We start from the raw sequence: 55488 nt of genomic DNA, 5'->3' as shown, positions 1-55488 counted from the left end.
CCGCCAAATTGGCGATCGCGCTGTGCGGCTCTTTAATGACAAATCCCAAGGTTATCAGCGGGCACTGTGGCTCTATCAAACTGTGGACAACACCGATACTCTCCTTGGGGCGGCTGCCCTTGCCAACAAAGTAGGCGAGAAAATCTCCTTCCTCGGCTTTCTGGATAAAATGACGCCAAAGCCAGAGCGGGCGCAGGCCATTGACCTCAGCATGAAGCTGATTGTGGAGATTCTCGCCTTTTGTCAAATCAATGGCATTCCCGGTGATAGCCTCGGTGACTTCTTGCGCGCGCTTGCCGACTACAGTGGTGAATCGTTGATGCGAATGGCCGCCCTCATCTGCTTTGATGGCTTGATTCCCCTAGGACCAGACTTTCTGCTGAAATGCTTGGGCACACTGCAAAGCTTGCAACCCAATGACCTACAGGAAAACCCCACCTTCAAAGCGATTGGCAGTGTTGTGCCGGGGGGCAATCCCAGCGGTCAACTGGGCTTCATTATTGAGAGCTTTAATGCTGTGCAAGGCTGGATGAACCAATTTGTTAGCAGCCACCAGTTAACGCCACAAAAGGTGATCAATCGTCTGCAAAGCTTTATTGAACTCTCGAAGGATAACCTCGACTACTTAGGTGCTTTTTTAGACATGAGCACCAACTACTACTACCATACGGGGGTTCAGACCCTTGCTCGGCGTCTGATTGAGCGAGCTGTGGCCGAGATCTAGCTATGACATCTCCAGCATGCGTTGAATGGGTTTGAGCGCTGCAAGGCGTATGTCCTCTGGCAGTTCAAGCTGGGGCTGGCGATCGCGCATACACAAATAGAGTTTTTCTAGGGTATTGAGGCGCATAAAGGGGCACTCATTACAATTGCAGGTCTGATCCTGAGGGGGCGCAGGAATAAACGTTTTCTCTGGGTTGCGCCGCTGCATCTGGTGGAGAATCCCCGGCTCAGTCACCACGATAAAGGTATTCGCCTTTGAGATCACCGCATAGTTGAGCAAAGCCGTTGTCGAACCAATAAAATCGGCATGGCGGAGCACCGCTTCTTCGCATTCGGGGTGGGCAATCACCTGAGCCGTGGGGTAGGCGGCCTTGAGTTCGAGGAGGCGTCGCTCTGAGAAGGTTTCATGGACAATGCAACTGCCCTCCCACAGCACCATCTGCCGCCCCGTTTGCGCCATGATATAGCGACCTAGGTTGCGATCGGGAGCAAAAATCAGGGGTTGATCGGCGGGCAACTGCTGCACAATTTTCACGGCATTGGAACTGGTGCAAATAATGTCGCTCAAGGCCTTAACTTCGGCAGAGCAGTTAATGTAGGAAATCACCAAATGGTCAGGGTACTGCGCCTTAAAGGCCGCAAAGGCATCGGCAGGACAACTATCTGCCAAAGAACAGCCCGCCGCCAAATCCGGCAACAGCACTAGCTTGTCAGGGTTAAGAATCTTGGCGGTTTCCGCCATGAAGTGCACCCCTGCAAAAACAATCACCTCGGCATCGGTACTAGCGGCCTGCTGCGACAGCCCCAAGGAATCGCCAATGTAGTCAGCCACATCCTGAATGGCGGGGTCTTGGTAGTAGTGGGCTAGAATGACAGCATTTAGTTCCCGCTTCAGGTCTTGGATGGCGGCAATTAAGTCCAACGGCAGGGACGGTTGGGGAGCAGCGAGCGTCGCAAACACAAGCAGTGGCTTCCTTTAGCAGTCTATCACGAGTCTCTCCATTATAGTGATTTCTACCAAAATAGGCATCCCTTAGGCATCATTGGCGAGCAGTTGCTGCACAAGGGCACGGGCACCGTAGCTGACACCGGCAGTGCCTTCCCCAGGATGTACAGAATCTCCCACTAACCACAGGTGGGGAATGGGGGTGCGGGTTGCCAAGCCGAAGGGGCCAAAGGTACTCAAGCGTTGACTAATGCCCCCGACAATGCCATCAATCCGCGCCGTATAGCGCCAGAAGGTGCGGGGAGTGGCCGCTTCGCAGTGAACAATGTGCTCAGGCTGCAGATTAAAGAACTCGCCTAGGCGGTCAAGAGCCGTTTGGATGTATTGTGCCTTGGTGGCCGCATAGTCTAAGTCAGGCTGGCGCCAAAAATTCGGCTCAGTAAAGCTAGAGGCAATCAGGGTACGATAGCCACTGGGGGCACGCCCATCTTGGGGCTGACTCACAGAGACAAACAAGGAGTTATTTTCGCCAATGGGACCTTGGGCATCGTAGAGAAACTGCAAGTGGGGCGGACACGCTTCGGGAATGGCGGCCTCTTTAACCCCAAGGTAAATCACAAAGGCAGCGGAGGCTGGGGGCAGCGTTTTGAGGCGGCGGGCATAGCCAGCGGGAAGGGCATCACCAAGGAGGTGGGGCAGGTTTTGGGCAGGGACATTGGCCACAATGTGATCCGCTTCGACGCGCGCCAAGGTTTTCGTTTTCAGGTTTTCCACTTGGACAGCGATGGCACGCCCGCGCTCGACTTCAATGTGACGCACTAGATGTCGGGTGTAGATTTGACCCCCATCCCGCTGCAAGGCATTAGCGAGTAAATCACTGAGCACCTGCATACTGCCGTGGAGATGGTAGAGGCCGTGGGGGTCTTGGGATAGACACAGGGCAGTGGCGGCGTAGAGAAGTGCCGTCTCGCTGGCATCCACTTGGGAGTAGAGCTTCAGTTGCAAATCGAGAAATTGCCGCAGCCGGCGATCGCCCCCGACACCACAGAGGTTCATCCAATCGGTCACCGTCATCAGGCTAAAGGGCACTGTGAGGAGCGTATCGGGTCGCAGGGCTTGCACCAGTTGCCAGAGATCAAAGCCATTGCGGGGGGGCAAAATCGGCTGTCGCTGCTGGAATCGCCAACTAATGGCAAAGAGGTATTCGAGGCCTTGCCAAAATCGCTCACTGTGGGGAAAGTGGCGTTGCCGTTCCCATTGCCAGCGATCGCGATCGCGCCAAACGTTTATCGGCGTGGTTTCCCTCGGCAAATAGACAGCACAGGCAGGGTCACAGGGGGTCGCTGCCGGCAGCGGCATCTCCAATTCAGCAAAAATCTGGGCGTGAATGCCCCCCGGCTCTAGGCCGGCCACTTGGGTTGCCCCAACATCAAAGGTAAAGCCGCGCCGCCGAAACGTTGATGCACAGCCCCCCAGTTGGGCTGCTTGTTCAAACAACTGCACACGATAGCCCCGCCGTGCCAGCAAGGCGGCGGTGGTTAAGCCACCAATGCCACCACCAATGACGACAACACGTTTGGTCATGGTTAGACCCTTGGAGGTAAAACTACCCCCAGTGTAATAATTTTTAATGAAACATTACAAACCTGTTACATTAGTCCCTCTGGTCTAGCGCCGCCGTGACTGCAGCTGCTCATACACCTGCCGCAGGGACACCCCATGGTGGGCAAGGGCGACTAAGGTGTGATAAAACAAATCGGCGACTTCGCGGGCGATCGCCTCTGGGTCATCGTCTTTGCAGGCCATCACGACCTCTGCGGTTTCTTCCCCAAGTTTTTTGAGAATCTTGTTGTCCCCCTCGGCAAAGAGACGACAGGTGTAAGAGTCAGGTTGAGGGTTCTGCCGCCGCTGACAAATCACCTCATATATCTGTGAAAGCGTGTCGGCGGGCGGGGACTCAATCCATTCCCCCTTCGTGCCGTGGCGGTGAAAACAACTGCGCTCCCCCGTGTGACAGGCCACATTTCCCACCTGTTCTACACTCAGCAAGAGAGCATCACTATCGCAGTCGTAGCGAATACTTCTTACCCACTGCACATGACCAGAGGTTTCCCCCTTCGGCCACAATTCTTGACGGGATCGACTCCAAAACCATGTGCGGCCAGTCTCAAGGGTTTTTTGCAGGGATTCTCGGTTCATCCACGCCATCATCAGCACGGTGCCGTCCAAGTAGTCTTGGACAATCGCTGGCACAAGACCGCGCTCATCGTAGCGAATCTCATCGAGGGGTAAGCTCAAGGCAGGGGCAGGCATACGTGGCAATTCGTTCTCAAAAGGGTGACCCGGAGATCACGCCTATCACAAGCATCCCGTATTGCTGCTTCCTTCCGGACCTGACAAGGTTTAGGCGTTGCGATCGCATGATTCCGAGCCAAGTTTAATGTTAGCACACGCCATCCAAGGGCATAAATCGCCCTATTAGGAATTGTTATCCCGAGTTTCTTAAAGAAAGTTTATATTAAAGGGGTAACAGCGTAAGATTTGGTAATGCCTATGACCCTTGCTGCTCTGATGGTGACGCAGGCGGAGACTCTGCGGGGTCTCTTTCAAACGCTGAAGGCAACCAGTTGTCCCTATCACTACAACTTTCACTTGCATACGATTTGGTCCGACGGGCAATTGACACCGCAGCAGGTTGCCCAGCAGGCCATGATCCACGGCCTTAAGGGCTTTGCCATTACCGATCACCACGCCCTTGAGGGATATTTCCAAGCACGCACTTATGTCGAGGCCTATCGGGGGAGCGATCGCCCCCAAGTGTACACCGGCATAGAAATTACCGCTCAGCTCCTTGGCACCGAGGTACACATCCTTGGCTATGGCTTTGACCCCCATGCTCCCATCCTCCATCCCTATGCCATGGGAAGTGCCCCAGAGGGAGACTTGGCACAGGCAGAACGGGTGATCGCGGCGCTTCACGAAGCGGGGGGCTTGGCAATTTTGGCCCACCCAGTGCGCTATCGTCTGCCCGCTGAACAATTGATTCCTGCTGCTGTGGCACGGGGCATTGATGGGGTTGAAACCTACTATTGCTACGGCAATCCTGATCCATGGGAATCGACACCAGAAACGACTGCTTTGGTACACAGGCTGGCCGTTGAACACCAGCTCCTCGAGACCTGCGGCACCGATACCCACGGCCAAGATATTCTTGTGCGGCGATGACAGGGACTGAAATTCTCATCGCCATTGGGGCGATCGCTATCAGTGGGTTGGTGCTCCGCTGGCTGATCACGGTTCTCAAGGTCACTGTTGGTACAGCAATTAAAATTGCTCTGATTGTTTTCCTATTGCAAATCTTTTTTGGAATTGGTCCTGAACGCCTTTGGCAGCAAGCGCAGTTTCTATGGTCACAAGTGGCGAGTTATTTGACCTCCTCGCAGTAGTCAAGAGCAGTAGTCAAGAAAAGACCAGTTTCTAGAGCGACGTTACCTCAGCGGGCGTCTTTTGTTAGATCGGTCAGAATACAGTAAACTGACTGGCATCAAGCCTCTTTTGCGCCAACCCCATGACTCAAGCAGCGTGGTTAGAACTGGTTAAATCCATCAGTGAGCAGGGCATCCAGTTACCCACCAGCGGACTAAAAATTGGCCGTGCTCCCGATAATGACATTGTCCTGAATGATATTTCCGTCTCCCGCTACCACGCTTTCTTTGAGTGGCAAGAAGGGAAAGTTCACCTCGTGGATCTTGGCAGTAAAGCGGGCACTCACCTCAATGGCCAACTGGTTGTGCCCAATACCCCCATTCCCCTCGAAGATGGTGACTTGATTACACTGGGCAACTCTGCTGTGCGCTTTCGCCTCATCTGGCAGTACCACGACTATCAGCCCCGTGCCGCCGAGGTTAGCAAAGACACTACAGTGCCGGTGATTGAAGTGCGCACCAAAACATGGCGACAACGCTGGGGGCTACAGGAGCAAACGACGCTTCTGGGAACACATCCCGCCTGCGATGTGGTGGTGGATACCCCTGAACTGTTGCCCTGCCACTTGAAATTACGGTTTGCGGATCAGCATTTGCAGGTGGTGGATCTCAGTGACTCGCAAGCAGCAATGAATGTGCACTTGGGAATTGGGGAGAGTTATTCCCTGACAGAATTTGTCACGCTCACCTATGTGGGGCAGGAGTTACCCGATCGCATAGATACAGAGCGCCATGCCGTTGTCTTTAGCCCCGCGACGGAGTTGAGCGCAGCAACAGTACTGGCGATTCCTGAGGCAGATGCGGCACCCACTGTCCCTGTGAAGATGATTTCGCTGGTGGGTTACAACACATTCAGGATTGGCCGCGATCCCAGTAATGATCTGGTGATTGAGCATCCAACGGTGTCCCGTCACCATGCCAAAATTGAGCGCCGTAATGGCGATTTCCTACTCACGGATTTGGGTTCAAATAATGGCACCTTTGTCAATGGCCGGGAAGTCGAGGAACCGACGGTACTGCGGGTGGGGGACAGTATTCGCATTGGCAGCGATCGCCTTGTCCTGAATGTTGATGAAACCCTGACCCAGTATGCCGAATCGGGTCACATGCGCCTTGATGCCATCAACCTCAACAAGGTGGTGGGCAAGGGAACCCAAATTCTCCACAACATTTCCCTATCCATCCTGCCCAAGGAGTTTGTGGCCATCCTAGGGCCTAGTGGCAGTGGCAAATCAACACTCCTTGATGCCCTCAATGGACTGCGACCGGCCACCACAGGCACCGTATTGGTGAACGGCACAAATTTCTACCGCAACTATCAGGCCTTTCAAGCCCAACTCGGCTATGTGCCCCAGAAAAACATCATCCATGAGGAGCTGACGGTTGCCCAAGCCTTGGAATACGCTGCCAAACTCCGCATGCCCCCCGATACAACCCCCGCAGAACGCCAACAGCGGGTGACGGAAGTTTTAACGGAATTGGGACTCAACCATCGTCGCGATGTGCCTATTGCTCGACTCAGTGGCGGTCAGCAGCGGCGGGTGTGTATTGGTGCGGAATTGCTCACCCAGCCCAGTCTCTTCTTCCTCGATGAAGCCACCTCTGGCTTGGATCCGGGCACCGAGGCCGACCTGATGTTTTTGCTGCGGCAGTTAGCGGATCAGGGGCGCACCATTCTCATCATTACCCACGCCACCCAAAATATCCGTGAGTGTGATCTGGTGATCTATCTAGCGGAGGGCGGCCGACTCGCCTACTTTGGTCCGCCGGATCAACTGTTGCCCTACTTCCGCGCCACGTTTGGCGATCGCTTTAGTGGCATGAAGCTGGAGGACTTCTCGGGCATCTACCGCGCTTTAGATAAAGAGAAGAACCCCAATGCGCCCACCTCGGCAGAACTAGAGGAAGCCTACCGGCGATCGCGCCTCTATCAAGAATACGTGGTCGGGCGACAGCAGGTGTTGGCTCACATGCCTGATGAAAGTCAACGTCGCGTCCAAGGTAAATCCCGTCGCAGCAGCGAACCCAAATCTAAAATCTCCCCTTGGCAGCAATTTCTCATTCTCACCCGCCGCAATCTCACGATTCTTGGCCAAGATCGCAGTAACCTGCTGTTGACTCTTTTAATTGCCCCCCTCTTGGGGAGTCTGAGTTTTGTCTCTTGGCGGCGGCACCTCTTTGATCCAGAAACGGGGAATGCCGGTCAAGCCCTAACGATGCTGTTTGTCACCAGTCTGATTGCGGTGATGATTGGCGCCATGACGACGATGCGGGAATTGGTCAAGGAGGTGGAGGTTTATCGGCGGGAGCGGATGATTGGCCTGCGGCTGTTGCCCTACATTGGCTCCAAGGTGGCGATCGCCCTTGGGCTTGCCCTTTATCAAGCGGCCACCTACCTTGTGGTGATAAAACTAGCAGTGGATTTACCAGGGGATTGGGGAGTCACCTTTGCCATGTACATCACCCTTGCCCTTGCCATCTTTGGCGGCATGGCGATGGGACTTCTGGTATCTGTCTTTGCCCCTAGCCAGAACATTGTGCCGCTGCTAGTGCTGATGTTTTTAGTGCCGCAAATTATCTTTAGTGGCGGTATTCAGCCCGTTTCCTCCTTTGGGTTACCAGGGCAGATTATTAACCATTTGACAGTGATTAAGTGGCCCTTTGAGGCGATGGTGAAGCTCACGGGCATGGGGGATGACATTGCCAATGACCCCTGCTGGCGCGAGCCAGAGGCAGAGCGGGAAAAAATGACTGAGGAGATGCAGCGGGATTTTTGTCTCTGCTATGGACCGGGTCTCTTTCAGACCTGTAACTTCCCCGGTATCCGCTCCAAGTATGTTCCCGAGGTGGATGAACCCGCACCACCACGTCCAGAATCTCCCGGTGATCCTCCTGCAGATCCAGCGGCGCTCCAGGACTATCTGCAACGACTGCAAGCCTATCAGGAGGCAATGGATGAGTGGGAAGTAAAATACGCCGAGTGGAATCGCCAACGCAGTCGTGCCATCAATGAAGCGCAGGGCACCATCAGCCGCTTCCAGCGGGATCAGGGCTACATGTTTACTGTGAATGTGCAAGACCATTGGCGTAGTCAAAGCATTCTCATCTTGGCCATGCTCGTGGCTTTGCCCCTCTGCCAAAAACGCCGTGACTTTAGCCGCTGACACGCTGGCATCTTCAGGGGTGGGGTTTTAGAGCAATTTTTTTAATAATGGAAAAGCTGTCCTCTTCACGCTTCCATGTCCGCCCCTAATCTCTTACTCATTGATGGCCATTCCTTGGCTTTTCGTGCCTACTACGCCTTTAGTAAAGGACGTGATGGTGGCTTGCGTACCTCCACAGGGATTCCCACCAGTGTGTGTTTTGGCTTTCTCAAGACGCTACTGGAGATTTTGGATCAGCAGCAGGCGGATCAGGTAGCGATCGCCTTTGACTTGGGGGAGCCGACATTTCGCCATACAGCGGATGAAAACTACAAGGCGGGGCGGGCAGAAACGCCAGAGGACTTTATTACCGATATTGCCAATTTGCAGGCGTTGCTGCGGGCACTGCGTTTGCCCCTGTTGAGTCAGACCGGCTATGAAGCCGATGATGTGATTGGTACCGTGGCCCATCGCTTGCGACCCCAAGGATGGCAGGTGTCCATTGTCAGTGGCGATCGCGATCTCTTTCAATTGATTGATCGCGAGGGTCAAGTACAGGTCTTGTATCTAGGGAATACCCTTGGCCAACGCAAACAGGGTCTGGAGGCCTTTGATGCCCTCAAGGTCAAAGAAAAGATGGGGGTGTGGCCAGAGCAAATTGTGGACTATAAAGCCCTCTGTGGCGATGCCAGCGATCGCATTCCCGGTATCAAAGGCATTGGCCCAAAAACCGCCGTGCAATTACTGAGTCAGTATCCTACCCTTGAAGATATTTACGCCCACATCAATGAGATTACGCCCCTAAGCCTGAGAACGAAGCTGATTAATGGGGAGGCCGATGCCCGCCATTCCCGCACGCTGGCTCAAATTGTCCTCGATGTTCCCTTGGAACTCCCCCTAGAGGAACTGCACCTGCGTCCCTTTGACTGGCCAACACTGGATCATCTATTGGATCAGTTGGAATTTCGTGCCCTGCGGATGCAACTGCAGGACTGGCACCGACGCTTGGGGGGGAGGCTGCCCGACTTGGAAACTGATGCCGACGAAACGTGGTTTTTCGCGCCGACGGATACCCCCGACCCCTTGAATGTGCAACTCATTGAAACGCTAGAGCAACTGCAATCGCTGATCGCCCAGTTAGAAACCTGTACCGATGCAAATCATCCCGTTGCTTGGGACACCGAAACCACCGCCTTAAACCCCCGTGATGCTGCCTTGGTGGGCTTGGGCTGTTGTTGGGGAACAGCGCCGGATCAGGTGGCCTATCTGCCCTTGGGACACAAAGAGGGGCAGAACCTCCCCCTGCAAGAGACCCTTGCCGCTTTGCGACCCATTTTGGAGAGCGATCGCTACCCCAAAGTCTTACAAAATGCCAAATTTGACCGCTTGGTATTGCGGTTTCAGGGGATTCAATTACGGGGCGTGGTATTTGACACAATGCTGGCCAGCTATGTGATTAACCCCGAAGCCAGTCACAACCTCAAGGATCTGTGTCAACGCTATCTGCCCCTCCAAGCGCAAACCTACCGCAGTCTTGTCGGCAAAGACCAAACCCTTGCGGATCTGTCTCCCGCCACGGTGGCACAATACTGCGGCCTCGATGTCCACACCACCTATCTTCTCAAGGAAAAGTTAGAGGCCGACCTGACCCCCCGCCTGCGGCAACTGCTCCTAGAGGTGGAACTGCCCCTCGAACCCATTCTGGCGGAAATGGAAGCCACTGGAATTCGCATTGACAGTGACTACTTGCGGCAACTCTCCCAAGAACTCGAACAGCAACTGGCAGCACTACAACAACAGGCGTGGGACGCTGTGGGACAACCCTTTAACTTAGCCTCCCCCAAGCAACTGAGTGAACTGCTCTTTGGCAAACTAGGATTGGATGCGAAAAAAACCCATAAAACGAAACTGGGCTACTCCACCGATGCCGCCACCTTGGAAAAACTGCGGGGAGACCATCCCGTCATTGAACTCATTTTGAGCCATCGCACCCTTGCCAAACTGAAATCCACCTATGTGGATGTGTTGCCCACCCTAGTACGTCCAGACACGGGTCGGATTCACACGGACTTTAACCAAGCGGTAACGGCTACGGGGCGCCTGTCCTCCTCCAATCCCAACTTGCAAAATATCCCCATTCGCACCGAGTTTAGCCGCCAAATTCGCCGCGCCTTTATTCCCGAGAGGGGCTGGTTAATGGTGGCAGCGGATTACTCCCAAATTGAGCTGCGCATCCTTGCCCATCTTAGTCAAGAGCCTGCCCTGCTAGAGGCCTACCAAAAAGGGGAGGATGTCCACCGCCTCACGGCGCAGTTTCTCTTGGAAAAAACAGATATTAGTCCCAGTGAACGACGCTTGGGCAAAATCATTAACTTTGGTGTCATTTATGGGATGGGGGCACAGCGATTTGCCCGCGAGGCCGGCGTGAGTGTAGCCGATGCCAAGGTGTTCATTCAACGGTTTTACGATCGCTATCCACGAGTTTTTGACTATCTGCGGCAAATGGAACGGCTTGCCCTCAGCCAAGGCTATGTGGAAACCATTTTGGGGCGGCGGCGCTACTTTGCCTTTGAGAGTCGTGAATTGCAAGCCCTGCGGGGCAAGTCCTTAGAAGCCTTAGCCGATGTGGATCCCAGTAAACTAAAGATGAGCAATTACGAGCGGGGACTGTTGCGGGCAGCAGCCAATGCCCCCATCCAAGGTTCCAGTGCCGATATTATCAAGTGTGCAATGGTTAAGCTGGCACCGTTGTTACCAAGAGATCACGCCCACCTGCTGCTGCAAGTCCACGATGAATTAGTGTTGGAAATGACTCCCGAGGCCTGGGAAGAGTTGCAAACCACGATTCGCGACGTGATGAGTACAGCCGTCCCCCTCAGTGTGCCCCTTGTGGTAGACATTTACGCGGCGACCAACTGGCTGGAGGCTAACTAGATTTGTGGATGCAGCAGCAACGCCACTGGCAAGTGCTCTTTTGGCAAATTCTCCTCTGCCTTGTTTTGGGGGCGATCGCCCTCTGCTTGCCGGCGGAGGCCCAAACGATTCGCCGCTACATTGACCGTGCCATGGATCAAATTAGTGAATTTTACCTCGACAATGGGATGCACTTTATTGTCATGGAGCAACACCAAGCGCCCATTGTGTCATTCCTCACTTATGTGGATGTGGGGGGTGTTGATGAACCCGAAGGCCAAACAGGGGTGGCCCATTATCTAGAACACTTGGCTTTTAAGGGTACCCGCCGCATTGGCACGACGGATTATGCTGCCGAAAAAGAAAAACTCGCCCAACTGGATCGCCTCTTTGAGCAACTGCAAGCCACCACCGATGAGCGGCAACGTCAAGCCCTGATTACAGAATTTGCAGCTGTGCAGCAGGCGGCCGATCGCTACGTCATTCGCAATCAATATGGCCAAATTGTCCAACAGGCAGGGGGCGTGGGTCTGAATGCCACCACCTCTGCCGATGCCACCCGTTACTTCTACAGTTTTCCCGCCAACAAATTGGAACTGTGGATGTCCTTAGAGTCGGAACGTTTTTTGGAGCCGGTCTTTCGTGACTTCTATCAAGAAAAAGAGGTGATCCTTGAAGAACGGCGACTGCGCACTGAAAATTCTCCCACTGGCCAACTCTTTGAAGCCTTTTTGGCCACCACCTTTCGTCAGCATCCCTACCGCCGACCTGTCATTGGCTACCGTGAGGATATTCAAAACCTGCGCCGCGCCGATGTGGAACGCTTTTTTCGCCAGTATTACACCCCCGACAAAATGACCATGGTGCTGGTGGGAGACGTGGATCCGCAACAGGTTAAGAAATTGGCCACAGTCTACTTTGGTCGCTATCCAAGGGGAACAGGCAAGACCCCCTTCATTCCGCCAGAACCGCCCCAAACGGAACCGCGGCAGGTTACCCTTGAGCTGGACAGCCAACCTCTTTATCTGGAGGCCTACCCCTGCCCCCCTCTAAAGGATGCCGCCTATCTCACCTATGAAATTTTGGCTCGCCTCCTCACGGGGGGGCGCACCTCCCGTCTCTATCGTTCCCTTGTCCTTGAGCAAAAACTCGCCCTCAATGTTCAAGCCTACGTGGGTTTCCCCGGCAATAAGTACCCCAACCGCTTTCTCATCTATGGGGCGCCGGCGCCGAGTCAAACAACGGCTGCCCTTGCCGCAGGCATTGCCCAAGAACTCAAGGCACTGCAAACCACGCCCGTAACCCCAGCAGAGCTAGAGCGGGTGAAAACCCAACTGCGGATGGAACTGCTGCAAAACCTGATGTCCAATGAGGGTATGGCCAAGCTCTTGGCGGAGTATGCCGTTAAAGGGGGCGGCTGGCGGCAACTCTTTGCTCGTTTAGAGGCAATTAATGACATTACTCCTGCCGATATTCAGCGGGTGGCTCAATTGCTGCAACCTACGCAGCGAACGGTGGCACAGATTCAAACTCGCCCATGAAGACCCTTTGGCAGGAATGGCTGGGGGCGATCGCCTTCTACACCTGTTTGCCCATTCCCCCTGGCTGGCCGATTCAATTGGCAGGAGCCGCCAAGTGGTGTCCTTGGGTGGGGCTATTGCTAGCAGGAATTCTCTGGGGGGCGCAGTGGCTACTGGCATGCTTGCGCCTTTCCCCCCTAGTGGCCAGTGTCTTGGTTGTGGCACTTTGGCTCGGATTGACGGGGGGATTGCACTTGGATGGTGCCATGGATACGGCCGATGGCTTAGCCGCCAAGGATGAACAACGGCGCCTAGAGGTAATGGCGGATAGTCGAGCGGGGGCTTTTGGTGTTATGGCCGCAATTGTGATCCTGCTTTTAAAAGTGACAGCCTTGGCTAGTTTAGACAATGGCCGTACCCTAGTGTGGGTATTGGTGCTGGGGCGCCTTGCTCAGGTGTGGGCGATCGCCCGCCATCCCTATTTGAAACCTCACGGTACGGGTCAGATCCATAAAGCTAGTTGTATCTTTCCCCGCGATTTCTGGCCAAGCGGCTTACTGGTGCTGTTCCTCAACTTCCTGCTACCACTTCCCTTGAACCAATTACTTTTTGGCCTGCTCTTAATCCTCTTGATCCCTGCATGGTTTCAGTGGCAGTTGGGCGGTCACACGGGAGATACCTACGGTGCGGTTGTCGAGTGGACAGAATCCTTAATGCTGGTTGCCTTTACGGTAGGTTCAGCCAGTTGATCAGGCAATCCGACGGCCACGGTGATGATGCCCAAAACCTTGTATCCTGCATCCCGTAATACCCTAGCGGCGCTGCGTGCCGTTGTCCCCGTCGTATAGATGTCATCACACAGAAGGAGCCAGCGCTGTCGCTGCAATCCTTCCCCCACGCGAAAGGCATCCTTGAGGTTGGCTTGGCGTTCGGTCACTGACAACTGAAACATGGACTGGGTGGCGCGTTGGCGGACTAAGCCCTGCGGTGCCAAGGGTAGCTCTAGGGCACGGCAAAACCCCTCGGCAATGAGAGCCGCTTGATTAAAGCCCCGGGTTTGTAATTTGTCGCGATGCAGGGGAATGGGGACAATCTGCAAGGGAAGGCGCTGGGCAATCCTTGATTCAAACCAACTCAACGCTAACCATTGGCCAAAGAGGCTACCCAGTTCCGGGTGATTGTTATATTTCATGGTGGCGATCGCCCGCTTCAGGTCTTGCTGATAGTATCCCCAAGGAAACAGGGGGACACCTCCTCGCCAGTAGCGTTGGCGTTGGTGCACTTCGCAGGACCTCAAGCGTCGTTCACAATCCCCACAGATCACGTGGGAAGTCGTGCGCCCACAGCAGACGCAGGGCCGTTGACAGAGAAAGGAGGCCAGCGATCGCCACACCAGCGCACCCTCGGCTAACAGTAGGCACTAATATCCTCATGACACTCCTCTGCCAAGTAGCAGAGGGCGCGGTAACGCAAGAGCATCAGTTCCTCGTAGAGGGGATTCAGGTGGCACAAAGGCGGAATGTGAATATGCCATTTTGCAACCACAATATCGCGTTCAAAGGGGCACTGGGCAGGAATTAAGCGGCATAGACGATGGGCAAGCTGGCGATCGTGCACTTCTAGATGCTCTAACCACTGCCGTACTGGCCACAGAATTGTGCGCAGTAAACGCTGCCCCAACGTAAAAATCGTCATCAACTCAACACCTCAACTCAATGATTGAAATTAGCAGCGAAAAACCTCCTTCTTTACCTTATTGAGGAAGGCAATTGCAATCAGTTAAAACAAGACCTCAAGAAGGGCAAATTTATCGCTGCATTTTATGGGAAAAAGTCATCCTGCTTCACTTTGGATCGCCCTTAGCGGGGTGCAACATCCCAGAAAAATCTCAATGAAAATCGCATCACGATAGACAATCTCCTTGCTTCAGAGAGATTTATGTAGTAGTGGATACATTGTTGAATTAAATGATGATCTTGTATCCATTCTTATTCTAGTGACTTCCACTAAAGTTGACGATGGGGTTTTCCAAAAAGTTGCCCTCAAAACCAGCGAAGCCCTTGGTAGTTGCTTGGTAGATATAGCCTTGGAATTCCAGAGAGAGGCAGAATCGTGATCTCAGCCTCAGACAATATTTTCTTGCGGTACAATAAACTTCTAGTAGCGCACGTCCCCCTTCCTAGGCTAATCTGCAATTAGAGTCTGGTATTGGGGAGCACTGGCATGTTCAAGAACCTACTGATTCCAACAGATCTCCACGATGGCCTCCCCAAACTCACCCACTACCTTGAGGCACTGAAAACAGCGGGCGCTCGTAAATTGATCTTTTTCCATGCTCGTCCCATTAACGAGGATGGCGACAAGCCCCGTCTGCGGGAGGAAAAGCTACAACAGGCAAGGGAACTACTTCAAATTGATGCGGCGAGTATTCCTGCCGATCTCAAAGTAGAGGTGATCATCGAAAACCGTCGCCCCGCCGATGCCATTCTGGACACCGTTGAAAAGCATCAAATTGACCTAGTGCTGGCCAGCCGCCCCATTCGCAATCTATTGGATGAGAAGCTCTTTGGCAGTACAACCATTGAGGTGCTGCAACGGATTAAGGTGCCCGTCATGATTATGCGCCCGCAAGTGTTGTGGGTGATGACAACCGCAGAACTGAATCTTCGCTGTCAAAATCTCTTTCGCCACTTATTAGTGCCCTACGACCACAGCCCCTCTGCCCAACACCTGGTGCAACAACTGCGAGACGGCCTGAAAAAGCCCAATCAAGCCAGTATTGCGGCACTGACGTTTTGCTGGATTATCAGCGATGCGGGCAAAGGGGAACTGGGCGTTGGCGAGCAACGTCCAAAGGCCGAGAAAATTCTTGCCGAGCTAAAGCAGGAATTTACGGGCTATGGTCTTGGTGTTGAAACAGAGATTCGCTTTGGTAGCCCTATTGTTGAAGCTCAACTTGCTGCCCACGATCGCGACATTTACGCGATCGCTGTTTCCTCGGGTTCTGTCGGTAAAATTTGGGAGCTATCAATTCCCAGCTTTGCCGGAGAGATCATTCGCCGTTGTGTTTTTCCTGTTATCTACTTTCCGCCCGCTGGTCGCTAGTTAAGTTAAACGAAAGATGGGGCAGCAGAACTACCCCAAAGACATTTCAATGAGGCACTAAAAGCAAACCTTAGCTAATCGTCACTTCACGGGGTTCCTCAGACGCGGCGGCCCTCGCTGTCTTTTGCTCCATCATTTCTGAGCGGGCTTCGGCAACCAAGTCTTGGAAAGACTCACTAGCTTCAGCGACAGCCGTCTGTGCCTTTTCATAGGCTTCAAACGCCCACATCAGGCCTGATTTTGCCGCATTGGGCGCTTGCTCTGCCAAGTTGTGACCGGTCATTACCCACAACGGGAGCAACAGCACCAACCCCAAGGGCAAGCACGGTAAGTGGTTCTAAACCAAGTAACAGGGCTTCAAACTCCATTCTGCGGCATCCTCCAAAGGAAAAGATAATGATGAGCACCTCGCACCCATGACAGCAAAGGTGCAGGGAGGGCACCCGCCTCACTAGCGTAATTGCTAAACGTGGCTTGTTATGCAGGGCTGAGGCAAAAAGTTAGCAAAGCTTAAGGGCAGTACTGGGAACTTCATCCCAAGAGGCCACGGTACGCAGGCGCACTTGCCAACCAGCGGCTTTTTGTTCTGTGGTCAAGTTTTTCTCAAAAGACTGCACACACTCTCTCGCTTGAGCTTCATCACGACAGGCAATACAGGCATACAGCAGGCCAGAGGGATCAATCTGCTCACTCACCCAGATGGTCATCATCGCGCACTCCTTGGCACAGTTGGCCGATTTCACGGGGCTATCTCCAGCCTAGGCGAAATACACAGCGGTTGTCAGCACGTCTTAACAGCGTTTTAACAAGGCAGCCAATGCTGCTAGCAATTGCTCAATGTGCTCAGGAGTGTGATCCGCTCTGAGGGTAATGCGCAGACGACTAAAGGGCACAGTCGGTGGCCGTACCGCCGCCACCCAACATCCAGCCTCTTGTAGTTTCTGCCCCCATTGGAGCACCGTGACGGGATCAGGAGCGGGCAGGCAAAAGATCGGTGTGGGGAAAGGACGTGGTAAAACCGGCCAGCCTAATTCTTGCAGTCCTAGTTCCAGTTGTTGAATGCGCTCCTCTAGGGCTTGGCGCAGGGTGGGATTTGTTTGTAGTTGCTCAAGGGCAGCAAGGGCAGCAGCGGTATCCGCCGGTGAGAGGCCAGTGCTATAAATCCATGTGCTGGCGCGGTGTTGCAAATAGGTGATCAGGGCTTGGGAGCCAGCAATGTATCCCCCTAAACTGCCCAAGGCTTTGCTGAGGGTCCCCATCTGGATGATGGTCGGGCTGGATTGCCCCAAAGCGGCTAGGGTACCGGCGCCATTGATTCCCAGCACCCCTGTGCCATGGGCATCGTCCACCAGCGCCATTGCCCTATAGGCCTCGGCGATCGCCAAAATCTCCTCGAGGGGGGCGACGTCCCCATCCATACTGAAGACGCCATCCGTGAGGATGAGACAACGGCGATAGTGGCAGCGATGGGTCTCTAGGAGTTGGGCAAGGGCGGCAACATTGTTGTGGGGATATTCATAAAACGTGGCATGGCTAAGGCGGGCACCTTTCTTGAGAGACGCATGGTTGTAGGCATCCCCAAGCACCAAGTCCCGCTGATCCACCAGAGCAGCAATGGTTCCGAGATTAGCGGCTGTCCCTGAACTAAAGACCAAAGCAGCTTCTGTGCCTTTCCAGCGGGCGATCGCCCTCTCCAGTTGCTGGTGCAGAGGCCGGTGACCACTCAAAAGACGCGAGCCTGTGGCGCCGGTGCCCCACTGTTCAATGGCGTGGATGGCGGCTGCTTTCACCTTGGGATGGTTCGCCAGCCCCAAATAGTCATTGCTGCAAAAGTTAATCAATGGCCGTGGCGGCTCACCAACGCTGACCATGGCTGCCGGTGCACCACTGGGGGTGGGTTGCCGCGACCAATGGGCGCGCTGCAGGGTGTTGAGGGCAGGTTCTAGCCAAGCAAAGGGACTAGCCATTGGCAGAGATCAAGATCGGATCGCGGGCAGGGGAGTGCTGGAGGGCCTCGTGGTTAGCAATCAGGTAATCAATCGCTTGCCGAAAGACCTCCTTTTCTGGGCTTTGAAAAAGCAACCGATCTAAATCCATCTGCTGTAATTGCTGGCTCAGGCTTTGCCGATAATCTGCATCCTTGATGAGCCGCAGCGCTTTTTGAACGTACTCGCGATCGCTGGTTGCCACTAACTCTTCCAACCCTACCTGTCTTAAAAGGGCAGAGCCAATGCGGTTATACCAACGCTGTCCCTCATAGGTGACAATGGGCTTGCCAATGAGAAGAGAATCCACTACCGTGTTACCACCACCAAAGGGGTAAGGATCAAGGGCAAAAGCGCCCCGCTCCATTAAGGCCATGTATTCCGCGTAGGGCTTGTAAGCAATGATTTGAACTGATTGAGGAGGCAGAAACTGCTGGATATCTCGCAAGAAAGGTAAAAAATCATTTGCGGTGACAGCTGCAGATCCTGCAAAAATTTGAAACCGCAAAGGCTGCTGACTTTCGTTGAGAATCCAGCGCAGCAGTTGCAACAAATGGGGATTCACCTTTTGGGCGTACCAACTACAGTTAATGACAAGCGGATCAGTGGCAGGAGGAAGATATTGAGGCTGATATGGGGGACGGATACAGCTTTGACCCAAGCCGGGCAGGAGAATCAAGCGTTCGTTGTAATGTTGAGCGGCTGTCGCTGGCTCCACAGCAGCACTACCGATGAAGTAATCAATCTCAGAACCAAACGTACTGACAGGGTGGCCATAGCCCATCACTTGAATTGGGGCAAGGCGCAAATTGCTGAGAATAATGTTTTCTAGATCCATCCCTATGTCGGGATAGTAGGCCACCATGAGGTCATTCTCAATCAAGGGACTCAAGTCCAGTTGACCATCGCTCAGAGTGATGGGATAGGTCGCCACAAAGCCGCTGCTGTCGGGGGTGACCCCCTTGCGAGGGAAGTAGTATAAAACAACCTCGTAGGTTTCTTGGAGAGCCTTGACAAAGGGCTGAAGAATGCGATAGACAGAGGTACTGGGAAACCAGCGTCCAGAGATAACGCCAATCCGACGCGGCTTTGGTTGATTGTGAATCTGAATGTTTCGGGTAATCAGTTCGCGAACCTTGCGATTCAACTTTGCCTTAAAAGCCCTATCCCCTTCGCCATCAATATAAGTGGCACCAAAATTCATGTAGTGAAATTCCACGAGAGTGTCCAAGCGTTCATCAAAAGCGGCCATGAAGTCCCTGAGCCGCTGCTTGGTATAGGGGTTTGCACACAAGGCGGCGTAGTGCCTGAAACAGTAGCAATACCACAGGCTGGCAAGGCGGGGGGAGAGGTCAAAGAACTTGTTAATCGGGTAGGAACGACGGTTACGGGCGGAGTAGAGGGTGAGTAATTTAACAAAATTACTGGGTTGCTGCTCAAGCAACAGCAGCCAAGGATCGGTGGTGCCAAAATGGGAAATCGCCACTAGATTGGCAATGACGCCATTTAGCCTCAAGAACTCGGGCACATGGCGATCGCTAATGATGTAATCGGGTTGGGTAAAAATGTACAGGAAATGCTTGACAAAGGCATTAATGGCATACTGTTGCGGCGGCGTTAACTGTAAGTAGGTCACTTGCTCAAAGTGGGCAAGAAGCTTCAAAAGAACTTCTGAAAGGGCATCCCATTGGTGCTGGCGATAGAGGTCAAGGAGTGTGTGGGGGTTAAACTGCCATTGCGGCTCTGCGGTTTTTTCTAAAGTGGGGAGACTCATGCCTTTGTTTGTTCTAGTCACGCTTCCTATTGTAGGAAATAGAGGCTTTAGGCCAAGATGTGACCAAGCGATCGCGAAGGAGGGGAATGGGGTTTACTGCCATTCTGCTGGGAGCGGCCATTCAATGGCTCAAGGTGCAGCCGATAACCGACATTGCGCACAGTTTGAATGAGGCGCGGCTGCTGGGGATCCACTTCAATTTTCTTGCGCAAAGATAGGACATGGGTATCCACGGTGCGCGGATTGTCAATGCTCTGCGGCCAAGCTCGTCGTAGCAACTCCTGACGACTCAAGGGGGTGCCCCCCATCTGCGTGAGCACATAGAGCAAGCTAAATTCCTGCGGGGTTAGATCCACTGGCACATTGCGTACGACCACTCGCCGCTGCACCAAATCCACCTGTAACTCACCCAAGTTCAAGACGCTGGGTAAACAGGGGCGTGCGCGCCGTAACAGGGCTTCGACACGGGCAAGAAATTCTCGCATGCCAAAGGGCTTCGCCAAGTAATCATCGGCACCCGCCCGCAGTGCTGCCACCACATCCGCTTCCTCCTCATGGGCGGAAAGGGCTAAAATTAAAGCCGTACTTTGACGATGAAGCCAGCGGCACAGTTCTAACCCATTGCCTTCCTGCAAATCCAAATCCAGAACCACTAAATCGGGATGCCGCAGTTGAAAGACTTCCTGCCCCTGTTGACAGCCACTGGCCACATGAACAATGTGACCCACTTGCTGGAGGTGCCAGCCAAGGAGGGAGCGCAGGTGGGGGTTACTTTCAATAATTTCAATGTGCATCAACATGAATACATCCCCACAACAACAGCCGAGTAGAAGGAAACAAGATGTGTTCTACATGTCTGGGAGAATCTGGGAGAAGGTGCAACAGGATGGCAATGTCTGGATGAATTGGATGCTAATTTAGCAAATTTAATACCAAGGATTTCGTAACGACTAATACTTTAGGTTTTTTTTCTTGTTCCCGTAATAGAAAATTCTTACTCGTTTTCTAGTGAGACAATGAAGTAGGTTTCTCAAGAAGCGGTATGGCTTTGCCCATTCTCGAGCTTTTGGCGACTGATGGTTCACGACAGCAAATTCAACTGGGGCGCGATCGCCTGACCATTGGTACCGACCCCCAGAGCCAAGTGATTCTCGTCGGTGAGGGAATTTCCCGCCGCCATGCCTTAATTATTCCCACGGAGACGGGTTACCAAGTGGCGGATCTGGGGAGCGCCAGCGGCACTTTTTTGAATGGCACGAAGTTGCGGCCACGCACCCCTGTGGCTCTAAAGGCGGGCGATCGCCTGCAAATTGGGGACTTTCAAGCCATTTTTGATCCCGCGGGGAAGGTAACAACGCAACTGCCCGGCACAGTGGTGATGGGGGCTGCCAGTACACCGATTTTACAGGTGGCAACGCCCCAGTGGTTACAGGAGTTTCCGCTGCTCAAGGAGGAACTGGTTCTCGGTCGGGATCCCAAAGCAGACATTCCCATTGACCATCCCTTTGTCTCCTTCCACCATGCCAAGCTGGTGCGAACGGGGGAGCATTACAAAATCATTGACCTCGGCAGCAAAAACGGTCTGCACTGGCGAGGCACCACAATTAGCGAACACACCTTGGCGCCGGGGGATGTGATTCACGTGGGGGAATGCCTGCGCCTCACGTATCTGTTGATGCCTGCCACGCAGGTCGTTGAGCAAACGCGCCCCCTGCAACTGCGCGATCGCCAGCAGATTCGCATTGGCCGTGACCCCAGCAACGATATGGTGCTGGATCATCCTGTCGTCTCGCGGTACCATGCTCGCCTCTACCTTCAGGAGGGACAGTGGTACATTGTCGATCTCGAGTCTGCCAACGGCACCTTCATCAATAACCAGCGCCTTGAACCCCGCAAACCAGTGCCTTTACCCACGGGTGCTTTGGTGCGCATTGGCCCTTACAGTTCACTGTTTACCCCCGATGAAACCATTGTTCCCCACAACGACAGTGGCAATCTGCGCCTCGATGCCATTCACCTCAGCAAAACCACCGCTAAGGGGGCGAAGCTCCTCCAAGACATTTCCCTGTCAATTTTGCCCCGCGAGTTTGTTGCGATTGTGGGTGGCAGTGGTGCCGGTAAATCAACGCTCCTCGACGCCCTCAACGGCTTTCGTCCCGCCACGGGGGGCACCGTACTCGTCAACGGCCATGACCTGTACCGCTACTTTGCCACCTATCGCACCCAAATTGGCTATGTGCCGCAGGAGGACATTATCCACAGGGAGTTAACGGTAGCTCAAGCCTTGGACTATGCAGCACGATTGCGCTTACCCGCTGATTTGAGTGAGAAAGAACGACAGGAACAGGTGAACCGCGTCCTTGCGGAATTGGAGTTAACATCTCGCCGCGATGTGCTGGTCAAACACCTCAGTGGCGGTCAGCGCAAGCGGGTGTCGATTGGGGTGGAATTGCTCACCCGCCCCAGTTTATTTTTCTTGGATGAGGCCACGTCTGGCTTGGATCCGGGCACGGAAACGCAAATGATGCGGTTGTTGCGCCAGTTGGCCGATCAAGGGCGCACGATTTTACTCATTACCCATGCCACCAAGAACGTGATGCTCTGCGATTTGGTGGTGTTTTTAGCACGGGGCGGCCATCTTGCCTACTTTGGACCACCGGATCAAGCCTTGAGTTACTTTGATGTGCAGGATTTTGATGAGATTTACCTCAAGATTGAGAGCGAACCCAATCCAGCGGTCTGGCAGCAACGCTATCGCCAGTCCCATCTATACCAAACCTATGTGGTGGAGCGGCAGCGTCCCCTCAACGTGGATACGGCGGCGACCCGTCAAGTTCAACCCCAACGTCAAAAAGCAACGATTCCCCAAGTGGCACCGTGGCGCCAGTGGTGGATTCTCACGCAGCGCAATTTGGCCATTTTGCGGCAGGATCGGGCAGCCCTTCTGCTGATGCTCTCCCTAGCGCCGCTTTTGGGCGCCTTGGATTTCGTCCTCTGGAAGCCAACAATTCTCGATGCGGCTCAGGGGGATGCGGGGCAGGCATTTACGATGGCCTTTGTCACGGTACTGATTGCGGTGATGGTGGGCAGCCTAGCCACGATGCGCGAGATTGTAAAGGAACTGGAGATCTATCGCCGAGAGCGGATGGTGGGGCTGGGGCTGTGGCCCTATATTTTCTCCAAGCTTGGTTCAGCGGTAGTGCTGGCCCTGTACCAAGCAGCGGTTTTTTTGGGGATGAAGTTTTGGGCAATTGATCTTAGCCTCGGCATGGGGGCGATCGCGGGCCTATTTCTCACCCTGTTCCTGATGACCTTTGGCGGCATGGTGATGGGGTTACTCGTTTCTGCCCTCTCCCCCACCCAAACCGTTGCTCCCTTGTTAACAATTCTCTTTTTGGTGCCCCAGATTACGTTTGCTGGCGCGATTATTCCCCTACAGGACTTAGGCAGGGTGGGGAATTTGATTAGCGATGTAACCTTGACCCGCTGGGGCTACGCCAATGTCGTTTCTCTGTTGGGGTTTGGTCAGGAGGTGGCGCGGGATGCCTGCTGGCAGCAAACAAAATCTGAACGGCAGAAACTGAGTCGTGAAACCTTAGAGCAGTGTCCCTGTTTTGACGAGAACCTCTTTCGACGTTGCCCCTTTCCGGGGGTGCGCAAGGAATACCACCCTGCGGTGGATGAACCCGAACCCCCACAACCCCCTGAACCCGGTGAACCACCGCCACTGCCCAATTCAGTTTTAGGGTTTGATCAGGCCTATCGGAATCGCCTCGCAGACTACAATCAGCGGGTCAAAGCCTATCAAGCAGCCATGGCGCGCTGGCAAGACCAATTTGCCCTCTGGAAAGAGCAGCGGGGGCGGGCGATCGCCAGTGGTGAAGCCCTTATTGATCGCTTTTGGCGTCTGCAAGGGCACACCTTTAACGCCAATGTCACTGCTAACAACCTGCAACTGGCGGGCATTATTGCCCTCATGCTGGGACTGGTGGGGGGCTTGCAAAAACGCAAGGATGTTCTTTAGGCTGCCAAGCGAGCAAAGGCGCGACCCACTGCTTCTAAGGCCATCTCAATCTCCTGCGCACTGACAATCAAAGGTGGGACAAAGCGCACCACTTTTGGTCCGGCCGGCACCAGCAGTAACCCCTCCCCAATGGCCGCCTTCACAACCTCCGCAGCGGTCAGGGGAATGTTGGGGTGCAGTGCAAGACCGTTGATCAGTCCCCAGCCACGCACTTCGGCAATGAGGTGGGGATAGGCCGCTGCCAGTTCATGGAATCCGGTTCGCAATTGCTGCCCGCGATCGCGCACATTTTCGAGGAGGTTCCCCTTCTCAAGGGTTTCGCACACCGTGAGGGCTGCCGCCGTGGCCAAGGGGTTACCACCAAACGTGCTGGCATGATCCCCCGGTGCAAAGACGGCACAAAACTCCTTGGCAACCATGGCACCAATGGGAATCCCGCCGGCAAGGCCTTTAGCAGAGGTGAAAATATCGGGTTCGACACCGAGGGTTTCATAGCCCCACAGGCATCCCGTGCGGCCCATACCCACTTGCACTTCATCAAAAATCAGGAGAATCCCTTTCTCAGTACAGAGTTGGCGTACCTGCTCAAAGTAGGCGCGATCGCCAGGACGCACTCCCCCTTCTCCCTGCAAAGGCTCCAAGAGAATCGCCGCCACTTGGGGGGCTGGTTGATCTAGGGAGGCGACCAAGGCTTCTAAAGCCGCAAAGTCATTGTAGGGCACATAGGCAAAGCCCGGCACCAAGGGGTCAAAGTGCTGCTGATACTTCGGTTGACCTGTGGCGGTAATCGTGGCAAGGGTGCGTCCGTGGAAGCTAGCCTCTGCCGTAATGATGACTGGGTTGGCAATGTGGCGCACAGTATGGGCGTATTTACGGGCCAGTTTAATCGCGGCTTCGTTGGCTTCAGCTCCCGAGTTGCAGAAAAACACGCGATCGCCACAGGAGTGAGTCACCAACCACTGCGCCAGTGCCCCCTGCTGGGGAATGTAATACAAGTTTGAGACGTGGTGCAGCGTTTGCATTTGGCGGCTGACCGTCTCCACTAAGGCCGGATGGGCATGACCGAGGGTACAGGTGGCAATGCCTGCCACAAAGTCTAGGTAGCTGCGGCCTTGATCATCCCAAACGCGGCAACCTTCACCGCGCACGAGGGTAATGGGAAAGCGGCCATAGGTGGTCATCACCACTTGGTCAAAGGCATCGGCACTCAAGGGGGTGGGGGGAGCAGCAACCATTGACTCTGGACTCACAGCAAAAACTTTCTGCTATCTTAGCATCTCCCTCTCACCGCAAGGGGGTAGTTCAGGTTCGCTCTAGGGATAGTGCTTATTGACCCCCAAGAATAGCTTCGGTACACTACACCTAGTATTTAGCCATGGAGTCCTGCCCCGATGGTGCAAAATCCTCCCCGTCCCCAAACCAGCTTCCCCGCCACAGCTCCCACAGCCTATCCCGTGTTTTACCGTACCTACAGCCGCCAAAATGAAGCGGGTGAGCGGGAGAGTTGGCAACAGGTGTGCGATCGCACCCTGCAAGGACTACAGGAGGTGGGGCACCTCACCGCCGCAGAAGTGGCTCTCCTCAGGGAAATGCAGCAGGACTTGAAGGCACTCCCCTCTGGCCGTTGGCTGTGGGTGGGAGGAACCGACTGGGTGCGCCAGCCCGAGAATTTTTCCGGTGCCTACAACTGCACCAGCACCAATGTTGTGGATTGGGATTCCTTTGGCCTGATGATGGACTTGGCCATGCAGGGCTGTGGCACAGGGGCGATCTTAGAGGAGAAATACATCTCGCAGTTGCCGCCCATTTGCAATTGCCTTGAGGTGACTGTCGTCGGTCAAATTGGACAAACCCCTAAAGAAGCGCGCCAAGAGCAAACCACGGTGACCCTTATGGGACAGACCTGCCAGATCAAAGTGGGGGATAGCCGCCAAGGGTGGGTCAAGTCCTACCAAACACTGCTGGAACTAGCCAGCAACCCACAATTGGGGGGTTCAGTTCAGGTGACGATTGATATTAGTGATGTGCGTCCTACGGGAGAGCGACTCAAGGGGTTTGGGGGGGTGGCCAATCCAGTAAAACTGCCAGACCTCTACCATCGCTGCGCGGCACTGTTGAATGCGGCGGTGGGTCGCCGCTTGACCTCTGTGGAGTGCTGTTTGCTCATTGATGAGGCCGCTGTTGTGGTCGTTGCGGGCAATGTCAGGCGATCGGCGGGTATGCGGCAGGGAGCCAGTGATGATCAGGCCTTTGCCCAAGCGAAGCAAAATCTCTGGCAGCAGGATGAACAGGGCAATTGGCGCATTGATCCCAAGCGGGATGCGCTGCGCATGGCCAATCATACGCGGGTTTTTCACACTAAGCCTACCCTTGAAGAGTGCATCAATGCGGTGCGCAGTCAGTTCTATTCGGGGGAAGGTGCCATTCAATGGGCCGGGGAGGCCGTTGCGCGCGCCAATGTCGATTTGCTCACCACTGCGCATCTCAAGCAGGCCTTTCTGCGCGCCTACGAAAATCAGCAGGGGGAAGCCTTTTTGCGGCAACTCTCGCCCGCCATGGATCAGCGGGAGCTGGCCCACCGCCTGGGTCGTTATGGCCTCAATCCCTGTGGCGAAATTATCGGCAGTGACTTCCACTGCAACCTTGCGGAAATCCACCTCAATCAAATTGATCCAGCGGATACCCTAACCCAAGAAAAGGCCTTCAAAGCCGGCGCCCTCTCAGTGGCAGCACTGTTGAACCATCGCTTTGTTGTGGAGCGCTTTCAGTACTCTCGTACCGTTGATCCCATTGTCGGTGTTAGTTTTACGGGACTATTTGACTTCTGTGTTCATGCTTTTGGCGTGCCGTGGCTGGAATGGTGGGCCGCAGGGCGACCCGATACGGCTCAGGGACGGGAATTCAAAGCCCAAGAAGCTGCCTTTTTGCAACGCTGGCGGCAAATTGTCCATGAGACTGTCTGGGAGTATTGCGATCGCCACGGCCTCAAGCGCCCCAATCGCTGTACTACCGTCCAACCCTCGGGCACCAAATCCCTGCTGACCGGCGCTTCCCCCGGCTGGCATCCCCCCAAAGCCCAACGCTTTATCCGACGGATTACGTTTCGCAAAGGGGATGCGGTGGCCATGGCCTGCTATGACTTTGGTTACAACATCATCCCCTCCCAGTCCGATAAAGATGAAACCGGCAAACTTCTAGATGACCCCTTCGATCCCCGCTGTACCGAGTGGCTGGTGGAAATTCCCGTGGCCGTTTCTTGGGCTGATTTGCCGGGGGCAGACGCAATCGATATTAGCCAGTTTTCCGCCTTGGCGCAGTTTGACTTCTATATGCAGGTGCAGCAGCACTACACCACCCACAACACCAGTGCCACCATTGAGCTAAGGGAACACGAAGTCGAACCCCTTGCCACTGCTATTTATCAAGCCATTCAGGAGGACCGAGGCTACATCTCTGCTGCCCTATTGGCCCGTTTTGATGCCCATGAAACCTTCCCGCGTCTGCCCTTTGAACCGATTAGCAAGGAACGGTATGAGCAGGAAGTCGCTGCGGTTGCACGGCGCAAGCGTGTCAATGATTTTCACGAGGCCCTCTCCCGCTATACTCAACCCCTCATGGAAGCAGGACCTGCCGGCTGTGACTCCGATAAGTGTCTCATGTCATGACGAGGCTAGCGTTTGGTCACGGGTGGGAGATTACTCGAATTCGTGGGTTTCAAACTTCAAAGTTTGACAGTTTTCCTTAACTGTGCGGACAGTAGTGGTAGGAATTTGGTTGCCTTCAGCTTCAATTTCCAGTCTGACTGTGACTTTGACATCCACAAGGGATGTCAGAGGTTGGACAACTGCTTCGACAATGGTGGGGATGTACTGGTTGATGCGTAATGGATCCAGTGTCACGAAGAGAAGAAAAAGCCAGAGAAACCCTCTCTCCTCGTTTCAACAGTTTCTGCTCCCGCAGCCGCTGCTCTAATCGTTCCCGCCGTCTGCGTAAGGACTGATAAATCGTTTCTGGGGAGGAGGCAAGGCGGCGCTGCAAAACGGTTAAGGCAAAGCCAACGGTTACTTTGCGGCCATCATTGGCTAAGGCTTCGGCTCGGTTAAACTCTTCCCGCACGTAATCGGTCACGTGCTTGTAAAGAGCAGCCTCTTGATCGGGCAGGGTGTATTGCACGGTATGGGCCTGCCGTTCCGGAAACAGCGGCTTGCCGTCAAACTTGAGCAAATCTTCTTTGACCAGCCGCCGCATCAGATCCGAAACATCGCAGGTATGCACCCCATCGCGGAATCGCTCCTCAAAGCGATCGCCATCCAGTAAAGCGAGAAAGAGTTGGAAATCCTGTTCCTTGCCGTTGTGAGGGGTAGCCGTCATTAACAGAAAATGGCGGGTTAGGGTGGACAGCAGCTTGCCCAACTTGTAGCGTTTGGTTTCTTTGATTTCACCGCCAGAAAATGAGGCCGATAGTTTGTGCGCCTCGTCCACTACTACTAAATCCCAATCACTTTGCCGGAGTTTGGCTTGCAAATCTTCGTTGCGACTGAGGTGATCTAAACGGGCAATCAGTAAGTTCTTTTCGGTGAAAGGATTGCCGGTGCGAGATGTTTCGATGTGATCATTCGTCAAAATCTCAAAAGGCAGATGAAACTTTTGTAACAGCTCATCTTGCCATTGCACAATCAAACTCCCCGGACACACGATTAGGCACCGCTGTAGGTCCCCCCGAATCAGCAATTCGCGGATGAACAATCCTGCCATGATGGTTTTGCCGGCGCCTGGATCATCCGCTAGCAGAAATCGCAGAGGCTGGCGAGTGAGCATTTCATCATAAACCGCTGTGATCTGGTGGGGGAGAGGCTCCACCAATGAGGTGTACACCGCCAAGTGGGGATCAAATAAGTAGGCAAGGCGAATGCGATGGGCTTCCGATACCAAACGAAATAATTTGCCATCCCCTCGAAAGCAGAAATCATCTTTTATCATGAGCCACCTTAAAATCTTGAATTATTATCACTATTCGTTAATTTTAACAAATTCGTTAGGAAATTTTTATTAGCTAACCTGATTTACTTGTCCCGCCATCCCCAATTAGCTCAGGAGCGAGAAGCCCCAAAGGATGTTCCCTCCCTATTTAGGGAGTTTTGTAAACCAGTTCTTTTTCGTCTTGTCAAGCTGGCCTTGCACCATACCGGAAACTATGCTAAAGTCTGCCCCACAAATATCAGCATCGGTAAAGTTGGCGCCTGAGATCGAGGCATCCAGAAACTTAGCCCCCCTTAAGTTTGCCTTTTCAAAGTTGGCTTGCACGAGGTAGGCACCGCAAAAATTGGCATCACTGAGGTTAGCGCCTTGGAAATTGGCTTCCCGCAAAACAGCATTCGCCAAAATACAGCCCTTCAAGTCCGCATTGGTAAAATTGGCGTTGGCAAAGTTGGCACCCGAAAGATCCGCATTACGTAGTACAACGTTGGAGAGATCCACATCTACAAAATCCCGTTCTCCCCGCTTGTAGGCTGTGAGGACTTGTGTCGCTGTCATCCGTGGTGTGACTTTGGCGCGCAGATGCTGTCCTGGACCAGTTCCCACCACTGGCGGCCCTCCCAATTGGGAGCCTGTCATCCGCGATTGGCGGATTCGAGCTGCTTGGGCATTTTGGCTTACAGAGGAAGCATAGCTAGCGCGCTGAGTTGTCTTTGGAGTCCGAGGTCTACCCTGACTGGGCGGTGCTGCAAGGGCACTACTGAGATCATCATCCGCTGGGGACACCGCGGAAATACTAGGGGCAGCCACCGCCGATGCCGGCTGAGATGTCAAAAGTTGTAAATCTACCAAGACATCCATCGCACTTTGGTAGCGGTTTTTCACCGCATCCTCCAGCATTTTGTCAAGGAGAGCAGCAAACTCAGGGGAGATAGTTTTGACGTGCCGCTTCCAATGCCATTCCCCCGTGCGCGGATCCCGTTCAATTTCTTTGGGGGATTTACCCGTGAGGAGATAGACACAGGTAACACCGAGGGCGTAAATATCGCTGGCATAGACGGGGCGCATCGCCATTTGCTCTGGCGGCGCATACATAGGAGTGCCCACCGCAAAGCTAGTAAATGTAGAAAGCTCTGGCGCATTTTCCACCATTGCTTGGGTCACTTTGTCTTTGACGGCACCGAAGTCAATGAGTACCAGTCTTTTATCAATATCGCGGCGGATGAGGTTGGCGGGCTTAATGTCACGGTGAATCACACTATTTTTGTGCAGGTAATCAAGGATGGGGAGCACCTCCTGCAAGACCTGCTTTACCTCCTCTTCGCTCTTGGGTCCAAAGCGCTTGACCTCCTGTTGAAGCGTAAGACCCTCCACATATTCTTGGACTAAATAAAACTCATCGCCGTTTTCAAAGTAGCCAAGGAGACGCGGCAGTTGGGGGTGATTACCGACTTTGCCGAGGGTAGTCGCTTCCCGCAAAAAGAGTTCCCGTGCCATGGCCAAGATATGGGGTGCAGTGGCGGCTGGCCGCAATTGTTTAATGACACAAGTGGGATTACCAGGCAGCTTTGTATCAATAGCGAGATAAGTCGTTCCAAAGCCTCCCCGCCCCAGCACTTTAATCGCCTTATATTGATCATTCAGCAACAGTTTGCTACCACAGGCTTGACAAACATCTACATCGTCAGGGTTATCTGGCTTGGCACAGTTTGGATTGAGGCAGTAACTCATAGGCGGCCACGGGGAGGAACAGCTCGTTCAACAGAGAGGAAAGGGGAAGGAGCTTTCATGAAAACTGTAATCACAAGAGTAACCTGTTTTTAAGTCAAAGCTTAAAGGAAAATGCTCCCACTGCCAGCATGATTAAAGAACTTCCACAGGATAACTCCGTACTTTACGATACTCTCTTTTCTACGATACTTTTCTCTTTGCCTCCCTCTATCCGTAGAATTACGGAAGTTTAACAAAAAGCGAACTCCTTTTTCTTCACCACTAGGGGAAATCATGAAAAAGCCTACCCTGCTCTGCCGTGGCGTTGAGAGATTCCCATCCTTGTGAAAAGAGCCTTCGTTATGATACAAGGATAGCACTTCATCATCCCTGCTGTGGCTTTGGCTATGACCCCGTTTGTGACAACTGAGGCTAAAGACTTTCTGCGCGATCGCCAGCAGGTTTTGGCATGGCTCACGGAGAATGTGCCAGCACCCCGACTACAACATATCCTGCGGGTAGAAACGATGGCGGCAGAGCTAGCCCTACACCACGGTTTAGATGTAGATCGTGCCGCCTGGGCGGGGTTGCTGCATGATTTGGCGAAATACTTTCCCCCAGAGCGGTTGTTAAGTATAGCACGGGAAGCGGGGCTAGCCATTACAGAGGTAGATGAAGCAGATCCCCACTTGCTCCATGCCGATGTCAGTGCTTGGGTGGCGCGGCAGCAATTTGGTGTGACTGATGAGCAGGTTTTAGCAGCTGTCGCTAATCACACCTTGGGTCGACCGGGAATGGATGCCTTGAGTTGTGTTGTGTTTCTGGCGGATAGCTTGGAGCCGGGGCGGGGTCAGACGATGGAGCTAGAGGAATTGCGGAAGGTGGCTCAGCAAAATTTACAGGAGGCGGTGTGGCGGGTGTGCGATCGCACGCTGTTGTGGCTGGTTGATCAGCATCGCTTAATTCACCCACGCATGATCCTGACCCGCAATTGGGCAATGCAGGTGGCACCAGCAAAACCGAAAAAGAGCGAAAAGAAAGGCACCTCCAAGATTTAGAGGCCTTGCTACCCTAGAAAGCAGATTTGATCTCGGAGTTGCATTATGACCACCGCTTCAGCAAGGGCTGTCCCCGGTATTTTCTCAGGGGAATTCGTTCAGGAAACGTTGGCTTTAACCCGCCGCCTGTTTATCCAACTGCAACGGCGCCCTTCAACACTGGTGGCGGGGGTGGTACAACCTTTGATTTGGCTCGTTCTCTTTGGGGCGCTTTTCCAGAATGTGCCTGAGGGTCTCTTTGGGGAGAGTACTAACTATGGCCAGTTTCTCTGCGCTGGGATTATTGTCTTTACCGCTTTTAGTGGTGCCCTCAATGCGGGGTTGCCGGTGATGTTTGACCGTGAGTTTGGCTTTTTGAATCGCTTGTTGGTGGCACCGTTGGCCTCGCGGTTTTCAATTGTTCTCGCCTCGGCCTTGTTTATGACCACCCTGAGTTTGATTCAGGTGGTGGCGATCGCCAGCTTGGGGGTACTGCTGGGAACGGGGCTACCGAATTTAGCGGGCATTGGCGTTGTCTTAGCAACGGTATTGATTTTAGTCTTTGGCGTGACGGCCTTGAGCCTCGGACTCACCTTTGCCCTGCCGGGACACATTGAGCTATTGGCCGTGATTTTTGTGATCAACCTGCCGTTACTCTTTGCCAGTACTGCTTTGGTGCCCCTGTCGTTTATGCCCCGCTGGTTGCAGTGGATTGCCAGCCTCAACCCCCTCAGTTTGGCTATTGAACCGATTCGCTATGTCTATCTGCATCCCGATTGGCGGTTGAGCGATGTGGTGATGGTGGCTCCTTGGGGATCCTTGAGCCTAGGCAATGCCCTATTGATCCTTTTTGCCGTTGCCCTCGCCATCAGCCTGCTGATTCAACCCCTGCTACGGCGACGCTTGGCCTAAACCACCCGCAGGGTGAAGCCTTGAGTACACCACTCCCGCACATCCAAGCAAAACTCATTCCCCTCCGGCTCACTGCTGAGATCCGCTAACAGGCCGAGAACCAAGGCAAGACTATCCTCACCAGAAATCAGCAATGGCTCTGAGTGGCTAGGGTGGCTACTGAGTTGACTAAAACGAGTCAGGGGGCGGGGGCTGCTGATGATAAAGACCTTGAGCCATTGGCAAGGGCGATTCAGCGTCCACGTATAAAGGGGAATATTCAAGCCCGGCGCAACCACCAACTGCCATGACTGTGTTTGCAGCGGCAGCAGGAGAATGCCCTGACTGCTATCCCATGCAAAAGCAACAATGTTGAGGGGGCGATCGCCATAGTTGTAGAGGCTCCAGCGACAGGTATCCCCCTTAGCCAAGGTGAGGGGAGTCTCTAAATTTGTGGGCGGCAGTTTGGTGCTCAGGACATCCGGAAGGGGATTGGGGCTGCGGGGGGGGGATTGGCGGCTCAAGAGTTTTGGCGTCGGCGATATTTGTTCGAGGGTTGTACACACGGCCACCCGACTGGAGGTGGGATTGAGCGTTAGCGTTAGCCATTTCTGGGCTAGTAGGGCATTGAGCAGGGGATTCAGACGACGAATGCCGGCTTTGGCGGCTTCATTGGTGCCACTACAACTGTGTTGGAGCAAGGTTCCGACCGGCCACTCCAGCCCATAGCTGCCCACTGTCTCACTTTTGGTGAGAACCACATCGGGCAGGGGGTCACTGCTGTTGAGAACGGCAACTTTTTCTTCATTGGTCAGGGCATTGATGGCATCTACTCGCTCAATTTTGCTGAGGTTGGTGTCGAGGGCCACGTGCAGATGGAGATTTTTCCCTAAACGTCGCTGTTGCTCGTAGAGGCGATCGCCCACTTGCAAAGGCTGACTACTGACGCCTTGAGCCATCAGGCCATTAAAACTTGTCATATCAACAATGGCGGCACCATCGGCAGTGCTCCAGCGACTGTGGGGATGACAATGGGCTAATAGCCAAGGACTGAGGCCGCCACACCAAATCTGAAGGGGGCGATCGTGGCTCGTTCCTTGCACTACCCCATCAAAGCCGGGGGATAGGGGGGCATTCGCCGGCAATCCATCGCTGACTAGATGAATTTCTGCCCCCGTTTGCCAGCGCAGTTCATCAGCGGCGTACATGAGACTAGTTGCCGAGGGGCGATCGCCCCCCAAAGCCGCTAGATAATGGCTCAAACTAGCAGTGAAGAGTCCCATAGGAACGCCATTCAGGTGCGTTTCTACCCCCAAATCTGCCCAGAGCAGATGATCTTTGGGAACTGAGCCTACGCCACGGCTCTCTACAGGCTGCAACGGCACAAACCGCCAGCGCAACGTCTCCCCCGCAGTGGGTGGCGGGCTAAAGCGAGTATCCAGCCATACCTGTACCCCTTTGGTACGCAGTAATTCAGCAAGCGGTAAGATGCCCTCACCTGCTGTTGTGGCATCGGCGAAAACCAGTGCTGGTTGTTGCTGCCAGCAGGTGCCATAGCCACTAAAGTAAACCAACAGGGGCTGACCAGCCTGCGCCAGTACCCCTAGGGTTTCTTGAACCGCATCGAGGGTTGCCGCCTGTTCCGTCAGGAGTCTAATGTCACTGTCCGCCAGCCCCCAGCCATCTAGCAATAGGTTTTTCACTAGCTCAACATCCGTTAGACAACCGCCTAAAGGGGGCACGCCCGTCAACTGCGGATAGTGATTAATGCCAATTAGGAGTGCGCGCCATGGGCGAAGAGGGTCTGCCAAGGAGCCGCCTGCGGTTTGCCAAATCCACGGCATCAGTGTCAGTGCCGCAGCACCGTACAAAAAAGAACGACGGCTTAACCTCATGCCTTACCTCCCAAGATGCCTATCCTCCGCTGCGAGCACAGGCACGATAACATTGCTCTGACTGCAAACTAGTTCTATTCTCAGAGGTTGTGGACGCAATTAAACGCCGTTAGGGCAAAAAAACTCGAAATTCCTAGTAAACCTCTCCTTGGACAATAAAAGCAACGCGCCGACCTATTGCCGTGGCATAATCGCCAATGCGCTCAAGGTTACGAATGACCAGCAGCAGGATCAAGCGCAATTACACTGACTCTTGGGGATTCAAAGGGGCACACAGTCGCCCATAGAGACGTTGGTAGTCGGCGTCAACGGCATCATCGCAGTTGGCAAGGGCTATACCGATCTCAGGATCCAAATTGGCAATGGCGGATAGTGCCTCTGATAGCAACAGTTGCGATCGCTGGAACATGATGCGGATGTCCTCAAAGTAGGGCGGGGGCGGATAGCGCAGCAGCGTTTGAGCGGCGCGGCCAATTTCAAGGGCATAATCGCCAATTCGCTCTAGATCGCGGCAGAGGTGCGACAGCATGACCAAAAATCGCAGAGTCTCAGCCACAGGAGCTTGGGAGGCAAGGAGGGCGATCGCCTCACGATTGAGTTCTTGGGCACTGCGGTCAATCTCCTGCTCCCTTTGGATCAACTGCTCCATACTGCGGAAATCTCGCTCAATTAAGACACCATAGGCCAACTGACAGGCACTTTCGACTCGTGTCCCCAGTCGCAGCAAGTCACTGCGCAGACGTTGTAATTGCCGTTCAAAATGGGTGGTCACAGCCTCAGACCAGCTCTTTGTAACATTAAGCCTAATAAATGCTGAATGCCTATCGCCCAAGGGGACGCCAGTAGTTATTGGCAGTCAAGACGCCCTCCGGGGCTGCACGAAGCATCCCCCCAGCGGTTACCAGAGGATGCCCCCGATGGCCCGACCTATATTCGTGACAAGACCCCTCTGCGCCAAGGGGATTTGGCCGCGATCGCCCGCCCCTAGCCCTTCAGTTATCACGTACTCCCCCTCTCCAGAACCCAGCGGCACCGTCAACGATCGCCCCACCTCTACTATTGCGCCTAGCGTGTCACCGACACTTTCCTTACCCCAACACACTTTTGTGGCCGAAGCCCCCCTGCGGGAAGCCCTGACACAGATTTGGGAGCAGGCACGGGGGCAGCCAACGTAAAGACGTTAGCAAGTCTTGAGATTCGCCTCTACGACCCCAATGATGCCTTTATGATTCTGGCCGATGTCCGTCAACTGCCTGAGACCAAAACCACTGTCTCGTGGCAGGGTAACTATCAGACGGTGGCGGGCAGCCAACTTGACTTTGGGTATGAGGGGGATCTCAATGATCTAGGCCCTGTGGAGGACTTTGTGGCAGCGCAGATGCGAGCAGCCAGCGAGAAGGAGCTTCATGCCACCTACGCGATCGCCTTCTCGAAGGGTCTAGAGTTGACGGGCAATGCACTAGAGCAGCTCACCGAACGCCTCTGTCGCCAAGGGGTAGGGGCAGCCTATGTGCGAGCGAGTGCCTCAATTTCGACCTAGGAGGAGTTCACCTCGCGTTCATGAGCAAACGGCGAGCAGTTGCGATAAGCACGGGTACAAACCCATGAGCCGCCTCGAGCGCTGAGGCTAAAATTGCCGCATCTTCAACGTATTCATAGATCATTTGATTGCGCAGCTTACGCATGTCTATCCACGCTTGGGCATCGCTGATCAGACCCAGTTTCTCAGCCCGATCCAGATTCTGGGCAAACGTTGCAGTGTGCTCGCCGTGCACAGCCAAATAGGTCGGCAATAGCTTATCGCCGACGGTATCTTGAAGACGACTAAAGCGGCAGACAAAGGCATCCACTCGCTCAGCTAAATCTTCATCCTCAGCCAATTGACGAGCACGCTCTAGAGTAAAAGGCTGGTCAAATAAACGGCGGTCAGTGGCTTGCAAGCGCAGAATTTCCCGCTCGACCAACTGGGAGAGATACCGCCAGCGGGCAGCAAGTCGTGAATCCAGAATCACAAACAGCGGCTGATTCGACCAGCAAGGCGGGCAGCCAGTAGAGCAGGGGAGGCCACTGGATAGGGCAGTTCCACGAGCAGATCGACATCACCGCCCCGCAGGTCATCATAGATACGAGAACCAAAGAGGCGAACCGTGGCTTCTTCTCCTGCCAATTCCCTGACGATAGAGCGAATAACGGTCACTTGTTCAGGTGTTAAGCGCATGCGATCGCTCGCTCATTTCTCTATTAGGTTCATCTTAAGTGCAGAGCGCGCCTAAGATTGCCGTTTTGCTGGCGCAGATTTTCATCAGTGGGCACAGGCAGCGGCTAAACTGCAAGAACTGGGCATTGATCTTGAGACCTTAGAGACATAGCATGACCCCAACAACAACAGCGGCTCCCCTTCCTAGGCTAGCGTCTGCCCTTGGCCAGCCCAATTATCAACTGCGGGTGACCTATCGTGGTGCCAGTGATCTGCACGTGGAAGTGTGGCAACGCCCCATCTGGTGACGCCCTTGCGTTTGGGAGGCCTAGGGGGACCACATCTTGCCCTCATTCAAGAGCGAGTGCTGCGGCAATTGGCGCGATCGCGCGTGAAGCTGGGGAAACTGCCCCTCCATAAACCTCAGGTGTATTCCCTGACAGAAGAGGTAGCACTACGGCTAGGGTTAATGTTGCGGGTGTTGGCGCCGATGCGTAGTCGCGACAAGATGATGGCCTGTGTGATGGGCATTGAGGAAATGGGACGGGAGGAGGCGGCGTATTGGTTGGGCATGGCACTGCATCGCCGGAATCCTCAGCGGGTCTTGGCAGCACTACGATTGTTGTTGCAGAAATAAAAATTAATTTGGCGCCAAAATTTTAACGAGAATCCGCATCAAAGTCTCAAGATCGTCGGGAACGCGGTACAGGGTTAGGCCTTGTTGAATTTGCTTTTGCGCTCGATGCAGGAGGCCAAATTGCCAAATATCCCCTGTGGAAACTGCCCCTTGTAGGATGGGCTGCGGACTCTCTGTCCATTGGTCGAGGGCAATCAGTTCAACGGCCAGTTGAGTAAAGCCTTTGGCGAGGTCAGCATTTTTGGCTTCAACCACCAGCAGCTTGCCGACGGAATAGAGGTAGTAGTCGAGGGAGCCTTTAAGCTGGTCACTAACGATGAGGGGATACTCGATGCGCAGTTGGGCATGGGTGTAGTGCACCACATCGAGCAAGATAGGTGCAATCAGCAGTTCACGGCGAGCGGCTTCACTGGTGAGGCTAATGTAGGGAAGGCTTTCTTGAATGCGTGCTTTCAAGTCCTCAAGGCGATCGAGGGCAGCAGTGGATTGCGGTAGCGTGAGCATAGACCGCTGAAGGGTGTAGCCAAATTCTGCCAGAATATCCTCTGGCTCATAGGGCATCTCAAAGTATTGTCGAAAGGTATAGGACTGTCCGGACTGGAGAATGGCAGGCCTAGTCATCTTGCCCTCTTTTGCTTAGTTCCTGCGGCGTCGCTCTTTTAGTGTAGCTTTTGTGTAGCTTTTGGCTTTGGCTGCGGAGATGTATACTGCATCCTTCTCGAATGGATAAAACTTAGGGAAGGATATTGTGTCTCTGGGATGAGCAGTGATGAAAACGAATCTTGAGGCCATCAGGCAACAGATCCAAGGCGCGATCGCCCCCGCAGGAGTCACTGTCGAGGTTTCACAGACAGGTTCTCAACTCACAGTCATTTTCAATCGCCCTAGGGATAAAACAGTGGACTTTACGGCTCTAGCGGATCAAACTGTGGACATCCTAAATCGGCAGCCTTTAGGACGGATCAACTTCGTGAAGTTTTATGGGCGCAAAACTGGGGGAACCCCTGAATGGGAATATGCCGAACCGCTATCCCCCCCACCGCCGCAAGGGGTTATTCAAGAAAAACTGCAAACAGGTCTCTCGGAATTTTGGCAGCGGTTTCAGTTCTATAACCAAACCGTTACGGCAGCGTCAGCCCTTGCGATCTTCCTCATGCTGCTGCTAGGAAGGCTTTTCCCGAATAGCAAGTGGGAGTACAAAACGGTATATGTGAGGGCAGAAACAGTTTCTTATGTGTACCCAAAGCTTTCCACAAAAGAAGTTTCCCTCATTGAGTTGGAGAGTGAAGTAGAAAAGCTGGGTAAGCAGGGGTGGGAGCTGGTGGATTCTTTTGTGGAGGATGAAACAGTGCATCCCAATTTTGGCAACGAGGAATACGTAACGGGTTTGCAGCCCAATGTGCGCCCCAACAGGGTGGTGTTGCTCTTTAAGCGCAAGAGATGGTTTTAGGGAGAGTTCAAGCGATGACCCTAGAAGAAGTTGATGGTTTATCTCATCTCGGCAATGCCAGTATGGATGCAGTGGTGATAGCTTTGCCCTACTGTGACAATGTGATATGACAATCTGATATATATAAGTTATTTTTGTCAAAATCAGCCTTGGTAGCAAAGATGCGGTTTACCTCGCCCCTAGCCTGCTCCAGCCTTACAGGTTGCAACTGATCCCGAGTACTCCGATCAGCACTGTGACAGCCCTGAATTGTGGTTGCCGGGCAGCCCCTTCTTTCCGTGACTGGATATACTTCCCGAACCGCCCCCTTTCCAAGGGTTTAGTCGTCGTGCTGAGTTTCTACCGTTGATTGGCGATCGCCAAAAATAGCCGTCCCAATGCGCACCATGGTTGCCCCGGCTTGCACCGCAAGGGGATAGTCTTGGGTCATGCCCATGGAATACTCCTGCCACTGAAGCTGCTGCCACGGTTTTGTCCGAAGTTCCTCACCCCAAGCCCGCAATTCTTGAAAGACCTGCAATTGTTCTGAGGAGGACAATCCCAAGGGGAGGATCGTCATCAGGCCATAGCAGCGCAGATGGGAGAGGGCATCGAGTTGGGGCAGAGCGTCTTCCAGTTCTGCTTTTTCCCAGCCATACTTTTGGGGGTCGGGGCGGAGTTTCACCTGCAATAGACAGCGGGGACTGGGGAGGCCAGTTTCTTGGAGAACCCTATTCATGCGCTCGGCCAATGGCCAGCGGTCAAGGGAGTGGATCCAGTCAAAGAGTTGCAAGGCCTGTCGCACTTTATTGGTTTGCAGATGACCAATCAGATGCCAAGTAATATCCGTGAGGTCGGCCAATTCAGCACGTTTTTGAGCCGCTTCCTGGACGCGACTTTCGCCAAAATCCCGAATCCCAGCCTCGTAGGCTGCACGGATGGCAGCCGCCGGCATAAATTTACTGACGGCAATCAAACGAACATGGGGGGGAAGTGTGGATTTGAGGTGGGTGGCGCGATCGCGAATTTCGGCAGCGGATAACACAGGCAATTTGCCGGAAAGCATGCTTTTTGATCGTAAAACCCTGTTGCCAAAAGTGAAACCATGGCATGATTTTCAGTCTCCTTGACTAGGCTAGAGGGTAGGATTCAGAAGACTTCCATGGCTGTGCCCCTTAAATTCTCCCTTGGCCTGATTGGTTTACTTGCTCTCAGTACCCTTTTAGCGGGGAAGCTGCTCTCCCCAGGAGAAAACTTTATGTCCTCTGCCCAAGGTCAACCCAGTTGGGGCATTGAATCAGACCCCACGCCACTCCCTAAACCTGAACCGCCACCACGTGTCCCTGTGGCCAACTACGATCGCTATCGCCAAGTGATTGAGCGCACCCGCAGCATGATCGACAACCCGGAGGCACAGCGACTGGCTCAGCAGTATGGTTTGAACATTCTTGACATCACGTGGGAAGACACGGCGCGCTACCACAACTCTGCCGTGGGACCCAATATCAGCTCAGACAGCAGGAGCCCCGCGCTCTGGCAATCTCTTCTCTGATGAAATACAATAAGATTATGAACCAAGTCCTGACTATCTCCTGCAAACTCAAGGTTTCCGAGTCGCAAGCCGCAAAATCGGATGCAACTCTGGAGGCTTTTGGGCAAGCGTTGAACTGGGTGAACTAGAACACGCCAGAGAAGATAGCCAATGCGGTGAAACTGCAAACCCTTTGCTACGACGAAATTCGCGCCCGCTTTGGCCTGTCGAGCAATTTGGCTCAACAGGTGTGCAGGCGAGTGGCAGGGTCTCGCAAGGTTGCCAAGCAAAGGCAGCGTCCAGTCAAAGCCTTTAAGAGCGGCTTTGTTACCTATGACGCTCGCATCTTCTCGTTTCGTGAGTCGGAAGGGCAGCATTGGGATAGACAAGTCATCACCAAAGTTCGTGACCACTTTGCCAACTTGAGAGCCAGACTCCAGCACAAAGCCAGTAAGGGCACACGCAGTTGTCGGCGGAGATGCCGCCAGCTGCTGCAACGGCTGTCTGGTCGGGAGCGGCGCTTTCAAAGTTGGATTAATCACAATGTTTCCAAACGCATCGTTGAAACTGCAAAAGCTCTTTGTGCGAGCATTGCCTTGGAGGATTTGACGGGTATTCGGGAACGAACGAATCAACAACCACGTTCCAAAACGGAACGCAGACGCAGCAACAGTTGGGCGTTTTACCAACTGAGACTGTTTATCGGCTACAAAGCCTTGAGGACTGGAGGGAAGGTGATTTTGGTGAACCCGGCCTATACGAGCCAGACCTGTCGCCCATGCCTGCACATCCACCCCGACCCGGATCAGTCCTATCGGAGCGGCAAGCAGTTTAAGTGCGGGCATTGCGGTTGGCAGGGGGATGCGGATTTCAACGGTGCGAAAAATATTGCAGCTATGGGGGCGAGCGTAAACCGTCCTGGCGGTCCTTGGTTGTCTTGCCAGATAACTGCAGGGCTACTGAAAGCCCACGCTGTAGCTTAGCTCAGCGTCGGGTAGTTTACGTGCCTTCTCTAACACCTAGGAGTCCTGAAGTGTAGAAGCCGAGGGTGCAGCAGGCTCCAGCAGACGAACCGTTACCGCACCGTTGGCGCGATCGCTCAAGGAACGGGTGGCTACCCCTAAAATAACTGGCGCCGTCACTCCCGCTTCAGGGTGTACGACGGTACGTGCAATCACTGTTAGGCGATCGCCCCCTCGGCCTAACCGTCCCAAGGAAAATAAATCATTTGCCGCCTGTACCAGCGTTGCCTCAAGGGTACTACTCTCAATGTCAGGGGGCACTGTAATCACGACTTGCGTGGCTCCATTGTCATAGACGAGGGTGTATTTACCAGCACCGGGCACTGAGGAGTGAACAATCGGCACAATACTTAGGGCAAAGAGTCCCACTGTCACAACACCGAGAAACCCCGTAATACCGACAAAGCGAAAGCGCACACCCCAGCGCAAGACAAAGGCCAGAACTGTCAAGACAGCCATGACAAGGGTGGCAATTGCGGCCCAGCGGCTATAGATGGCAAAATCAGCGGGGGTCAGCACTCTTCTTCCTCCTTCTTCCTGAATTACCGGAACAACTGACAAAGCTGTTTACAGATTCTGACATTCAGATTCTGACAGATGTGATTACAAATCTCTGTGATTCTACTGCCATGCTGTCCATCGGCTATGCCACACTTCACCTTTCACTACCTTTCACTTCATGTGCCCTAGAAACTGCACTACTCCTGCCTCCCCTTCAGTTGGCAAAATGCAAACTGCCCTCCCCCCGCAGGGCACTGGCCATCAAAATCCATCGCGCAGCTTTCTCCTTTAAACTAAACTTCCTTGGCTTGATTATCCTTGATAATCGCCTCCCCCTGCCCATTGGTTGCTAAGACAGCGGTTCAATCAGCTTTGCCTGCCCACCCTAGGTGCAGCCCCGCGGGGAGTCTTGGACTGTTTAAGTTAAGTAAGTAAGTTAAGAATAATTTGTCATTTGCTGGTAAGGGGCGCAGGGAAGTTCAAGAAATACGCCAAGGGTTCCATAGACAGGTCAGCGGGCAAGGGCGGTAAGACTTTGCCAAAAAAGCGTCAAAGTAGCGGCTGTTCCCACACCAAACATGAGAGAGCGGCCAAGGGGAAAGTTAGCAATGTAGCAGATACTATACAAAAAGCGCGCCACCACAAAACTCAGGCTAGCGATCGCCACCGTTGAATTATTCACCCCCACAAAAAGGGTCAGCAACACGGCCGCTGCAAAGGGCATAAAGGTTTCAAAGCTATTTTCGTGTGCCCACACCGCCCGCTGGGCAAAGGGCGGCAGTTTCTCAAAGAGAGCACGGGGAGCCGCCATATCAAACCCTGCCTGCAAGCGCCCCACTACAACAAAAATGTAGGGGAAATAGATGAGCAGCGCTGCGGTAAGTAAACTGGCGGCCAGTAGCCAAGGGACATTGCTCCACATCGCCTAGACTCGCTCCAACACCGGCAGCGCACCACTGAGCACCCCATCCCGAGGGGGTAATTCTTCGCAGAGGATTTCGCAAGAGTTATTGGGACTCTCAATCAACTTCACCTTATGCAGCGTCGCCCCCAACTGGCGAATTGGCTCTTGCAACAACTGGGCAATGTAAATCGCGATATTCTCTGCCGTCGGCACCACCGTCGCAAAATAGGGAATGTCTTTATTCAAGAAGGTGTGATCCAAAGGTTCAATCACATGTTCCTTGAGGACTTCCTCAAGCTTGACCAAATCAACAACCATGCCTGTACGCGGATGGATGGCGCCCTTGACCGTAATCTCCACGTGGTAGTTGTGGCCATGGCCATGGGGACGGGCACACTTGCCATAGATGCGGCAGTTTTCTTCGTAGCTCAAATCGTCAAGGGCTAGGCGATGTGCCGCACTAAAGTGAGTACCAACAGAAAGGTAGGCTTCCATAGGGTCTCCTGTATAGTCTGCCCAAAGGCGGGGATGTTCCAACAGTCGAATGCGCACAAGGGGTAAATGGGGAGAGAGTCGATCCCAAATCACCCGCGCAATATGTTCAGTGGTCGGTAACGTGGCTTGAAACTCGGGCCACACCTCATTGAGGTAGGAAAAATTCAGGGGTTCAATGACTTCACGGCGAATGATGTGCTTGACATCCGATAGGTTCAACACCATGCCAAAGTCATCAACAACGCCCTTCATCGAAACAAACAACTCATAGTTATGACCGTGGCCAGGGAAGCGACTATGGACACCAAAGCGCGCTAAATTCTCCGCTTCAGACCATTCGGGTAACCAGTAGCGATGACTGGCGGCAAACTCAGCGCGGCGGTGAATAATACAATTCATGTCGGGTTATGAAGATTTGCAACAATTCAGCAGTCTCCCCCTATCCTAACGGATTCTGGTTCCCCCAACCATTGGCTTTTTTGGCATATTTGCCTAAAGTCCGCCCAGGATGAAAGGCTTCTGCCGCACTTGGCTAATCAGCCAGCGGAGGCCGTGGTTACTGAGGATAGACACTGGCCCCATCACCATGAGGGATTTCACCTCTGCACGACTAATTTTAACCACCCCCCCTGGTTGCAGCATCGCCGTCGAGTGAGTGAGTTCGCGCAGGGTGGCATAGGCAAATAGCAGCGGCAGCACGCAGAAGAGACGAATGGGAATCGCCGCCTTGGGCACCGATAGCAGGTAGGCTTGGGCTTCATCGAGATCATGCCAAGCTAGGGCAATCAATTCTTTAATGGCGGCATGATTTTGCTCAAGGTGCTCGGCACTGAGGATGGACTGATGACTGCTGCCTTGGAGCATTAGAGATTCATTGGGAATATAGATCGAGTTCTCGTGCTCCGCATCCCAAGCAATATCCTTGAGAATGTTCACGGTTTGCAGGGCTTCACCAAAGGCAGCACAGCGCTTGAGCAGCACTTGATATTCATCGGCACCAATACTGGGGGAATGCTCGTACCACAAATCCGTCAGGAGATAGCCAACGGTACCGGCAACGTAGTAACAGTACTCTTTGTATTCATCAAGGGTTTGAATACGGATGCCGTTGGGATACAGGTTAATAAATTTTTTCATCCCCTGCACCATTTCGCTGACCCAGCGTTGGACGTGCTGTTGGGACGTGAGGGGCAAAGAACGGTAGAGGGCAAAGACTAGGCCTGTGTTTTTCACCAGTTGCACATGGGCTGGTTCCCCCTGAACCCCCCGTGCGGTTTCACCATAACTATTGGCCAGCTTAGGACTCTCGAAACACTCCAGTAAATGATCTAATAGAGCGGTTTTCGCAGGGATACTAGCGACTGGGTCATCCTCAACGGTATCGGCAATGCGACAAATGAGATAGGCCACCAGAACCGCCCGACCCAAATTTCCGGGGAGGAAACGAATACTGAGGGCAAAGGTGCGCGAGACTTGGGGAAGTATCTCTTGGCAAAAGCGCTCAGCATCCTTGACGGAAACTGGGTTCTCCAGCACCAGTTGAATCATAGGGGCGTTCACTCCTACACGCATTGTTCGATAGTTGAGTCAATCCTCGACCGTTCCTCAGGCCAGCACTCTAGGGCAGTCAATTCACGATTCTCCGAAGAGGCCTCGCGATCGCAACCCCACAGGGGACAACTTCCACAAACAAGGATTGAGCAAAATCTATAGCTATCATACTCATTTTTGTTTGTCTAAGTGGCCTGTGACAGTTAGCGAGGTTGCCTGAGTTAAGCTGGGGGATAGCTCACCATTTGCCAGAACAATAGCATAGTCTTAACAACTAACAACGGTATCAGATTTGGCGGAAAATGCCTCTCATCTACGATAGCGGACGCTTGAGTGTGACACTCTTTCCATTGGTCAGTTTCTAAACTGCCCGCGATCAGGCTATCTAAAAGTCGAGACGTTAGCTAGTTTTAAGGTGTGTATGAGTCCATAATTGATGACTTCATGTCTTGTCCTTGTGCCCCAAGGGGCAGAATACCGAGCAGTCCAACGGCGATTACGGCACGCCAACGTAGCCATTCTTCCCCTGCGGGCTGGGTCAGCCGCTGTGACTACACCGGCCTTGATCACTGCCCTGAAGGTGTTGCCTGCAATGATTCTGGTTTTGGGGGTCTGTGGCGGCTTACATCCTGAGGATCGGGTGGGCGAAGTGGTGGTCTATACCACCTGTCAGGATGAAGAAGGGCAAACGTACTTTTTAGATCAGAGGCTATCGGCAAAATTGACACCCGCTTGGCGACGGGTCAGGGGTCTGACTGTGGCGGCGCCCCTTTCTCAAGCGCAGGAAAAACAGGCGTTAGCCGCTCGCTGGGGGGTAGAGGTGGTGGATATGGAGGGAGTGCCGCTGCTTGAGGCTTTAGGGGGAGTTCCAGTAGTGATGGTGCGAGTCATTAGTGATGGGGGCGATCGCGACCTACCCGATTTGAGTCAAGCCTTTGATTCGCAGGGGAATTGGCGGCCATGGCCCCTGGCGATCGCGATGCTCCGCAAGCCCCTAGCGGCGGCACACTTGATCCAAGGTAGCCTCAAAGCCCTTAAGGTGCTGGAAAAAATTGCTCCGGAGATTGTGCAGCAACTCAGTTGCTAGGATAAAGTTGGCCGGTGCGGGAAAGGTGATGGCGCAGCTCATGGGTCAAGTTTTGGGCGATCGCTATGAAATCCTGCAGGAGTGGGCCTCCAATTCTTGGCAGCAGACCTACTTGGCCTTGGATCGGTGGCGCGAGGAACAGGGGATGCTCAACCTCTTTCTCCCTGAGCGCTCCCAAGGGTCGTCAAGGCCTCATCGCTGAGGCGGCAGATACGCCAATCAGGCAAGACAGTCGCACCTAGGCGCTCATAGAATTGGATGGCAGGCCTATTCCAGTCCAGAACGCTCCACTCGATACGGCCATAGCCGCGATCCTTCGCCAGCCGAGCTAATACTTTCAATAGAGCCGTGCCCACCCCTTGGCGCCGATAGGCAGGCAACACAAACAAATCCTCTAGCCATAGGCCGGGGCGGGTGAGGAAGGTGGAGTAGGTGGGGAAAAAGAGGGCATAGCCAATGACTTGAGCCGTAGTTTCTGCTAAAAGCACCTCGGCATAGGGGCGATCGCCAAACAAATGCTGCCGCAGGGACTCCTCTGTACCCGTTACGGCGTGGCTCAGCTTTTCATAGGCGGCAAGGGCTTGGATTAGTTGAAAGATGATGGGGACATCTGCAGGCGTCGCTGGCCGGATCGCAAAGGAGAAAGACACGCCCACTCTACTAAAGTGAACGACTAAAGTGAACGCAGCCAACCCGCACTGAGGGCAACGGTGAGCGCCATAAACAACACCGTCAATGTCCAAGTGGCACGGTTAAGGGTTGTTTCGGCACTTCTGGTGCTGGTAAAAAGCTGCGCTTGACCGCCAATGCCCCCGAGGCCATCCCCCTTAGGACTGTGGAGCAACACTAGGACAATCAAACCAACGGCTGAAAATGCCCACAGACCCATGGCAATTTTTTCAATCATCCTCAACCTCGCTGGCAATGGGAATTTATACAACTTGACCTTTTTGTTCATCTTACCCCAAGCCTAGGCGGCAGTGGCACAATACAAGATAGGCGTTTTGAACGTGCCCCATGAACCAGCAAAATCTGCTTCAACAATTACTTTTGATTGGTGTCGGTACCACCTCCCTTGTGGCCGAGAAGTTGCGTCAAGTCAGTGACCAATGGGTGAAAGAGGGACGCCTCAATGCCGATCAGGCGAAGGGGATGGTGGATGACGTCCTTGCCCACCTCAAAGAGGATGCCGCCTCCCTCGATGAAGCGGTGCAACGCCAAACACGCCAGTTTTTAGAGAGCTTGGGGGTGCCGCAACAGTCAGAAATTGATGAATTGCGGGGACGCATTGATCGCCTTGAACGGGATGTGCGGGAGTTAAAGAATCGCCTATGGTAAGACAGCGGCTACAGCGAGATTGGGGCTGGTTCTTCTGTGGTATTGTCCTAGTGGTGGTATGGTTGGTGGCCGCGCCGATCGCGATCGCCAGTGTGCCCCAAGACGCATCAACGGAGGCAACTCAACTTATGGGAAATCCCAAGGTGGTGACCACCCCTTCAGGTTTGCAATACGCAGATATTCTTGTCGGCTCAGGGGCACAACCTCAAGTGGGCGATCGGGTGACCGTGCACTACACTGGCATGCTCAGCGATGGCCGTATTTTTGATAGCTCCCGCGATCGCGGTCAACCCTTCCAATTCCAAATTGGGGTCGGTCAAGTCATCAAAGGTTGGGATGAAGGGGTTGCCTCGATGCATGTCGGGGGTCAGCGGCGACTGATTATTCCCCCCAACTTGGGCTATGGGGCACGCGGTGTCGGTGGGGTCATTCCCCCCAATGCAACCCTGATTTTTGACGTTGAACTGTTGGCTGTGCAATAGGCAAGGGATGCCCAAGGCCAAGGTACTGTATGTCTGCCGCGAGTGTGGTGCAGAATTCCTGCAATACTTTGGCCGTTGTCCCAACTGTGGTCAGTGGAATACCCTTGATGAGCAGGTGGCTACCGCTGTAGAGACCACCCCTCGACGCGCCACCCTCCGAAAAGCCGCGACGCCCCAACCTCTTAGTGCTAAGGCCTTAGGCGAGATTAGCGAACAGGCGCAGCATCGTTCTTCCTCTGGATTTGCGGAGTTAGATCGGGTTTTGGGCGGTGGTATTGTCCCCGGCTCCCTTGTCTTGGTGGCCGGCGAACCGGGAATCGGCAAGTCCACCCTTTTATTGCAGATGGCGGCCACCTTGGGGCAACAGCAGCGGGTGCTCTATGTCTGTGCTGAAGAGTCCGCCCAACAGGTGAAATTGCGATCGCAACGCTTGGGGATGGCTTCCCCTCTTTCCCTCTACTTGTTGGCGGAGACAGATCTAGAGGTCATCCTGCAGGAACTCACCCATCTGCAACCCGAGCTGGCAATTATCGATAGCATCCAAGCGGTGTATCTGCCCCAACTCACTGCTGCCCCCGGATCGGTCTTCCAAGTGCGGGAGGGCACAGCGGCCTTGATGCGCTTTGCTAAGCGGCAGCAGATGAGTCTGTTTATTGTGGGGCATGTCACTAAGGAGGGGGCGATCGCGGGTCCTAAGGTGCTGGAACATTTGGTGGATACGGTGCTCTACTTTGAGGGCGATCGCTTTGCCAGTCATCGCCTTGTGCGTGCGGTCAAAAATCGTTTTGGGGCAAGTCAAGAGATTGGTGTTTTTGAAATGGGGGCACAGGGCTTAGCGGAAGTCACCAATCCCTCCGCGCTGTTTTTGGGCGATCGCGAGCCAACCCCCGGTACAGCCACCATTGTTGCCTGTGAAGGCACCCGTCCTCTGGTGGTGGAGTTGCAAAGTCTGGTCAGCCCCACCAGTTATCCCTCGCCGCGCCGCACTGCCACCGGCATTGAGTACAACCGCTTTTTGCAAATTCTCGCCGTCCTAGAAAAGCGCCTCGGTGTGCCCCTCTCGAAGCTGGATGCCTATGTGGCCGCCTCTGGGGGCCTGAATGTGGCGGAACCCGCCGCCGATCTGGGGGTGGCCGTGGCGGTTGTGGCGAGTTTTCGCGATCGCTGGGTACAGCCCCAGACAGTGATCATTGGGGAAGTGGGTCTGGGGGGACAAGTGCGAGCTGTGTCTCAGTTGGAATTACGGCTGCGGGAAGCCCTGAAACTGGGGTTTCGCCGGGCCATTGTTCCCGAAGGTCAAGGGGGGGCGATCCCTGGCCTCGAGATCTACCCTGTACGTCGGGTCACCGATGCCATTGTGGCCGCCCTTGCCCCGATCCCCTCTGAGGTATCCCCCTGACAAGGTGGTTTATTCTCGCCCGCGGAGGGGAATCCCCCATTGATGAAGGGGCAGCGCAAAGCCAGTCGTGACCAGATAAACTTCCGCCATTAACGGACTAAGGCGCTGACACAATTCACCTAGGCGATCGCGAAAACGGCGACCACTGGCATAGGCAGGCACGACCCCCCAGCCCACCTCTTCGGCCACAAAGATTAGCTGGGCAACACAGGCTTGCACACTCTCTAGGAACTCAACCACGGTTGCTTGCCATTGGTCGGGGGATTGGTCTAGACAATTGGCCACCCATGTTCCCAGAGAATCCACAAGGGCGCAATGGTGGGGGGGCAGCTCACGCAGCAGAGCCGCCAGTTCCAAGGGGCATTCTCGCACTTCCCACTCAGGGGGGCGACGGGCACGGTGCTGGGCAATGCGCTGCAGCCATTCTGCATCCGCTGGGGGGGCGATCGCCGTCGCAATGTAAATTACAGGTTGTTCACTTTGGGCGGCAAGGGATTCTGCCCACTCACTCTTGCCACTGCGACAGGGACCGGTCACCAAGAGATGATCTGGCATGGTTGGCTAATTGAAATGGCGGGGATCAAGGCGCTCTCCCAAGCCCTCGCCAAGCAGCGATAGCCCCACGACCAAAAGGGTCATGGCCAGTCCCGGAAAGAAGGTGGTCCACCAGATGCCCACCGATAACCCGTCCAAGGCCTGTCGCAGATCCTGCCCCCACTCCGGCACCTGCGGCGGCAACCCCAAGCCCAAGAAGCCCAATCCGGCCAAGGTGAGAATGGCATCGGCGGCATTGAGGGTAAAGAGCACTGGCAGACTGGGGAGTACGTTCACTAAAAGATACCGCTGCAAAATTCGCGGCGTAGAAGCCCCAAGGGCGCGGGCAGCTTCGATAAAGACCTCATTTTTTAGGCTCACGGTGTGGTTACGCACCACCCGATAGTACTGGGGAATGTAGGCGATACTGAGGGCGATTGCTGCATTGAGGACCCCCTTGCCCACCACAAAGGCCACTGTCACCGCCAGCAGTAGCCCCGGCAGCGTGTAGATCGTATCCATAAAAAACAGCAGCCCGCGATCCAGCCAGCCCCCTTGGTAACCACTCAGCAATCCCAAGGGCACTCCTACCCCTAAGCTCAAGAGTGTGGCTACAACGACCACCTGCAAAGCCGCTTGAGCCCCGAAGATCGTGCGGGAAAAGACATCATAACCCAAGCGATTTGTGCCAAACCAGTGCTGTGGCGAAGGCGGCGCCTGAATCGGAAAGTCAAGAAATTCTTGAGGATTGGCAATCCAGCCGAGGGCTTGACCCAAGGGAGCAAAAACCGCCAGCAGCAGAAAAGCCCCACAAATGACCGCCCCCACCAGCAATAACCGATCTGAGAGGCTAAATTTCTGCCAACGGTGGTAGAGCATCACCCTATCCCAAGAGACTGGCAAGGAGCGCCTTCTGGGCATGGAGACGGTTTTCCGCCTGCTCCCATACGCGCGATTGCGGCCCTTCAAGGACACTGGCGGTAATTTCCTCCTCACGGTGGGCCGGCAGGCAGTGGAGAACAATCGCCCGTGGATCTGCCAGGGCGAGGAGTTGGTCATTAATTTGGTAGGGCTGAAAAATGGGCTGGCGATCGCCCGCTTCGGCCTCCTGTCCCATACTGGCCCACACATCGGTGTAAAGGGCATGGGCACCCTTAGCGGCGACTTGGGGATCCGTGAGAACAGTCACTTCACTCCTACCGCCACTCAGTGCCTTGGCTTGCGCCACAATCTGCGGCAAAGGCGCAAACTGCGGTGGCGAAGCCACCCGAATATTCACCCCCAAGAGGGCACAGCCTAGGAGTAAAGAATGCGCCACATTATTGCCATCGCCAATGTAGCAGAGGGTCAATCCCGTCAACGTACCAAAGGATTCCCGTAGCGTCAGCAGATCCGCCAAAATCTGACAGGGATGCTCGCGATCGGTGAGGGCATTAATCACGGGTATCCGCGCATAGTCCGCAAACAGTTGCAGTTCCGCCTGACCATAGGTGCGAATCGCCACCGCATCCAAATAGCGATCCAATACCCGTGCGGTATCCGGCAGCGGCTCACCACGCCCCACCTGCGTGGATTGGGGATTGAGGTCAATGACTTGGCCGCCCAGTTGGTACATTGCCACCGTAAAGCTGACACGGGTACGGGTCGAAGCCTTCTGAAACAGCAGCCCCAAGACCTTGGGACACTGGGGAGCCACCTTACCGATTTTCATCTGTGCTGCCAAATCTAGCAGATACTCTGCCTCTGCCCGTGAAAGGTCAGCGATGCTCAGCAAATCACGCCCCCGCAGGGTTTCCATCACAAATCTCCCCACCAAAACTGGTATCCACTCATGGTAGCAAGCTCAGAGGCTTTCCAAATGTACAAATACAACCGTTCTCTCAAATATGGAGGGCAAACCAAAAGTGTTTTTTAACACAGCTATCCTTCCGAGATAGGGGTTCCCAAGCGTGGCTCTGTTCCTGCCAGCAGACGTTGGATATTAGTCTGGTGTCGCCAAATCACAAAGGCACCTGCAATCACACTAAAGCCAATAAACGGCCACGACTGGGTAAAGAACCAAAACCAGAAGGGTAAGGAGATAGCAGCCGTGATTGAACTCAGGGAGACGATGCGGCTGACCGCCAAGACCACTAGAAATACCGCAAGGGTGGCCAAAGCAGTGGGGGTATTGAGGGCAAGAAGTACCCCTAGACCAGTGGCAACAGATTTGCCGCCGCGCCAGCCTAACCAAACCGGCTTACTGTGGGCTAGAACGGCAATGAAGGCGATCGCTAGCAGCACAAATTCCAACCAACTGGCGGGTACTGTACTCCAAGATTGCCCCAAGACCCACCGCGCCAAGAGCACTGCCCCTAGTCCCTTGCCCACATCGACTAAAAACGTCACCAGTCCAGGGCCTTTGCCCACCACCCGCAGCACATTGGTTGCTCCCGTTGAGCCAGAGCCATGCTCCCGAATATCAATCCCCCGCAGTGCTTTCGCCAAGAGGTAGCCCGTGGGAATTGAGCCGAGCAGGTAGCTAATGAGCGCCAGTAGTCCAAGGATCAATACAGTGGTCACGGGAGCCTCCGAGGGGACTGGAATTACTCAAAGAAATCAGCACTACGGCTAGGACGCAACTGAGGTTCAGGGGCAAAGCCCAAGAGCAAGGGATATTGCAGCAGCGAAAGACTGACCTGAGGTTGGGAGTCATCAATGAGAATCAGGGGAATGTAGTCCTCCTGCTCAAGGCGATCGGCCCGAAAGGCCAAGGCATCCGCAGATTCAAAGAGTGCCACCCCCTGATCGGGGCCAAAGTCTTGACGACTAATCCCTAGGCAATCCTGCAGGCCGCGTCGCCAGTCCCCTAGGCGCTCAGGGGAGTCTGCCAAAACCAAAACCCGCAACATATCGCCATAGAAGTCCCGCAGGATCGAGATGATTGCCGAGGCAACAAGAATATTTTGCAGCCGACTGGGGAGCGATCGCAGGGCACCCCGTCCCCCCAGATCAAAGAACCAGCTTTCTACCCGCTCCGCGTGAATTTGCTCAAAGGTGCGTCGTAACTGCCAAGGGGGGCCATAGTAATTAGGGTGAGTGCGATACTGCTCTAGCAAACGGCGAATGCGATCTGCTTCCTCTTGAAATCCCTCATCGAGGACTAGCTTGGGGGGCGTTGCCGCTTTTTCGGCAGGGGCGGGGGCAGTTTCCGGAACCGCGGGCGGCGAGGGCAGCAATTCCATTTCCTCGACGGTGGCAGCCAACTCCTGCATACTCTTGACTAGAAACTCCTTGAACCCCTGCACCCGAATGGCGAGTTCTTGGGAGGCACCCACAAAATTGCGGCGTAGCTCCTGTTCGATGCGTTCCTTGCGCCGTTCTAGTTGCTCAATGGTAAGTTGCAGACTTTGTTGCCGCTCTTCAAGGGACTTCAAGTGCTCGTGAACAAGACGATGAAACTCAGCATCGAGGGCTTGAATTTCCGCTTTGAGCGCATCGCGTTGGGCTTTGAGGGCAGCCACTTCCTCTGGGGTGGGTTCAGCGGGGGCACTTGCCGTCAGGTCATCTGTCATTGCGAACCGTGGAAATAAAGGCTGTGCGTGGGCAGCGTTCTTGCAGGCATTGTACTAAAGTTTTGGCGTCAAACAGAATCGGCAAAAAATGGAGATTCTTCACTTCCCGAAAATAGAAGAGGATAGGAAAAGCAGGCCAAAAAACCTCCCAATGCTGCCATTGCTGATAGGGAAAGTGGCGAATCTGCTGGCTGCCGCGATAGACATCGAGAGCTGTTGCCGTAAACTCTAAGCGCAGGGTTGCCGCCTGGGCAACCAAAAATAGCGCAAAGAGCGAAAGGGGCAAGCCCAACCACCAGCGCAGCCACCACAGGGGCAGACTCAACAGCAGCAGCCCAAAAGGGACAGCAAATGAGGGTTGAAGGCGAACAGTGGCCAAGGAGGTTCCTTGCATGGGCTTACTCCTGAGGGGGCGTTGGTGTTTCTAATTGTGGCACATCCGCTACAGGGGGAGCCGTCTCTCGTTCAGTCACCTCAGATGCGGTGACCGCTGGGGTGGATTCATCGGCGGCAGAAGAGGGTTTGGAGGGCATGCGCGGGCTAACGAGGACAGCACGGGTGGAGCGTTCTGCTTTTTTGAAGGGATTTAGACGCTGCCAGAAGGGTTTTTGCGGCACGGGTGCTGCCGGGGTTGCCTCTTGAATGGCCTCAGGTGTAGTTTTTGGGGTCGGTTCCAGCGCAGCGGGCGTCTCTTCAGCAGCTTTCACTGTCGGCGCTGGCGTTGGCTCTGAAGCAGGAGCTGTTTCCTCGGTAACTTTCACTGTGGATTCTGGCGTTGGTTCGGGGGCAGCGGGTGTTTCCCTTGCCGGTTCAAGGGCCGGTGGGACTTCCTCTGCAGTGGATGTTGGTGCGGGTTCCTGGGCAAGGGGCACTTGGGAAGTGGGAGCAGGTTCCTCAACGCTAGGCGTTGGCTCTGGGGTAGGTTCGGCAGGCAGGTTGCTGGGGAGATCTGGACTGAGACTGCTTTGGAGATTTTTTGCCGCCAGTTCTCCTCGCAGTAGGCGCGAGAGGACATCCTTGCCCTCGGGTTGGTAGGTGACCAAGCGGGTAATGGGATTGTAGGGAGAGGGGATACGCTGGCCCTTGCCGTCCAGGAGTTCAAGGCGCACCCAGTTATCCCCTGGCTGCAGACCTGTGAGATAGTAGGCCTGCCAGCGATCGACCGTGAAGGATTGGCCATTGATCGTGCAGCGCACCTGCCATACCTTCTCATTGTTCAATTGCTGATCCAAGGGAAGATTGCTGAGATAAAAGTCGAGGAGCACTGGTTCGGCGCCATAGGTACCGCTGGGCTGATTGTAGGTGAGCAGGGGAAGACTGGCAGATCGAGTGTCCTCATCGGCGGTGTACAGATGAAAGGCAGTTTGGGCATAGGCAAGCGGATTCTTCAGGCTTTCACCCCAGGGATAGACGACAAAAGCCCGCAGGAGATGTGTCCCGGGCTCAAGGTTCGTAAATTCAATCGGGGTGCTCAAGTCATAGACACTGCGGCTGGGCAGATCATCGAGCACCACCTCTACATGGGGGCCTAACCCTGTGCGCGGATCCTGAAATAGGCGTAGCCCTTGCACACTCAGTTTGACAGTGACACTGCGGCTTTGCAGCGTTTGGTTGGCTTCGGGGGTGAGAATTTTCAGCCGTGGTTCATAGCGATCGAACCAATCTTTCATGTCTTCAATGGCTACAGGAGGAGCCACTTCTGCCAGCGCGCCACTGGATTTTGCCGCTGCAATGCCTCCCACTGACCACAGGAGAACGATGCTGAGAACGAAAGCGATCGCCCGTTGCCAATGAATCTGCCAACCCTTCATGCGCACCTCAGATGGTTGTCGTACCAAGAACCATTTTCGCAGACGGGCTGTCCACTTCCGCAATCTATTCTAGGGGGCGTAGATTACATGGCCACTGCTAAATTCGCGCACTTCGCCATTGCTGAGGCACACCTGCAATGTGCCGCGATCGCCAATTCCCACACCAATTCCCTGCCATATCTGTTCCCCTTGGACAAGCGTCAGCGATCGCCCCCGCAGGAAATCCCGTTCCGCCGCCACCCCTGCCCACTGTGGTTGTTGCCAGCACCAAAGGAGTTCAGCCCGAATCGCCGCCAAGAGTTCCAAGTCGGTGGGTACCGCTTCACAGGGATCAAGAAGGGTATGCAGACTCATGGCTTGGGGAAACCCCATCGCCTCAACATCAACACAACGGTTCAGCCCCACTCCCACCACCAACCAAGGGGAACGGCTTTCGCAGAGAATTCCTGCCAGTTTCTTGCCCTGAGCCATGACATCATTCGGCCACTTTAGTTGCAGATGGCGATCCACCGCTGGCCGCAGCCCACTCAGGGCGCGCATCACTGCTATCCCTGCTTGGACACTGGGCGCAACGATCGCTGGTGACTGCGGCAGGATAAAGGAGGCAGTCAACACCCCCTTGGGGGATTGCCAAGTGCGGTTGTACTGACCCCGCCCCCGTGTTTGTGCCTGCGTATAGATGACTTGCCCTCCATAGAGTTGATCGGCATGGTGCAATGCCCAAGTATTCGTGCTCTCACAGGTCTCTAGCCACACCAACCAAGGAAAGGCCATGGCGATGCCTACTTGGGTAATGAAACAGATGGCTCAAGTGACATACTCCCGACCCTCACGCTTCGCGTAGAGGGCGGGCTTCTCCAGTCTTTCGACCTTCGCGTTTTATAGTGA

At 54.2% G+C, this 55488-nt stretch carries 57 protein-coding genes, 1 other RNA gene and 2 pseudogenes (1 of these 60 only partly in view); 25 read left to right on the top strand and 35 right to left on the bottom strand.

Annotated features, from left to right (window positions below; all coding sequences use genetic code 11):
- Window positions 1–724 carry the 3' portion of a hypothetical protein gene (locus ACK4HN_RS05760; RefSeq protein WP_409850561.1) on the top strand. The gene continues 164 nt to the left of window position 1, outside the view, so the window shows 724 of its 888 coding nt (coding positions 165–888); its start codon lies off the left edge, out of view; it ends in the stop codon at window positions 722–724.
- Here the strand turns inward: ACK4HN_RS05760 and nadA are convergent, their stop codons facing one another.
- The 4 genes from nadA to ffs all read right to left on the bottom strand — a co-directional run bounded on the left by nadA (window position 725) and on the right by ffs (window position 4102).
- Window positions 725–1684 (bottom strand): quinolinate synthase NadA, encoded by a 960-nt coding sequence (nadA, locus tag ACK4HN_RS05755; protein WP_409868710.1) that lies wholly within the window; start codon window positions 1682–1684, stop codon window positions 725–727. It abuts the gene before it with no gap.
- 72 nt (window positions 1685–1756) lie between these two features.
- A complete protein-coding gene (gene crtD / locus ACK4HN_RS05750; RefSeq protein WP_409868711.1) occupies window positions 1757–3253 on the bottom strand; it encodes a C-3',4' desaturase CrtD in 1497 nt (498 codons plus the stop codon).
- Between the two features lie 84 nt (window positions 3254–3337).
- Window positions 3338–3982, bottom strand: coding sequence for a bifunctional phosphoribosyl-AMP cyclohydrolase/phosphoribosyl-ATP diphosphatase HisIE (hisIE, locus tag ACK4HN_RS05745; RefSeq protein ID WP_409868712.1), 645 nt, complete (start codon window positions 3980–3982; stop codon window positions 3338–3340).
- A gap of 23 nt (window positions 3983–4005) precedes the next feature.
- Window positions 4006–4102: signal recognition particle sRNA small type (gene ffs / locus ACK4HN_RS05740), an RNA gene on the bottom strand.
- Window positions 4103–4222: 120 nt separating this feature from the next.
- Here ffs and ACK4HN_RS05735 point away from each other — a divergent pair.
- From ACK4HN_RS05735 to cobS, 6 genes are all read left to right on the top strand, one after another.
- Complete coding sequence (locus ACK4HN_RS05735) at window positions 4223–4894, top strand: PHP domain-containing protein (RefSeq protein WP_409877333.1); 672 nt, start codon at window positions 4223–4225, stop codon at window positions 4892–4894.
- On the top strand, window positions 4891–5115 hold the full coding sequence (locus ACK4HN_RS05730) for a hypothetical protein (protein ID WP_409868714.1): 225 nt from the start codon (window positions 4891–4893) through the stop codon (window positions 5113–5115). Before ACK4HN_RS05735 ends, ACK4HN_RS05730 begins: the two co-directional genes overlap by 4 nt.
- A gap of 122 nt (window positions 5116–5237) precedes the next feature.
- Window positions 5238–8318: an FHA domain-containing protein gene (locus ACK4HN_RS05725; protein WP_409877332.1), complete on the top strand. Its 3081-nt coding sequence runs from the start codon at window positions 5238–5240 to the stop codon at window positions 8316–8318.
- A 75-nt stretch (window positions 8319–8393) separates the two neighbouring features.
- Window positions 8394–11231 (top strand): DNA polymerase I, encoded by a 2838-nt coding sequence (gene polA / locus ACK4HN_RS05720; RefSeq protein ID WP_409868716.1) that lies wholly within the window; start codon window positions 8394–8396, stop codon window positions 11229–11231.
- Between the two features lie 8 nt (window positions 11232–11239).
- On the top strand, window positions 11240–12751 hold the full coding sequence (locus ACK4HN_RS05715) for a M16 family metallopeptidase (protein ID WP_409868717.1): 1512 nt from the start codon (window positions 11240–11242) through the stop codon (window positions 12749–12751).
- A complete protein-coding gene (gene cobS / locus ACK4HN_RS05710; RefSeq protein WP_409877331.1) occupies window positions 12748–13479 on the top strand; it encodes an adenosylcobinamide-GDP ribazoletransferase in 732 nt (243 codons plus the stop codon). The genes ACK4HN_RS05715 and cobS overlap by 4 nt, the downstream gene beginning before the upstream one ends.
- On the opposite strand, the gene ACK4HN_RS05705 is transcribed toward cobS, so the two are convergent.
- Window positions 13410–14027, bottom strand: coding sequence for a ComF family protein (locus ACK4HN_RS05705; RefSeq protein WP_409868719.1), 618 nt, complete (start codon window positions 14025–14027; stop codon window positions 13410–13412). The genes cobS and ACK4HN_RS05705 overlap by 70 nt on opposite strands.
- 110 nt (window positions 14028–14137) lie before the next feature.
- Window positions 14138–14425 (bottom strand): Mo-dependent nitrogenase C-terminal domain-containing protein, encoded by a 288-nt coding sequence (locus ACK4HN_RS05700; protein WP_409868720.1) that lies wholly within the window; start codon window positions 14423–14425, stop codon window positions 14138–14140.
- 528 nt (window positions 14426–14953) lie between these two features.
- Between ACK4HN_RS05700 and ACK4HN_RS05695 the strand changes: the two genes are divergently transcribed.
- Window positions 14954–15835: a universal stress protein gene (locus tag ACK4HN_RS05695; RefSeq protein WP_409868721.1), complete on the top strand. Its 882-nt coding sequence runs from the start codon at window positions 14954–14956 to the stop codon at window positions 15833–15835.
- A 70-nt stretch (window positions 15836–15905) separates the two neighbouring features.
- Here ACK4HN_RS05695 and ACK4HN_RS05690 read toward each other — a convergent pair whose 3' ends face one another.
- The 5 genes from ACK4HN_RS05690 to ACK4HN_RS05670 form a co-directional block, all read right to left on the bottom strand.
- Window positions 15906–16142, bottom strand: a complete 237-nt coding sequence (locus ACK4HN_RS05690; RefSeq protein ID WP_409868722.1) for a DUF5132 domain-containing protein — start codon at window positions 16140–16142, stop codon at window positions 15906–15908.
- Window positions 16143–16335: 193 nt separating this feature from the next.
- On the bottom strand, window positions 16336–16542 hold the full coding sequence (locus ACK4HN_RS05685) for a glycogen debranching protein (RefSeq protein ID WP_409868765.1): 207 nt from the start codon (window positions 16540–16542) through the stop codon (window positions 16336–16338).
- An 84-nt stretch (window positions 16543–16626) separates the two neighbouring features.
- Window positions 16627–17802 (bottom strand): 8-amino-7-oxononanoate synthase, encoded by a 1176-nt coding sequence (gene bioF / locus ACK4HN_RS05680; RefSeq protein WP_409868723.1) that lies wholly within the window; start codon window positions 17800–17802, stop codon window positions 16627–16629.
- On the bottom strand, window positions 17795–19594 hold the full coding sequence (locus ACK4HN_RS05675; protein WP_409877329.1) for a hypothetical protein: 1800 nt from the start codon (window positions 19592–19594) through the stop codon (window positions 17795–17797). Before ACK4HN_RS05675 ends, bioF begins: the two co-directional genes overlap by 8 nt.
- Before the next feature lie 47 nt (window positions 19595–19641).
- Entirely contained in the window at window positions 19642–20394 is a 753-nt protein-coding gene (locus ACK4HN_RS05670) for a response regulator transcription factor (protein WP_409868725.1), read from the bottom strand.
- A gap of 242 nt (window positions 20395–20636) precedes the next feature.
- On the opposite strand from ACK4HN_RS05670, the gene ACK4HN_RS05665 reads away from it, so the two are divergent.
- Window positions 20637–23618 carry an FHA domain-containing protein gene (locus ACK4HN_RS05665; protein WP_409868726.1) on the top strand — a complete coding sequence of 994 codons (2982 nt, stop codon included), beginning with the start codon at window positions 20637–20639 and terminating at the stop codon, window positions 23616–23618.
- On the opposite strand, the gene ACK4HN_RS05660 is transcribed toward ACK4HN_RS05665, so the two are convergent.
- Window positions 23615–24853, bottom strand: coding sequence for an aspartate aminotransferase family protein (locus tag ACK4HN_RS05660; RefSeq protein WP_409868727.1), 1239 nt, complete (start codon window positions 24851–24853; stop codon window positions 23615–23617). The two genes, ACK4HN_RS05665 and ACK4HN_RS05660, sit on opposite strands and share 4 nt — an antisense overlap.
- A gap of 156 nt (window positions 24854–25009) precedes the next feature.
- Between ACK4HN_RS05660 and nrdJ the strand changes: the two genes are divergently transcribed.
- Window positions 25010–27283, top strand: coding sequence for a ribonucleoside-triphosphate reductase, adenosylcobalamin-dependent (gene nrdJ, locus ACK4HN_RS05655; RefSeq protein WP_409877328.1), 2274 nt, complete (start codon window positions 25010–25012; stop codon window positions 27281–27283).
- A 217-nt stretch (window positions 27284–27500) separates the two neighbouring features.
- Here the strand turns inward: nrdJ and ACK4HN_RS05650 are convergent.
- Both ACK4HN_RS05650 and ACK4HN_RS05645 read right to left on the bottom strand, forming a co-directional pair.
- A pseudogene (locus tag ACK4HN_RS05650) lies at window positions 27501–28577 on the bottom strand (DEAD/DEAH box helicase); the annotation flags it as partial.
- A gap of 165 nt (window positions 28578–28742) precedes the next feature.
- On the bottom strand, window positions 28743–30326 hold the full coding sequence (locus tag ACK4HN_RS05645) for a protein kinase domain-containing protein (protein WP_409877327.1): 1584 nt from the start codon (window positions 30324–30326) through the stop codon (window positions 28743–28745).
- A gap of 386 nt (window positions 30327–30712) precedes the next feature.
- On the opposite strand from ACK4HN_RS05645, the gene yqeK reads away from it, so the two are divergent.
- On the top strand, window positions 30713–31363 hold the full coding sequence (gene yqeK / locus ACK4HN_RS05640) for a bis(5'-nucleosyl)-tetraphosphatase (symmetrical) YqeK (RefSeq protein WP_409868731.1): 651 nt from the start codon (window positions 30713–30715) through the stop codon (window positions 31361–31363).
- 45 nt (window positions 31364–31408) lie between these two features.
- Window positions 31409–32254: an ABC transporter permease gene (locus ACK4HN_RS05635; RefSeq protein WP_409868732.1), complete on the top strand. Its 846-nt coding sequence runs from the start codon at window positions 31409–31411 to the stop codon at window positions 32252–32254.
- Here the strand turns inward: ACK4HN_RS05635 and ACK4HN_RS05630 are convergent.
- The 3 genes from ACK4HN_RS05630 to ACK4HN_RS05620 form a co-directional block, all read right to left on the bottom strand.
- Window positions 32251–34128, bottom strand: a complete 1878-nt coding sequence (locus ACK4HN_RS05630; protein WP_409868733.1) for a caspase family protein — start codon at window positions 34126–34128, stop codon at window positions 32251–32253. The genes ACK4HN_RS05635 and ACK4HN_RS05630 overlap by 4 nt on opposite strands.
- A 133-nt stretch (window positions 34129–34261) precedes the next feature.
- The gene (locus tag ACK4HN_RS05625) at window positions 34262–34369 is read right to left on the bottom strand and encodes a PhoU domain-containing protein (protein WP_409868734.1); all 108 of its coding nucleotides are present in this window, start codon (window positions 34367–34369) and stop codon (window positions 34262–34264) included.
- Window positions 34370–34900: a phosphate signaling complex PhoU family protein gene (locus ACK4HN_RS05620; RefSeq protein WP_409868735.1), complete on the bottom strand. Its 531-nt coding sequence runs from the start codon at window positions 34898–34900 to the stop codon at window positions 34370–34372.
- Window positions 34901–34945: 45 nt separating this feature from the next.
- Between ACK4HN_RS05620 and ACK4HN_RS05615 the strand changes: the two genes are divergently transcribed.
- Genes ACK4HN_RS05615 through ACK4HN_RS05605 form a run of 3 tightly spaced genes read left to right on the top strand, consistent with a single transcriptional unit; the run spans window position 34946 to window position 35668 of the window.
- Window positions 34946–35116, top strand: coding sequence for a hypothetical protein (locus tag ACK4HN_RS05615; RefSeq protein ID WP_409868736.1), 171 nt, complete (start codon window positions 34946–34948; stop codon window positions 35114–35116).
- Window positions 35064–35303: a hypothetical protein gene (locus tag ACK4HN_RS05610; RefSeq protein ID WP_409868737.1), complete on the top strand. Its 240-nt coding sequence runs from the start codon at window positions 35064–35066 to the stop codon at window positions 35301–35303. The genes ACK4HN_RS05615 and ACK4HN_RS05610 overlap by 53 nt, the downstream gene beginning before the upstream one ends.
- Complete coding sequence (locus ACK4HN_RS05605) at window positions 35273–35668, top strand: hypothetical protein (RefSeq protein ID WP_409868738.1); 396 nt, start codon at window positions 35273–35275, stop codon at window positions 35666–35668. Before ACK4HN_RS05610 ends, ACK4HN_RS05605 begins: the two co-directional genes overlap by 31 nt.
- A 7-nt stretch (window positions 35669–35675) precedes the next feature.
- Here the strand turns inward: ACK4HN_RS05605 and ACK4HN_RS05600 are convergent, their stop codons facing one another.
- Both ACK4HN_RS05600 and ACK4HN_RS05595 read right to left on the bottom strand, forming a co-directional pair.
- Window positions 35676–36140: a hypothetical protein gene (locus ACK4HN_RS05600; protein ID WP_409868739.1), complete on the bottom strand. Its 465-nt coding sequence runs from the start codon at window positions 36138–36140 to the stop codon at window positions 35676–35678.
- Window positions 36137–36346 carry a nucleotidyltransferase domain-containing protein gene (locus ACK4HN_RS05595; RefSeq protein WP_409868740.1) on the bottom strand — a complete coding sequence of 70 codons (210 nt, stop codon included), beginning with the start codon at window positions 36344–36346 and terminating at the stop codon, window positions 36137–36139. Before ACK4HN_RS05595 ends, ACK4HN_RS05600 begins: the two co-directional genes overlap by 4 nt.
- Window positions 36347–36498: 152 nt before the next feature.
- Here ACK4HN_RS05595 and ACK4HN_RS05590 point away from each other — a divergent pair, with 152 nt between their 5' ends.
- A complete protein-coding gene (locus tag ACK4HN_RS05590) occupies window positions 36499–36633 on the top strand; it encodes a hypothetical protein (RefSeq protein WP_409868741.1) in 135 nt (44 codons plus the stop codon).
- Window positions 36612–36962: a hypothetical protein gene (locus ACK4HN_RS05585; protein WP_409868742.1), complete on the top strand. Its 351-nt coding sequence runs from the start codon at window positions 36612–36614 to the stop codon at window positions 36960–36962. The genes ACK4HN_RS05590 and ACK4HN_RS05585 overlap by 22 nt, the downstream gene beginning before the upstream one ends.
- Window positions 36963–36965: 3 nt before the next feature.
- Here the strand turns inward: ACK4HN_RS05585 and ACK4HN_RS05580 are convergent, their stop codons facing one another.
- Window positions 36966–37583 (bottom strand): hypothetical protein, encoded by a 618-nt coding sequence (locus ACK4HN_RS05580; RefSeq protein WP_409868743.1) that lies wholly within the window; start codon window positions 37581–37583, stop codon window positions 36966–36968.
- A 148-nt stretch (window positions 37584–37731) separates the two neighbouring features.
- On the opposite strand from ACK4HN_RS05580, the gene ACK4HN_RS05575 reads away from it, so the two are divergent.
- Complete coding sequence (locus ACK4HN_RS05575) at window positions 37732–38412, top strand: DUF4177 domain-containing protein (RefSeq protein ID WP_409877326.1); 681 nt, start codon at window positions 37732–37734, stop codon at window positions 38410–38412.
- A gap of 319 nt (window positions 38413–38731) precedes the next feature.
- On the opposite strand, the gene ACK4HN_RS05570 is transcribed toward ACK4HN_RS05575, so the two are convergent.
- Window positions 38732–39457 (bottom strand): YggS family pyridoxal phosphate-dependent enzyme, encoded by a 726-nt coding sequence (locus ACK4HN_RS05570; protein ID WP_409868745.1) that lies wholly within the window; start codon window positions 39455–39457, stop codon window positions 38732–38734.
- 96 nt (window positions 39458–39553) lie between these two features.
- On the opposite strand from ACK4HN_RS05570, the gene ACK4HN_RS05565 reads away from it, so the two are divergent.
- Window positions 39554–39943, top strand: coding sequence for a hypothetical protein (locus ACK4HN_RS05565; RefSeq protein ID WP_409868746.1), 390 nt, complete (start codon window positions 39554–39556; stop codon window positions 39941–39943).
- A 17-nt stretch (window positions 39944–39960) separates the two neighbouring features.
- A pseudogene (locus ACK4HN_RS05560) lies at window positions 39961–40905 on the top strand (RNA-guided endonuclease TnpB family protein).
- 36 nt (window positions 40906–40941) lie between these two features.
- Here ACK4HN_RS05560 and ACK4HN_RS05555 read toward each other — a convergent pair.
- The 4 genes from ACK4HN_RS05555 to ACK4HN_RS05540 form a co-directional block, all read right to left on the bottom strand.
- Entirely contained in the window at window positions 40942–41463 is a 522-nt protein-coding gene (locus ACK4HN_RS05555; RefSeq protein WP_409868747.1) for a Ycf51 family protein, read from the bottom strand.
- 493 nt (window positions 41464–41956) lie between these two features.
- Entirely contained in the window at window positions 41957–42367 is a 411-nt protein-coding gene (locus tag ACK4HN_RS05550; RefSeq protein ID WP_409868748.1) for an MAPEG family protein, read from the bottom strand.
- 3 nt (window positions 42368–42370) lie between these two features.
- Entirely contained in the window at window positions 42371–43243 is an 873-nt protein-coding gene (locus tag ACK4HN_RS05545; protein ID WP_409868749.1) for a 6-carboxytetrahydropterin synthase, read from the bottom strand.
- 93 nt (window positions 43244–43336) lie between these two features.
- Entirely contained in the window at window positions 43337–44392 is a 1056-nt protein-coding gene (locus tag ACK4HN_RS05540; protein ID WP_409877325.1) for a phytoene/squalene synthase family protein, read from the bottom strand.
- A gap of 439 nt (window positions 44393–44831) precedes the next feature.
- Here ACK4HN_RS05540 and ACK4HN_RS05535 point away from each other — a divergent pair, with 439 nt between their 5' ends.
- Window positions 44832–45482: a phosphorylase gene (locus ACK4HN_RS05535; RefSeq protein WP_409877324.1), complete on the top strand. Its 651-nt coding sequence runs from the start codon at window positions 44832–44834 to the stop codon at window positions 45480–45482.
- Between the two features lie 28 nt (window positions 45483–45510).
- A complete protein-coding gene (locus ACK4HN_RS05530; protein WP_409868752.1) occupies window positions 45511–45684 on the top strand; it encodes a hypothetical protein in 174 nt (57 codons plus the stop codon).
- On the opposite strand, the gene ACK4HN_RS05525 is transcribed toward ACK4HN_RS05530, so the two are convergent.
- Complete coding sequence (locus tag ACK4HN_RS05525) at window positions 45632–46132, bottom strand: N-acetyltransferase family protein (protein WP_409868753.1); 501 nt, start codon at window positions 46130–46132, stop codon at window positions 45632–45634. The two genes, ACK4HN_RS05530 and ACK4HN_RS05525, sit on opposite strands and share 53 nt — an antisense overlap.
- Before the next feature lie 23 nt (window positions 46133–46155).
- A complete protein-coding gene (gene secG, locus ACK4HN_RS05520; RefSeq protein ID WP_409854098.1) occupies window positions 46156–46389 on the bottom strand; it encodes a preprotein translocase subunit SecG in 234 nt (77 codons plus the stop codon).
- 110 nt (window positions 46390–46499) lie between these two features.
- Between secG and ACK4HN_RS05515 the strand changes: the two genes are divergently transcribed.
- The 3 genes from ACK4HN_RS05515 to radA are packed head-to-tail and all read left to right on the top strand — an operon-like array spanning window position 46500 to window position 48701.
- Window positions 46500–46820 carry a phasin family protein gene (locus ACK4HN_RS05515; RefSeq protein ID WP_409868754.1) on the top strand — a complete coding sequence of 107 codons (321 nt, stop codon included), beginning with the start codon at window positions 46500–46502 and terminating at the stop codon, window positions 46818–46820.
- Window positions 46814–47302, top strand: coding sequence for an FKBP-type peptidyl-prolyl cis-trans isomerase (locus ACK4HN_RS05510; protein WP_409868755.1), 489 nt, complete (start codon window positions 46814–46816; stop codon window positions 47300–47302). The genes ACK4HN_RS05515 and ACK4HN_RS05510 overlap by 7 nt, the downstream gene beginning before the upstream one ends.
- A 7-nt stretch (window positions 47303–47309) precedes the next feature.
- Window positions 47310–48701 carry a DNA repair protein RadA gene (gene radA / locus ACK4HN_RS05505; protein ID WP_409868756.1) on the top strand — a complete coding sequence of 464 codons (1392 nt, stop codon included), beginning with the start codon at window positions 47310–47312 and terminating at the stop codon, window positions 48699–48701.
- A 9-nt stretch (window positions 48702–48710) separates the two neighbouring features.
- Here radA and cobU read toward each other — a convergent pair whose 3' ends face one another.
- The 8 genes from cobU to ACK4HN_RS05465 all read right to left on the bottom strand — a co-directional run bounded on the left by cobU (window position 48711) and on the right by ACK4HN_RS05465 (window position 55374).
- On the bottom strand, window positions 48711–49256 hold the full coding sequence (gene cobU, locus ACK4HN_RS05500) for a bifunctional adenosylcobinamide kinase/adenosylcobinamide-phosphate guanylyltransferase (RefSeq protein ID WP_409868757.1): 546 nt from the start codon (window positions 49254–49256) through the stop codon (window positions 48711–48713).
- A gap of 6 nt (window positions 49257–49262) precedes the next feature.
- Entirely contained in the window at window positions 49263–50114 is an 852-nt protein-coding gene (locus tag ACK4HN_RS05495; protein ID WP_409868758.1) for an ABC transporter permease, read from the bottom strand.
- A 4-nt stretch (window positions 50115–50118) separates the two neighbouring features.
- Window positions 50119–51033, bottom strand: a complete 915-nt coding sequence (argF, locus tag ACK4HN_RS05490) for an ornithine carbamoyltransferase (protein ID WP_409868759.1) — start codon at window positions 51031–51033, stop codon at window positions 50119–50121.
- 122 nt (window positions 51034–51155) lie between these two features.
- Complete coding sequence (gene plsY, locus ACK4HN_RS05485; RefSeq protein ID WP_409868760.1) at window positions 51156–51797, bottom strand: glycerol-3-phosphate 1-O-acyltransferase PlsY; 642 nt, start codon at window positions 51795–51797, stop codon at window positions 51156–51158.
- A 23-nt stretch (window positions 51798–51820) separates the two neighbouring features.
- On the bottom strand, window positions 51821–52789 hold the full coding sequence (locus tag ACK4HN_RS05480) for a DUF3086 domain-containing protein (protein WP_409853195.1): 969 nt from the start codon (window positions 52787–52789) through the stop codon (window positions 51821–51823).
- A complete protein-coding gene (locus ACK4HN_RS05475; protein WP_409868761.1) occupies window positions 52779–53183 on the bottom strand; it encodes a DUF3119 family protein in 405 nt (134 codons plus the stop codon). Before ACK4HN_RS05475 ends, ACK4HN_RS05480 begins: the two co-directional genes overlap by 11 nt.
- Window positions 53184–53187: 4 nt before the next feature.
- Entirely contained in the window at window positions 53188–54600 is a 1413-nt protein-coding gene (locus ACK4HN_RS05470) for a hypothetical protein (protein WP_409868762.1), read from the bottom strand.
- Window positions 54601–54669: 69 nt separating this feature from the next.
- Window positions 54670–55374, bottom strand: coding sequence for a biotin--[acetyl-CoA-carboxylase] ligase (locus tag ACK4HN_RS05465; RefSeq protein WP_409868763.1), 705 nt, complete (start codon window positions 55372–55374; stop codon window positions 54670–54672).
- Between the last annotated feature and the right edge of the window lie 114 nt (window positions 55375–55488).

Source organism: Thermosynechococcus sp. (genome assembly GCF_046299655.1).
Lineage (GTDB): Bacteria > Cyanobacteriota > Cyanobacteriia > Thermosynechococcales > Thermosynechococcaceae > Thermosynechococcus.
This window is presented reverse-complemented; position numbering and strand designations above follow the sequence as displayed.

Excerpts from the sequence above, each read along its gene's own strand:
- crtD (WP_409868711.1), bottom strand. The coding sequence starts at position 3,253 with ATGACCAAACGTGTTGTCGTCATTGGTGGTGGCATTGGTGGCTTAACC.
- hisIE (WP_409868712.1), bottom strand. The coding sequence starts at position 3,982 with ATGCCTGCCCCTGCCTTGAGCTTACCCCTCGATGAGATTCGCTACGAT.
- ACK4HN_RS05735 (WP_409877333.1), top strand. The coding sequence starts at position 4,223 with ATGACCCTTGCTGCTCTGATGGTGACGCAGGCGGAGACTCTGCGGGGT.
- ACK4HN_RS05730 (WP_409868714.1), top strand. The coding sequence starts at position 4,891 with ATGACAGGGACTGAAATTCTCATCGCCATTGGGGCGATCGCTATCAGT.
- ACK4HN_RS05725 (WP_409877332.1), top strand. The coding sequence starts at position 5,238 with ATGACTCAAGCAGCGTGGTTAGAACTGGTTAAATCCATCAGTGAGCAG.
- polA (WP_409868716.1), top strand. The coding sequence starts at position 8,394 with ATGTCCGCCCCTAATCTCTTACTCATTGATGGCCATTCCTTGGCTTTT.
- ACK4HN_RS05715 (WP_409868717.1), top strand. The coding sequence starts at position 11,240 with ATGCAGCAGCAACGCCACTGGCAAGTGCTCTTTTGGCAAATTCTCCTC.
- cobS (WP_409877331.1), top strand. The coding sequence starts at position 12,748 with ATGAAGACCCTTTGGCAGGAATGGCTGGGGGCGATCGCCTTCTACACC.
- ACK4HN_RS05700 (WP_409868720.1), bottom strand. The coding sequence starts at position 14,425 with ATGACGATTTTTACGTTGGGGCAGCGTTTACTGCGCACAATTCTGTGG.
- ACK4HN_RS05695 (WP_409868721.1), top strand. The coding sequence starts at position 14,954 with ATGTTCAAGAACCTACTGATTCCAACAGATCTCCACGATGGCCTCCCC.
- ACK4HN_RS05685 (WP_409868765.1), bottom strand. The coding sequence starts at position 16,542 with ATGACCATCTGGGTGAGTGAGCAGATTGATCCCTCTGGCCTGCTGTAT.
- bioF (WP_409868723.1), bottom strand. The coding sequence starts at position 17,802 with ATGGCTAGTCCCTTTGCTTGGCTAGAACCTGCCCTCAACACCCTGCAG.
- ACK4HN_RS05675 (WP_409877329.1), bottom strand. The coding sequence starts at position 19,594 with ATGAGTCTCCCCACTTTAGAAAAAACCGCAGAGCCGCAATGGCAGTTT.
- ACK4HN_RS05670 (WP_409868725.1), bottom strand. The coding sequence starts at position 20,394 with ATGTTGATGCACATTGAAATTATTGAAAGTAACCCCCACCTGCGCTCC.
- ACK4HN_RS05665 (WP_409868726.1), top strand. The coding sequence starts at position 20,637 with ATGGCTTTGCCCATTCTCGAGCTTTTGGCGACTGATGGTTCACGACAG.
- ACK4HN_RS05660 (WP_409868727.1), bottom strand. The coding sequence starts at position 24,853 with ATGGTTGCTGCTCCCCCCACCCCCTTGAGTGCCGATGCCTTTGACCAA.
- nrdJ (WP_409877328.1), top strand. The coding sequence starts at position 25,010 with ATGGTGCAAAATCCTCCCCGTCCCCAAACCAGCTTCCCCGCCACAGCT.
- ACK4HN_RS05645 (WP_409877327.1), bottom strand. The coding sequence starts at position 30,326 with ATGAGTTACTGCCTCAATCCAAACTGTGCCAAGCCAGATAACCCTGAC.
- yqeK (WP_409868731.1), top strand. The coding sequence starts at position 30,713 with ATGACCCCGTTTGTGACAACTGAGGCTAAAGACTTTCTGCGCGATCGC.
- ACK4HN_RS05635 (WP_409868732.1), top strand. The coding sequence starts at position 31,409 with ATGACCACCGCTTCAGCAAGGGCTGTCCCCGGTATTTTCTCAGGGGAA.
- ACK4HN_RS05630 (WP_409868733.1), bottom strand. The coding sequence starts at position 34,128 with ATGAGGTTAAGCCGTCGTTCTTTTTTGTACGGTGCTGCGGCACTGACA.
- ACK4HN_RS05615 (WP_409868736.1), top strand. The coding sequence starts at position 34,946 with ATGCCTATCGCCCAAGGGGACGCCAGTAGTTATTGGCAGTCAAGACGC.
- ACK4HN_RS05595 (WP_409868740.1), bottom strand. The coding sequence starts at position 36,346 with ATGCGCTTAACACCTGAACAAGTGACCGTTATTCGCTCTATCGTCAGG.
- ACK4HN_RS05590 (WP_409868741.1), top strand. The coding sequence starts at position 36,499 with ATGACCCCAACAACAACAGCGGCTCCCCTTCCTAGGCTAGCGTCTGCC.
- ACK4HN_RS05580 (WP_409868743.1), bottom strand. The coding sequence starts at position 37,583 with ATGACTAGGCCTGCCATTCTCCAGTCCGGACAGTCCTATACCTTTCGA.
- ACK4HN_RS05575 (WP_409877326.1), top strand. The coding sequence starts at position 37,732 with ATGAAAACGAATCTTGAGGCCATCAGGCAACAGATCCAAGGCGCGATC.
- ACK4HN_RS05570 (WP_409868745.1), bottom strand. The coding sequence starts at position 39,457 with ATGCTTTCCGGCAAATTGCCTGTGTTATCCGCTGCCGAAATTCGCGAT.
- ACK4HN_RS05565 (WP_409868746.1), top strand. The coding sequence starts at position 39,554 with ATGGCTGTGCCCCTTAAATTCTCCCTTGGCCTGATTGGTTTACTTGCT.
- ACK4HN_RS05550 (WP_409868748.1), bottom strand. The coding sequence starts at position 42,367 with ATGTGGAGCAATGTCCCTTGGCTACTGGCCGCCAGTTTACTTACCGCA.
- ACK4HN_RS05545 (WP_409868749.1), bottom strand. The coding sequence starts at position 43,243 with ATGAATTGTATTATTCACCGCCGCGCTGAGTTTGCCGCCAGTCATCGC.
- ACK4HN_RS05540 (WP_409877325.1), bottom strand. The coding sequence starts at position 44,392 with ATGATTCAACTGGTGCTGGAGAACCCAGTTTCCGTCAAGGATGCTGAG.
- ACK4HN_RS05535 (WP_409877324.1), top strand. The coding sequence starts at position 44,832 with ATGACTTCATGTCTTGTCCTTGTGCCCCAAGGGGCAGAATACCGAGCA.
- ACK4HN_RS05530 (WP_409868752.1), top strand. The coding sequence starts at position 45,511 with ATGGCGCAGCTCATGGGTCAAGTTTTGGGCGATCGCTATGAAATCCTG.
- secG (WP_409854098.1), bottom strand. The coding sequence starts at position 46,389 with ATGATTGAAAAAATTGCCATGGGTCTGTGGGCATTTTCAGCCGTTGGT.
- ACK4HN_RS05515 (WP_409868754.1), top strand. The coding sequence starts at position 46,500 with ATGAACCAGCAAAATCTGCTTCAACAATTACTTTTGATTGGTGTCGGT.
- ACK4HN_RS05510 (WP_409868755.1), top strand. The coding sequence starts at position 46,814 with ATGGTAAGACAGCGGCTACAGCGAGATTGGGGCTGGTTCTTCTGTGGT.
- radA (WP_409868756.1), top strand. The coding sequence starts at position 47,310 with ATGCCCAAGGCCAAGGTACTGTATGTCTGCCGCGAGTGTGGTGCAGAA.
- cobU (WP_409868757.1), bottom strand. The coding sequence starts at position 49,256 with ATGCCAGATCATCTCTTGGTGACCGGTCCCTGTCGCAGTGGCAAGAGT.
- ACK4HN_RS05495 (WP_409868758.1), bottom strand. The coding sequence starts at position 50,114 with ATGCTCTACCACCGTTGGCAGAAATTTAGCCTCTCAGATCGGTTATTG.
- argF (WP_409868759.1), bottom strand. The coding sequence starts at position 51,033 with ATGGAAACCCTGCGGGGGCGTGATTTGCTGAGCATCGCTGACCTTTCA.
- ACK4HN_RS05480 (WP_409853195.1), bottom strand. The coding sequence starts at position 52,789 with ATGACAGATGACCTGACGGCAAGTGCCCCCGCTGAACCCACCCCAGAG.
- ACK4HN_RS05475 (WP_409868761.1), bottom strand. The coding sequence starts at position 53,183 with ATGCAAGGAACCTCCTTGGCCACTGTTCGCCTTCAACCCTCATTTGCT.
- ACK4HN_RS05470 (WP_409868762.1), bottom strand. The coding sequence starts at position 54,600 with ATGAAGGGTTGGCAGATTCATTGGCAACGGGCGATCGCTTTCGTTCTC.
- ACK4HN_RS05465 (WP_409868763.1), bottom strand. The coding sequence starts at position 55,374 with ATGGCCTTTCCTTGGTTGGTGTGGCTAGAGACCTGTGAGAGCACGAAT.